Raw genomic sequence first — 50338 nt, forward strand, 5'->3', positions numbered from 1 at the left:
GTTGAAGGTCTGGAAGACGAAGCCGATCTCGCGGTTGCGGATGCGAGCCAGGTCGTCGTCCTTCATCCCCGCCACGGGCTGGCCGTTGAGCACGTAGTCGCCGGCGCTCGGCGTGTCCAGGCAGCCGATCAGGTTCATGAACGTGGACTTGCCCGAGCCGGACGGGCCCATGATGGCCACGTACTCGTTGCGCTCGATCACCAGGTCCACTCCGCGGAGGGCGCGCACGGTCTCCGCGCCCATCACGTACTGCTTCTGGAGCCCGCGGACCTCGATCAGCGCGGTGGTCACTTCGCCCCCTTCGCCTTCGCCTGCTCCCCTTCCTTGGGCGTCTCCACCCGCACCGCGTCGTCGTCCTGCAGGTCGCGCACGGCCTGGTAGCTGCCGGAGACGACCGTCTCGCCGCCGCGGAGCCCCTTGCGGATCTCGAAGTAGCGGTCGCCGGCGATGCCGATCTCCACCGGCACCCAGTCCGCCTTCCCGTCGCGCATCACGAACACGCCCATCACCTCGTTGGCGCGGCGCGAGCGCTTGTCGGCCTCCACCTGCGCGGCGGGCTGCTCCGCGTCGCCGTCGTCGTCCGCGTCCTGCGAGAACTTCTTCCCCTCGCGGTCGCGCACCGTCAGCGCGATGATGGGCACCGAGAGCACGTTGCGGCGCGACTCCGTAACCACGTCGGCCGTGGCGGAGAGGTCGGGGCGCAGCGAGGCGGGTGGGTTGTCCAGGGTGATGACCACCTCGAAGTCCACCGACTGCTGGTCGCTGGCGCCGGCCTGCCCGGCGGCGGTCTGCACCGCGCTGTTGCCGATGCGGGTCACGCGGCCGCTGAAGCTCTGGTCAGGGAAGGCGTCGATGCGCACCGCCGCGCTGTCGCCGATGCTCACGTTGGGGACCTCGGTCTCGTCGACCTTGATCTTGGCCTCCATGACGCTCAGGTCCGCCACCGTCAGCAGCAGCGAGCCGGGGTTGTTCATCGTCCCCACCACCGCCGTCTCCCCTTCCTCGATGTTGAGGCGGGTGACGCGGCCGCTCATCGGCGCCACGATGGTGGTCTTGGAAAGGTTGTCGCGCGCCTCGCTGAGGGCGGCCTGCGCCTGCGCCACGGCGTAGCGGGCGGCCTGCAGCTCGGCGCCGGCCACGTTCCCCTGCGTGCGCGCCTGGTCCAGGTCCTGTGCGGAGATCAGCTGGTCCTTGCCCTGCGACAGCATCTCCGCGCGGCGCGCGTCGTTCTGCGCTTTCAGGAGTTGCGCGCGGGCCTGCGCCTCGCGTGCGCGGGACTGCGCCACCGCCGCCTCGGCGCGGCGCACCGCGCTCTGGTACTGGCTGGGGTCGATGCTGATGAGGAGCGCGCCCCGGTCCACCCACTGCCCCTCCTCCACCGCCACCCGGATCACCCGGCCCGGGATGTCGGCCGAGATGTCCACCTTGCGCTTCGGCTCGATCTTGCCGCTGGCCGTCACCACCGACACCAGGTCGCGCCGCGCCACCACCTCGGTGCGCACCAGCGCGCCGCTGGGGCCGCGCTTGGCCACCGCCACCCCGGCCAGCCCGCCCACGGACGCCAGGATCGCCACCCCGATGATGATCTTCTTGCTCGACATCGTCACTAATTTCCTCTACCGGCAGGGGCCGGTGCGTCAGCGAAGGGAGCGTCCGACCAGCGCTTCGAGCGCGGCCAGCGACTTGTGGAAGTTGTACACGGCGTCGATGCGGGCGCGCTCGGCCTCACGAAGCGAGGTCAGCGCGTCGGTGACCTCCACGGAGCTGGTCGCGCCGAAGCGGAAGCGCTCCTGCGCCAGCCGCAGCTCCTCGCCGGCGCGCTGCACCACCTGCTCCTGCAGCTGGGCGGCGCCGTACGCGGTGCGCAGCGAGAGCAGCGCGGTTTCCACGTTGGTGCGAAGCTGCAGCTCCTGCATGCGCACCTGGAGCTCGGCGTCCTGCGCGCTCACCCGCGCCTCCTCGATCCGCCGCTCGCGCTGCAGGCCGTTGAAGATGGGGAGCGAGAAGCTGAGGCCGGCCGAGAGCGGCTGCCGCTCGTAGCCAAAGGGGAAGCGCGGGTTGGCGTCTCTGACGGAGCCGCGCACGCTGTCCGCCACGGCCGGGTTGTTCACGTCGAACTGGCCGCAAGGCCGCTGCGGCTGCCCCAGCAGCGGGGCGAGCTGGTTCGACTGCAGGCACCCCTCGTAGCGGGCGCCGGTGTTGTCCAGCGCCGATTGGTAGAGCGGGTTCAGGTTGCCGGCGCTGTACACCGACCCCCGGAAGCCCGCGCTGAAGCCGAGCGTGGGAAGGTACTGCGAGCGCGCCGCCCGGATCCCCGTACGCGCCGCCGAGACGTTGGCGCGCGCCGAAGCCAGGTTGGGGTTGTTCGCCTGCGCCATCGCCACCAGCTCCTCCGCCGTCCAGCGCGGCTCGAACAGGGTGAAGTTGGAGGTGAGTCGCGTGTCCGCCGGGATGGAGCGGCCCATCGCCAGCCCCAGCCGCAGCACCTCGGTGGCGTGCGCGTTCCGCTGCTGCAGGAGCGCCACCTCGGCCTGGCCGCGCTGCACCTCGGCGCGGCGCACGTCCAGCGGCGTCCCCGCGCCCACCTCCAGGCGGGCCTTGGCAAGGCGCTCGTGCTCGATGGTGCGGGCCACCTCGCGCTCCGCCTGCGCGGCCAGCTCGCCGGCCTGCAGGGCGGTGAGGTACTGCTGCGCCACCTGGCTCACCATGTTGGCCTCGAACCCTTCCACCCGCCGCGCCGTCGCGTTCTCCTGCGCCCGAGCGATGCGGGGCTGCATCAGCTTGGCGCCGCTCAGCTCGTACCCGATCCCCACGTAGTAGCCGCTGGAGTAGTACTGCGGCCGCACGCCGAACACCTCGCTCCCGAAGCGCTGCACGCCGGGCCCCGTGTAGCCGAAGTCGGCCTGGGCGTTGGCGGAGGGAAGGTAGAGGTCGGCGCGGGCGGAGCGGACGGCGGCGCGGGTGCCGCGCTGGTCGTTGCGCTGGGCCAGCAGGTCCGGGTTACCGGTGCGGGCCGTGGTGATGGCCTCTTCGAGGGTGAGCCCGCCCTGGTGCGGAGCGGGCTGCTGGCCGGTGGGCTGCTGCGCGGCGAGCGGCGAGGCGAGGACGGCCAGGGCCGCGAAGACCAGGGCGCCCGTGTGGCGGCGGTGGCTGTGCATAGGAAGTTGCCGGTGAAGTGCGGATACTGCGCGTGCGAGTGCACCGCGGATGGCGCCCCCTACGGGGTGCCGGAGAGAGAAGTTTCAGCGGGTTCGCGCGCCCCGGCGCCCGGGGAGAGATCCCCGTGGACGCTGGGCGTTACTGCATGAAGTATAGCGGTTTACGGCCCTTTTTCCAACATTTCAGCGCCCCGCGATCAGCCCCGCCACCGCGGAGATGGCGAAGAAGACGCCAAAGATCACGCCCGCCGCGGCGGCCATCGACACCTTGCCGCGGTTGACTGCGGCCACGCCCAGCGCCACCACCGCGAGCCACCAGATGTTGAATACGGCCAGCGCCTGCAGCAGCGAGCGCACCACCCCCTTGGGAAGGTCCGGCGCCAGCAGCGCCGCGGAGAGCTGCGTCGTCATGTCGCCGGTCACGATCCAGATCGGAAGCGTCACGACCAGCCCGAGTGCGCTGATCAGCGCCGCGTGCGAGACCACGCCGCGGTACTGCGCAAAGGTCGCCTCGCCGCCCATCATCACCCCGAACACCAGTTTCAGCAGTCCGGCCACGATGAAGGCGGTCAAGAAAGTGCCGATGAACGCGCCGATCGGCGCCGATATGCGGCTGTAGCGCGCCATCGTCTCGGCGCTCATGGCTTCACGGGCCCTGGGGTCCGTCATGTTGTTCAGCGCCTCGCGCGAGGATTCCAGCCACACCTCGCTCGGGATCAGGACCATGGCGGCGGTGGTGACCAGCGCCGCCACCATGAGCACGTCCACCCAGGGCGGCGCGGTCCCGAGGCGCGAGAACAGCTCGCCGGGGGATACAAAGGTGTCCAGGATGCGGCGCCCGAGCGAGCCGGGGCCCGTGGCCTCCGCTTCGGAATGGACGGATGTGTGCGCTTCGATGGAGGACATGACCGTATGAGGAGGTTTTTGGGGCGGTGCGGAGGGAAGCCACAATCTAACGCCGATGCGCGCCGGAGGTAATTCCCTCGGCGTCCGGTACGTGGCCGGGCATCCCGATTGTTTCACGCGGAGCCGTGGAGGGAGAGTTCGCTGCGGATACACGGTGCTCAGAGTACGAGGATCGGATATGTGTCAAGCACCTCTTCGCCGATCGCGCTTCCGTGCAGCGGCTCCGGGGGTTCCGCTCCGGCGATCTTGTGCGCCGCGCGGTCGAACACCGCCCAGCAGAGGCGACTCGGGTCCCATCGTGAACGGTACTGGATGCCGTCGACGTACGGCAACGTCGCATGCACTTCCGCGGAGAGCGCCTGGCACTCATCGTACGCGCCCGCGTGTGCCCGCTCCGCCCCGATACCGAACTCGGGGAGGCGCCTCCCCTCGAACTGGAGCACCTGGAGCTTCTCCGAGAGCCGCACGCGTGAGACCACGCAACTCTTCCAATCTGCCCGCCGTACCGTGCAGCGTGAGGTGCCTCGTATGAGGGTCTCCAGCACGGTCACTCCTGGAGTCTCACCTAAATAGAGCACGCCGAAGCCGAGCGCCGGATCGTCGAAGCGGCCCATAGCCGTAGCTCTCGGTCCAAACCAGATCGCGCCCAGGTCTCTCCGGTGCAGCCTCCAGAGGGCACGCGACACCGGAACTCCCACGACCGGAGGCTTTGCAGATAATGCGATCGCCATCAGGACGCGACGTGGTGTCCGTACGTAGCGATCCTGTTGAGCATGTCCTCGCGTACCTCGGGCCGGTCCAGCGCGTCGAGGATGACCGTATCCTTGGAACCGGGAACGGGATCGAGCAGGATCGAAAGAAGAACCCACGGGCTCATCGCGCTGCCCGCGCGCAGCACTTCGGCAAGGCCGGGGCGCAGCTCTCCATCCTGGAACTGTCGTGCGGGAAAGCCCCACTCACCGCCTGAGAGCGGAACGGCGAGTATCCCGCTCCGGCTGCGGCGGAGGTTCACGCCGGACTGCGTTATCCCGAGCAGCTTCGCGACCTGGCCGGACGAGAAGCAGCCACCCGACTCCTGGATCATCTCCTGCTTCGCGACTGCCCCTCGAGCCAGCGCCCGCGTCATCGCCGTCTCCTTGCGCAGCCCGACGTCCGGAGACGCGTTCAGGACCTCGACGATCGTCCCCGCGGCCGTCGAAGCCCCCACCGCATGCTGAAGCTGCTCCGGCGTCATGCGCTTGAGCGCGGCGCGGAAGACCTCCAGCGCCCGGCTTTGCAGCGACTGCTCGATCCCTTCACGAAACGACTTCGCAGAAACGCGCTTCTTCTTTGCGCGCGCCGAGCCCACTCCGGCATCCTGGTAGAAAACCTGTGTACCCTGCTGCCCCTGGAACATCTTGAACGCATCCGTCTGCTTCTCGCGTACGGCAACGCGCTTCGTTCCACGCGGGATGCCATAAGTGTACGCAGCCTTGCCACGCGGCCCCGTCACCGGCTCTGCGGCAGCGCCCTTGCCCTCGCCTGGATCGAGTGCCTTTTCGCCGTATGCCTTCCGCGCCATCCTGTCCCGCCTTGTATCTGTTGTATATCCACTAGTAATGCACATCTACAAGTTACGCGTTGGCCTTCCATCGAGCAACCCTAAAGAAACAGCGCCCGTGCAGGAGTTTGCACGGGCGCTGTTCGATCGACTCGGGATGCTGGCCGAGTTCGCTACCGCGGGATCTCGGTGCGGACGGCGCGGTAGCCGCGGTCGGGGATCTCGACGCGGATGACGCGGTTGAGGGCATCCACCCAGACGTGCTGGACGCCGGCACCGGCGGGCTGCACCACGAGGTGGTAGAGGCTCACCTGCGTACCGTTGATGTCCACGCGCTCCTCGCCGCGCGAGGTGACGGTGGCCATCACCTGGCGGTTCTCGCGGGGGACGATGATGGGCACGCGCCCGGAGCGGAGCCGCTGGGCCAGGAAGAAGTAGTGGTGCGCCACTCCCTCATCGAGCACCAGCGCGCCGGTGCTGGCGGCGTACTCGCGGAGCTGCTCGCCGGCAGCGGTCACGATGCGGGCGCTGAAGCGGCCACCGCCCACGTTGCCCACGATCTTGCGGGGCGAGTCGCCGCCGACGTCCACCTGGTAGGATGCGGGGTCGGCGGAGAGCCCGCGTGCGCGGAGGCGTGGGGTCAGCTCCAGCGTCCCGCTCTCCAGGCGCAGCGCGACGCGGCCGTTGGCGGTGAACTCGGAGGTCTCGCCGCTGCCGATCTGGCGGATGGTGAACTCCTCCGTCCCCACTTCGCGGTCGCCCACGTAGACGCGAAAGGTCCCCTGGTCCGATCCGCCGGACTGGGCCCCGGCCGAAACCGGCGCCAGCGCCGCGAGTGCCGCGAGCGCGATCCGGACGAGCTTCGTACTTTGCTTGGTCATCATCATCTCCCGGGGACGCCGCGGCGCCCCGTCATGTGAAGTCCCGCCCGTGCGGGTTCCATAAGGTCGTACCCCGCGGGGGAGCATGGTGTTTCCCATGCAAGGCGCGGGCTCCCCCGCGAGAGCAGAGGAACGGCGCCTCACACAGAGGCCACGGAGAAAACCGCAAGACGCAGAGAACCCTTCCCGCTGTTCTTTCGTTTCCCTCTGTGTCTCCGTCTGAAACCGCCGTTCCTCGTCTCACTCCTCCTCATCGCGCGGCGGAGCGATGAAGACCTTGTGACGTATCTTCTGGAGGATATGTTCGTACATGCGCCGCCCTTTCTCCGCCGTGGCACGGGTAGGCTCGCCCACGGAGCCGGGGCAGCCGGCGGGAAGGCGCTTCAGCTGGCCGCGGGTGAAGCGGCGGAACTCGTCCGCGTCCATGCGGAAGTCCCTGGCGTCCTCCATCCTCACCCGCTCGGGGTGCAGGTGGAGGAGGATCGAGGTCAGCGCCTCGCCCCCGTGCTCGGGCCCCCCCGACCCCTCCACGAATTGAGACAGGTCCACAGAGAGCGCGTCCACCACTCGGACCCGTGCGTGAGGCGCCCGGATGGTGGCGATGGCCTCCACGTGCGGGTCGTGCGGCGAGGCGGTGATGGCGATGAACTCGTTGAAGCCGTGCGCCGCCCACGCCGCCGCCACCTCGTTGAGCGCGCGGTGCAGCGTCTTTGCGCGCAGCGCCGCCGTGCCCGCGTAGTCCGCTTCGGCGGGGACGTTGACGCCGAACGGGAAGACCGGCGCGCGCAGGACGCCGAACTCCCGCGCCAGGTCGTCCGCCAGCGCCTCCACCACGCGGGTGCCGGCGCCCAGCGGCAGGTGCGGCCCGTACTGGTCGCACACGCCGATGGGGAGGATCAGCCGCCGCTCCGTGGCCACGCGCGCGGCCACCTCGCTCCAGGGAAGGTCGTTGAGGGCATAGGCCGGGTGTGCGGGACGGGGTTCGGGGGTCATGCTGCGCTGGGCTGAGAGGGTGCGGCGCCCGCAGGCGCTCGCCTGGGCCGCGGCGTGGGGCGCCACGCTGTCGCTGGCCGCGTGGATCCTCCTGCTGTCGCCGGTGTGGCTCGCCGTCGCCACGGCTGGGGGCATTCTCTGGGCCGCGCTGGCGCGCGAGGTGGCTCCCCGGTGGCGCTGGAGCGTGGCGATGGCGCTCGCGCTGGGCGTCAGTATAGGGGCATCGTTCCAGTTGCGCCTGGGGGAAGGGGCGCGCAGCTGGGAGCGCGTGCGCTTCGCCGCCGAAAACCGCGTCGGCGCCGAGGTCAAGCAGGGCCTCGACGACATGTTCGACCGCGACACCCTGGCCGTGGCGGAGGCGGCGCGTGCGGCCGGTAGCGCGCGGGCGGCGAACGCGGCCCTTTTCGCGCGCATGGAGCGGATCCGGCGCGAGCGCAACGTCACCGCGCTGGCCGTGTACGAGCCAGACGGTTCGCCGCTGGTGTGGGCGGGGGAGCATCGCGGCACCGTACCGGATTCGGTGCGCGCGGGGCACCACTTCTACTCGTACTCCGCGGGGCCTCTCTTCGGCTACCTGTACTTCACCAACCGCCTTCCCAACGGGCGCGTCGCGGTGGCGGCGGAGCTGCTGGAGGCGCACGTGGAGGTGGGCGAGGGGACGCCGCCGTACGCGGAGACCTTTGGGCGCAGGTACGGCGTGGCGCCGCGCTTCACCACGCCCGAGTTCGCGCCGCAGGACTCGGCGTGGGACTGGACGGGGTACCAGGGGCCCATCCTGAGCGTCGTCTTCGCCACGCTGACGCAGGAGACGTGGCGGGAGCGCATCGTCCTCCGCGGGCGCTGGGCGGTGGCGCTGGCGTGGCTGGCGGCCGTCGTCCTGCTGGGGATCGCCTGGGCGCGGGGGGACCGCGGCTGGGGCGTGCCGCTGGCCGCCGTGGCCGCCGCGCTCTTCGTGCTTCCGTGGGGGGCGATGGGTGCGGCGGGCGACCTCTTCTCCCCGCTCGGTTTCGTCATCCCACTCCCCGGCGATGCCACGCTGGGGCAGCTGCTGGTGGTACTGGCGGCGCTGGCGGTGTGGCTCCTCTCCCGCTCGCGGTCGCTGCCGCTGGCGGACCGGGTGCCGCTGGCCGCGCGGGCGCTGCTCGCCGCGGGTGCGCTGGTGGGGGCGATCGCGCTGGTGCGCGCATCGGCGGCGGCGGGGGCGCTGGCGGCGCACCCCGCGGGCGGGCTGGCGCTGGTTGCCGCCACCGCGCTCCTGGCCGCCCTCCCGCTGCGCGCGCTGCTCGGCGAGGGCGAGGGGCGCGAGTCGCCCCGGTGGCGCGGCGGGCTGGTGGTGGCGGCGGCGGTGCTGTCGGTGGCGCTGGGAGCGGCGGTGGTGCTCTGGTGGCGCCCCGGGCGCGAGCTCCCGCTGTGGACGGCTGCGCTGTGGGCCGTCCCCTTTGCCCTGGCCGCGGCCGGCGTGGGACGGCGCGGGGCGGGCCGGGGCGCGCTCCTCCCCTGGGCGCTGGCGGGGTGGATCGCGGGGTCGGTGGCGCTTCCGCACCTCTGGCTGATGCACCAGAACGCCCGCCTCGCCGAGGCCGAGAGCGACCTGGGGCGCCTGGGTACGCAGGCCGATCCTTTCCTCGACTTCCTCCTGCGCCAGTTCGCGGAGCGTGTCCTCTTCTTCGCGGCCGAAGGGCGCCAGGGGGTGAGCCTCCTGTACCAGTCGTGGGTGGAGAGCGGGTTGGCGAAGGAGGGCTACGAGGCGCGCGTCACGCTGTGGACGGGGGAGAGCCCCGCGGCCGAGCTGCGGCTGAGCGACGCGCAGATCCCCGCCGACCGCGTGGCCGAGGTGCTCCGCGCCGCGCGCGAGGCGGAGGAGCCGATGGTGCAGCGCTTCACCGATTCGGACCAGCTCCAGTACCTGCTGGCGGTGACGCTGCCTGGAGGCCAGACGGTGTCGGTGGCGGTGCCGCCGCGACGGCACCTGGGGCGCTCCACCGCGCTGGCCCGCTTCCTGGACCCGGAGGAGGACGCGGGCGCCGGCGACGCGGTGGCGCTCTCACTGGCTCCCGCGGCGGGCCGCCCCGCGATTCCGCCCGGCGGAATGCGCTGGGTGCGCGCGGAGCACGGTTGGCGAAGCGAGGCCGCGGTGCGCTTCCCGAGCGGGCCGCAGCACGCGCACCTGCTGGTGCCCACGCCATCGACGGAGATCCTGGCCGCGAGGGCGCTGCTGGCGCAGGTGCTGATCCTGGGCGTTCTGGTGGCGCTCTGGGCCGCCGCGCGTACGCTCTGCGGCGAGCCGCTGGGGCTCGCATCGGGCCAGTGGCGGCGCATGTGGAGCTTCCGCGGGCAGCTCACGATCGCGCTCTTTGCCTTCTTCCTCCTTCCCATGGCCGCGTTCGGCGGCACGGCGTACCGCGCCCTCTCGCGCGAGGTGGTGAGGACGGCGGAGGCGGTGGCGGAGCGCGGGCTGGCGCAGGCGGTGGCCGAGGTGCAGGGCTCCACGCTCGCGGAGGTGTCGCAGCACATCGGGATCGACCTTCTCCTCTACCACCACGGCGTGCTGGCCGAGGCCGCATCGCCCGAGGTGATCGACCTGGGGCTGTACCACACCTGGCTAGCGCCGCCCACCTACCTCGCCTTCGCCGTGGGCGAGTCGGTGGAGGAGCGCGAGGAGCGGCGACTGGCCGGGCAGCCGTACCTGGTCGCGTACCGCCGGCTGGCCGCGGCGGACGTGCTGGCGTCGCCCACGCCGCTGTCCGCGGGGGAGATCGCGCGGCGCCAGCGGGAGCTGACCGACGTGGTGCTGCTGGCCGGCCTCCTGGGCGCCGCGCTCTCCGTGATCCTGGCGCTGGGCGTGGGGCGCGCCCTTTCGCGGCCGATCGAGGGGATGAGCCTGGCCGCCGCGCGCGTGGGCGAGGGCGACCTTTCCGTGCGCCTTCCGGAAGAGCGCAGCGACGAGTTCGGGCGCCTCTTCCACGCATTCAACGAGATGGTGCACGGCCTCCGCGAGACGCAGGCGGAGCTGGTGGGGGAGAAGCGGCGCACGGAGGCCATCGTCGCCGAGGCTGCCACGGGGGTGATCGCGCTGGACTCGGACGGACGCGTGGCGCTGATCAACCCGCGCGCCGGGCAGATCCTGGGCGCCATGCCGCAGCCCGGCGAGCCCATCCCTGACGACCGTCCGCTCCCGGCCGCGGTCGCGCAGGCGGTGCGCAACTTCCTGGGCTCCGACCTTGCCGCGACGACGGGCGAGTGGAGCGAGGAGCGCGAGGTGGAGGGGCGCGTGATCCGGCTGCGGCTGCGTCCGCTCCCGGTGCGCAGCGGGCGGCCGGGCGCGGTGGTGGTACTGGAGGACGTGACGGCCGAGATCCGCACGGCGCGCGTGCTGGCGTGGGGCGAGATGGCGCGGCAGGTGGCGCACGAGATCAAGAACCCGCTCACCCCCATGAAGCTCGCCGTGCAGCACCTCCGCCGCGCCTACGCCGACGGGCGCGGCGACTTCGGCGCGATCCTGGAGCGCAACGCCGACGCCGTGCTCGGCGAGATCGACCGGCTCGGCGAGATCGCGCGTGCGTTCGCGCGCTTCGGCACCCCCGCCGAGACGGCCGCGGGGGTGGAGGCGGTGGACGTGGGCCGCGTGGCCGGCGAGACGCTCGCGCTGTACCGTGGCGGCGGCGGCGCGGAGGGGGTGCTCTACTCGCTCGACGTGCCGCCCGACGCGCCGCGCGTGCGTGCGCGAGTGGGGGAGCTGAAGGAAGTGCTCATCAACCTGCTGGAGAACGCCCGCGGCGCCATGGACGGCTCCGGCGGTGAAATCCGCATCTCCGCCGCGCCGGTGGGCGGGGGCGAATGGCTGCACCTGGACGTCGCGGACACGGGCGAGGGGATCCCTCCCGAGCTCCTGCCGCGCATCTTCGAGCCGCAGTTCTCGACCCGCAGCAGCGGCACCGGGCTGGGGCTGGCCATCGTGCGGCGGCTGGTGGAGTCGTGGGGCGGGGAGGTGACGGTGGATTCCACCCCCGGCGAGGGGACGACGGTGCACCTGAGGCTGCGGGTGGTGGAGGTGGATCCAACCGCATGAACAGCCTCACACAGAGACGCAGAGGGAAAAGGAAAGAACAGCAGAGGGGGTTTCTCTGTGCCTTTCAGTTCCCTCTGTGCCTCGCGAAGCCCTGCAGTTGAGGGGTGCTCACCCCACGTCCGCCGCGGCGAACATTGGAGCCACGATGAGGGCGGCGGCGCCGCGGAGGCGGGTCTGTTCGTCGGCGGGCTCGGGGATGACGGGGGTGGCGGCGGCGCCCAGGGTGAGGGTGCGCTCCTTCATGGCGGCGTGCATCGTGGGCGAGATCAGGTCCCAGCCGGCCAGCAGCTCGCCGCCCACGATGATGCGCGCCGGGTTCAGCGCGTTCACGATCACCGCGATCCCCACCCCCAGGAAGCGCCCGCTCTCCTCCAGCGCGGCCAGGGCGCGAGCGTCGCCGCCGCGCGCGCGCGCCACCAGGTCGCTCACGGTGAGCCCGGTGGCGCGGATCTCGGCGTAGCTGTCGCGGCCTTCCAGGGGGCGGCCCAGGTAGCGCGCGACCGTCGCCGAGGTGGAGGTGTGCGCCTCCAGGCACCCGCGCGAGCCGCACAGGCAGAAGGGCCCCTCCAGCGCCAGCGGGATGTGCCCGAACTCCCCCGCGGCGTCGCGATGGCCGCGGAACACCTCGCCGTTCACCACCAGCCCGGCGCCCACGCCGTCCGACACGGTGAGGTAGACGAAGCTGTCCTGCGCCCCACCGTCCGCCGGGCCGAGCCACATCTTGGCCAGGGCGCAGGCGATGGCGTCGCGCTCGATGTGCACCGTCATCCCCGTGGCGCGGCTCAGCTCGCCGCGCAGGTCCACGTCGCGCCAGCCCAGGGTGGGGGCGTGCACGAGGGTGCCCGTAACGCGGTCCACCATCCCGGGCACCACCAGGCCGATCCCCTCGCACTCCCCGGCCTCGCGGTTGTCCGCCAGCATCCGCTCGATGCGGCGCGCCATCTCCGCCACCAGCTCGGTGGGCGTGGTGGGGGTGGCGAAGCGCTCCAGCGCGATCATCTGGCCGCTGAAGTCGCACAGCATCACGTGCGTCTGGCTGAGGCGCACGTCGATGGCGACGGCGAGGCGGTCGTGCGAGCGCACGTGCAGGAGCGTCGGCTTGCGGCCGCGCGGTGGGTTTCCCGTGGTTCCTTCGTAGATCAGCCCTTCGGCCAGCAGGCCGTTCACCAGCGGCGTCACCATCCCGCGCGCCACGCCCATGTGCCGCGCCAGGTCCGCCCGCGAGATCGGCTGGTGCTCGCGGACCAGGTTGAGCGCGATCTGGCGGTTGATCTCCTTGGGCGTGGTGCGGGTGGCGCGGCTGAAGTTGCGGGTGTCGATCTTACGCATCTACGGGATTGCCTCGCGGGGAGAGCCGGCGTCGCCGCAACGCTGACGAACAACGAACGGCGGCGTCACACAAAGACACGGAGGAAACGGCGAGATCGAAAGGAGGATCTCGCCGCTTGCACCGTGTCTTTTCCGTGTTCCCCGCGGCTCCGCGCGAAATGGCGGTCCTCAGATGGCGATGCGCAGGATGCGGGCGTCGCTCGCGTTTTCGATGCGCGTGACGCTGTAGGGTTGCCAGTGGCGCGCTCGCTCCGCGTGCAGCACTACGCGCCCCAGCCCCTCCAGGCGCAGCTCGACGACCATGCGCAGCGTGCTCTTCGACAGCACCTCGGTGGGGACGAAGAGCTGCCCGTACTGCTGCTCCGCCAGGTGCCTCAACTCCTTGAGCGTGGTGAACATCGCGCCTGTCAGGTCCGCGTGGGTCAGCTCCATGGTCAATCCGGGATGAGGGTTGCAAGCGTGGCGCTTACGCCGTCGAGCAAACGATCGATCGATTCAGTTCCGTATATTGGAAGCCGTGCTTCCAAATTCGTGTGGCAAGTTCCGAGCGCACTGTGCGTCCGCGCGCCCTTCACCTTCTACCGCCGCACCTCGCGCTTGTTTCATTGTTAGAGATGCTGACGATATTGTCAAGCCGTTGCCGCCGGCGGCCTGATCCCGCGCGGTTCTCTCCCGCGTCTCCGCGCCTCTGCGTGAGCCCCGCTGTTACGCCACCCCGCCGTGTGTTGCGGACGACACTTCGCAGCGGTTATCCTCACCCCCCAGCGCAGGCCGCACCGGCCCGCGAGCTTCGGAACAAGGGAGAGAACACGATGGACCTGCGCGTCTCCGAGAGGGCGGCTCACCTGGTCGGCTCCGAGATCCTCCGCATCGCGGCGGAGGTGCGGGCGATGGTCGCCGCCGGGGCCGACGTGTGCAACCTGACCGTCGGCGACTTCGACTCGTCCCAGTTCCCCATCCCCGCCGCGCTGCTGCAGGGGATTACCGAGGCGCTGCGGGCGGGGGAGACCAACTACCCGCCCTCGGACGGGATGCCGGCGCTGCGCAGCGCCGTCGTGGAGATGTTCCGCCGCCGGCTGGGGCTGGAGTATCCGGTGGAGAGCGTGCTGATTACGGGCGGCTCGCGCCCCGGCCTCTACGGCGCGTACGGCGCCGTGGTGGACCCCGGCGACATCGTGGTCTACCCGGTCCCCTCGTGGAACAACAACCACTACGTCCACCTCGCCAGCGCGCGCGGGCGGCCGGTGGTGTGCGGGCCGGAGAGCGGCTTTCTCCCCACCCGCGAGGCGCTGGAGGATGCCGTGCGCGGCGCGCGCCTCCTCGTCATCAACTCGCCGCTCAACCCCACCGGCACCGCCTACGACGCCGATGCGCTGGGCGGGATCTGCGACCTGGTGCTGGAGGAGAACGCGCGGCGCGGGCCGGACGAGCGCCCGCTCTACCTGCTGTACGACCAGGTGTACTGGATGCTCACCTTCGGCGGGGTGCGGCACGTCAACCCCGTGTCGCTGCGCCCCGCAATGGCCGACTACACCATCTTCGTGGACGGCACCTCCAAGGCGTTCGCCTCCACCGGGCTGCGCGTGGGTTGGGTGGTGGCGCCGGCGGACCTGACGCGGCGCATGGCGAGCCTGCTGGGGCACGTGGGCGCCTGGGCTCCGCGCGCCGAGCAGGTGGCCGTCGCCCGCTTCCTGGGCGACGACGCGGCGATGAACGAGTACCTGGACGGCTTCCGCGCGGCCATCAACGAGCGGCTGCAGCTGCTGTACGCCGGCATCGTCGCGCTGCGCGACCGCGGCCTCCCCGTGGACGCCATCGCCCCCGAAGGCGCCATCTACCTCAGCGTCCGCTTCGCCCTCAGCGGCTACCGCACCCCCGCCGGCCAGACGCTCGACACCGACGTCGACATCCGCCGCTTCCTGCTGGAGAGCGCGGGCGCCGCCGTGATCCCCTTTCAATCGTTTGGATTCCAAGACGACTCCGGCTGGTTCCGCCTCTCCGTCGGCGCCGCCTCCGTCGAGGCGATCCAGGGCGTGCTCGTGCGGCTCGAGCAGGCGCTTGGGCAGCTGCAGCCTGCGGAGGTGCTGCAGGCGGGGTGACCGAAGCGACGCTACAGAGTTTCTCACGCCCAGTCTCTCGTTGTCCGTGCGGAGGGATGCGTCCGACGGAGTGTTAAATGAGAGATGGAGGTCACTTAGAGGATCCCGTTGAGCAGGCAAGGTCATGGAAGAAGGCCCGAATTTGGACGTTCTCGAAAAAACTCTGGAGCGGATGCTGCTTTGGATTGCCGCTGCGGATAACAAGGTGGCGCCCGTAATGGCAATTGACACGGCCATGCTAGGCGTCGTTGCTGCGATCGCGCCCAAACCAGGTAACTGGACGCTTGGAGCCGGACTCACTACTGCGGTCACGGTAGCCTTAATTTTCGCCTCCTTGATTATCCTCTTTTTCGCCGCGTTTCCACAGACGTCCGGGCCAAAGGGCTCCCTCGTCTTCTTCGGTGGGATAACACAACGAGATCTGGATGTGTTTGTTACCGAGATCACTGATCTACCTATCGGCAATTATCGTAAAGATCTGGCACATCAATGCTACAGGAACGCAGAAATTGCTGGTCGAAAATACCGGTACGTTAAGTTCGCAATGGCCACCTTGTTTGCAGCGATCATCCCTTGGATGCTCGCGGTCTACCTCATGTACGGCGCTGGAAGCGATCGCTACCTCGCCTAGAGCGTCTGGTAGGCACACCTTTACCCGAATATGCACGAGGGCTCCGATGGGACTCAGCGACGACCTTAACGCACAAGTGCGCAAGATTTTCAAGGAGCAGTGGACCGAACGTGATGGAACGGTTGTGCCCACGTCAAATGATGTGCAACTAGCAAACGCTGCTGTGAAGCTCCAAGCAACCGTTCTCTATGCGGATCTGGACGGATCGACCAATCTCGTAGACAGGTTCACACCGCAGTTCGCGGCTGAGGTCTACAAGACCTTCTTGTATTGCGCGGCAAAGGTGATCCGAGGTGAAGGAGGCGAGATCACCGCCTATGATGGCGACCGCATAATGGCTGTATTTCTAGGGAACTTGAAAGACCCAAATGCAGCACGTGCGGCGCTTAAACTGAACTACGCGTGTACGCGGATCATTCAGCCCGCTCTGCAGGCGCAGTACCCGAATTACACGTATACGCTACGGTACGTCGCGGGTATTGACACGAGTCCGCTGTATGTTGCGCGTACAGGAATCCGAGGCGCGAACGATCTGGTGTGGGTTGGCAGGGCAGCCAACTACGCGGCGAAGTTGGCCGCTTTAAGTCCAGACTTCCCGACCCGAATCACAGCGGACGTATACAACAAGCTTCCAGCAAACCTCAAAGAGAGCGATGGTAAGAGCATTTGGGAGCCCGTAACATGGAACCCCATGAACAATCTGCGTATTTATCGGTCGATATGGACCCACCGAATCTAAATCACGATACGTAGCTGATCTGTGATTTCTAATGCTGTCGCCGACGCGGCGCTGACGAACAATCAGGTCGCTCCTCGGGTGCGTTCATCCTCTACAACGCCCTAGTATGGGACACGTAGCACACGCAAGCGCAGCTCTGTCCCGGGGACCACCTGCGCCTGATGCGCCGCGCGGGTAAGCCAATCAGGCGGTTCACAGAATCTTGGCGAACGAACGAGGAGGGCCTCCTAAGGGGAGGCCCTTTCGGTTCCATTCCTGATGAACAGGGGATTCCGCCGCTGGCCCACACCTCGCAGTTCACAGGGCTTCCCATGCGGTGACCGGCGTGCGCCGACCGTCATGACTTAACTGTGAGGAAGCCTTGCCGCCCATCGTCAGCGAGCTGTTCAGGCACGAGACCATCGCGTGGGTGCAGCGGTTCTTTGGGCTCGGGCACCCGGAGGGGTTCTGGGTGGCGTCGGAGCTGGGGACGCCGTGGGGTGTGGTGCTGGTGGTGGCGCTCGCGCTGCTGCTGTGGGGGCGCGCGGAGGCGTACGCGGTAGGCGGGGTCGTGGTGGTGAACGCGCTGGCGAGCCTGGCGCTCAACCTCCTCTTCAACGTGCCGCGGCCCAACGATCCTTCCATCGTCCGCTACGAGATCATCGAGATCGGGAGCTTCCCATCCGGGCACGTGCTGCTCGCGCTGCTGCTGTGGGGCGTGCTGTACGTGCGCGGGCGCGTGCCGCTCTGGGTGCCCGCGGCGGTGACGGTGCTGGTTGGGGTGTCGCGGCTGTACCTGGGGGTGCACTTCCTGGGCGACGTGCTGGGCTCGGCCGTTATCGGGGCGCTGCTGCTGGCGGCGTACGGGCCCGCGTGGCGGCGGCTGGAGAGGTGGCTGGCGACGCGGCCGTTCAGGGATTTCGTGGTGGTGGGGGTGCTGGGGGTGGCTGCCATCGTCGTTGGCCTGGCGGCCGGGGTGGTGGGGAAGGGCGAGTACGAGCGGGAGGCGCTGGGGGTCGTGCTCGGCGGGGTGCCGGCGCTGCTGCTGGAGAAACGGTTCGTGCGGGACGCGCCCGCGCGCCGGCCGTTGGGGGTGGCGATGGTGCTCGCGGGGATCGTTCCGCTCGCGCTGATCCACCGGCTCGGGGACGCGCACTGGGCGGGGCTGCTGTTGATCGCGCTCGCGATGCTGTGGTCGGTGCTCGTCGTGTCGGTGATCCTGCGGGGGGTGCGTGGGCCCGTCGGCGCCCTCGCATCGGTTTGACTGAGGTGGGTTGACTCCTCTGCGTTAGGGAATTTCGCAGGCGCAGTCCGTCCTATGGTGCAGGCGTCCTCCATCACGCTTCCCATAGGATCATCGAATGTACGAGCGGCGCGACGTCTGGAAGCTGAGCGGGGAAGATCCCTGGCACCCCACCATCCAGTATTACGCGCGGGCGGTCGACGAGCTGCGGTCGCGGAACGGCGAGCACTTCGCGGATCCCACGAGCTGGGGCTACCTGGCGGCGGTGCACGGCACGGACATCCCGCGCACCCGCTGGCCCAGGGGCGCCACGTGGAACGCGTGCCAGCACGCGAGCTGGTACTTCCTTCCGTGGCACCGCATCTCCCTGCATTACTTCGAGACCGTCGTCCGCGCCGCGGTGGCGGAGCTCGGCGGGCCGGGCGACTGGGCGCTGCCGTACTGGGACTACAGCGATCCCGCGCGGAGCGACGTGCGCATGCTGCCGCCCGCCTTCCGTCAGCCGACGATGCCCGCCGGCGAGCCCAACCCGCTGTACACGAGCCAGCGCGCGGCCGGGATGAACGACGGCACGAAGCTGCCGGCCAGCGCGGTGCTGGTGGACGACGCCATGCGCGAAAAGGTGTTCGCCGATCCGAACACGGGCGGATTCGGGGGCGCGGTGACGGGGTGGAACGATGCGGGCGGCGTGGTGGGGAGCCTGGAAAACGTTCCGCACGGCGGCGTCCACATGGGAATCGGGGGGAGGAATCCGCCCGGGTGGATGAGCCGCTTCCAGACCGCCGGCCTCGATCCCGTCTTCTGGCTGCACCACTGCAACCTGGACCGGCTCTGGGAGGCGTGGCTCGCGCAGACGGACGTCCGGCGGGCGAACCCCACCGGCGCGAAGTGGCGCGGGATGCGGTTCACCATCGGGAGCGGGGACGCCGCGGTTACGCTGGAGGTGGGGGACGTGGTCGATACCAAGGCGGAGCCGCTGCGCTACCGCTACGATAGCCTCGCCCTGCCGGGCACGCGCCGCTCGGTGAAATCCGCCCGGCGGCCGATGAAGCGGATCGTCGAAGACGTCCAGCCGGAGATGGTGGGCGCGACGGAGAAGCGCACCCCGCTCGGCGCCGGGCCCAGCGATGCAGTGGTCATCGTCTCCGCCCCCACCGGGCCCGCGCTCAAGTTCCTGTCGGACATCGAGGTGGAGCTGCGGCGCGTGTACCTCAAGATCGAGAACGTGGAGGGGAGCGAGCTCGCGGCGTCGTCGTACATGGTGCACGTCAACCTGCCGCCCGGCGCCGATGCCGCCGGCCATCCCGAGCGCCGCGCCGGCCAGATCTCCATGTTCGGCGTGGCGGAGGCGTCCCGCGGCGACGAGCGGCACGGAGGCGGCGGGCTCACCTTCTCGTTCGAGATCACCGCCGTCGCGCGCGGGCTGGAGGACGCCGGCGACTGGGACCCGGCGCGGCTGCGGGTGACGTTCACTCCCGTGCGGCGCAAGATTATGGATGTCGAGACGGACCCGCGCGAGGGCGGCGTCAGCGCCGGGCGCGTGAGCCTCTTCTACACGTGAAGGCCGCGGCGGCTGCTCCGGGCGTGCTGCACCGCGCGCGCCGCTTCGTGTGGCGGCACCCGGAGTGGTTGGTGCTCGTGTGCGCCGCGGGGGCGTGGGTGTGGATGCTCGTCATGCCGCATCCGCACGGGCACGCGGCGGGCACGGACGTGCGCTGGACAGGGGCGATGGTGGCCGCGATGATGCTGCCGCTGACCATCCCGCACGTGCGGCACGTGGCGCGATCGAGCCTGTGGCGGCGGCGGCATCGCGGCATCGCGGGGTTCCTGGCCGGCTACCTCGCGGTGTGGATGCTGGCGATGATGGCGATCGTGGCAGCACTCGGCATCGGAACCCGGGTCGCAGGGTGGACGGTGGTGGCGGGCGTCGCGACGGCGGCGGCGGTGTTGTGGGAGGTCGCGCCGTTCCGGAGGCGGATGCTGCGCCGCTGCGGGCGCACCGTGCCGCTCGCGCCGCGCGGGTGGCGCGCGGACGCGGACTGCGCACGGTTCGGCGCGCTAGCGGGCGCGAGCTGCGTCTCGGTCTGCTGGGCGCTGATGGCCGTGTGCGTCGTCTTCGCGCATAGCCTGCCCGTGATGGCCGTGCTCTTTGGCGTGCAGCTCAGCGGCCGCTACCGCCGGGACCCATCCCCCGCGATGGCGGCGCTGGCCGTGCTGGGCGTCTGCCTGGCGGCGCTGGCCGCGCGGCTCTCCGGCGGGCATCACGCGTGATATCACGTTACAGCAAGCCTCTGTGCATTCTAGGCGGCCACGCTGACGCAGAGACGCAGGAGAGAAAAGAAAACCGCAACAGATCGTCTCCCCCATAGCCACAGAGAGTCGATTAGGGAGGCTCGCCGTGGCCTTTCCGTTCCCCCTGAATCTCTCCCCCCGGTTTTTTCTCCCCTGCGTCTCTGCCGTCTTTGAGGCGGGACTACGAACCCGCCGCGTCGCGCTTTACCTCCGCCACGTCGTCATTCGGCGTTCTAGCACCCGCTGCGCGGCGATGTTGAGCACCGCCACCCGCCCCGGCGGTGGGTAGTGTCCGCGGTTGCGTCCATCACGGCCTCATCAGTACGTTGCGAACTCCCCGATCCTAATCCCGCCGTTCTCCATTTCACACCAGCCGCCGATGCCAGCGCGCGAAGATTGGAAGTCCCTGCGACTCTGGCAGGAACTCGCCTCCCGATGCGGCCCGGAGACGGGCCTGGTCCGGAGCTTCCTGGAGAGGTGGATGCCGGACATTGCGCAGGTGCTTTCCCACGGCTCCACTTCGCCACGAGATTTCACACTCCACGATGCGGAACATTCGCAACGTGTAGCTAAATGGATGGTCCGGCTGCTGCCCGCGAACCTGCTCGCGGCGTTGTCCGACTACGAGGTAGCGCTGCTCCTGCTCTCGGCATACCTGCACGACATCGGGATGACGCCAGAGATGGACAAGGTTCGCCGCCACCGGGACTTCCTCCTTACCGGTCGCGGCGACCTGCTGAACGCGGACGAGGACACAGGTTTCCAGGAGTGGCTGGACGCCGCCGGGTACGGGATCACCCCTCCCCTGAATGGCTCGCGAGCTCTGGACGAGACGGTGCGGACCGCGGACGAGATCATCACTTATTACACGCGCCATCGGCACAACGACTGGAGCGAGGAGTGGATCCGCGTCCATCTAGAGCGAGAGCGTCTGGGCACCTACGAAGGATGGATGGCGGATCTGATCCGGCTGTGCCGCAGCCATCATGGCGGGTATGACGAGCTGGCGGGGCGCGAGTTCGATCCGCGGCCGGTAGGCTCTAAGGCCCAGGTAGTTCACCTGCGTTACCTGGCGGCGTTGCTGCGGGTGGCCGACGTGCTGGACGTAGACCGGGAGCGTACTCCGGAGGTGGTCTTTCGGCACCGGGCTGTTGCGGCGGAAAGCAAGACGTACTGGGAGAAAGATGCCGAAATCACGCTTCATCTCGAGGGAGGCCGGCTTTCGGCCCATGCCCGGCCGGGCCGAGCGTACCTCCATCGCGCGGTGGAGGAGACGATTGATGGGATCGACCGCGAGTTGGCGCTATGCAGGCGCCTTGCCGACACTACCCGGTTTGAAAAGCCGATAGGCCCCGGTGCGGACCTCCCCCACCGATGGGAGCTGGCGACCACCGTATTCCGGAATGTGGAGCCGAGGGACGGAGCATACCAGTACATCGACGGAGCCTTTCGTCCCAACACGCGGCGGGTGCTGGACCTGCTGTCCGGAACGGCACTGTACGGAAATCCGCTGGCGGCCATACGCGAGTTGCTGCAGAACGCATTCGACGCCGTTCGCGAACTGATCGCGTACCGGCGTCTGCGTTCGTCGTATCCCGCAGATCCTGAGGCCGCCGCAAAGATCGCTCAGACCCTGCACGTCCGCCTGTCGCTGGAGCAGCACGACGATCGGCTTTGGCTCGTCTGCCGTGATGATGGAACCGGGATGACGCGGGAGATCATTCGCGACGCACTGCTGGTCAGTGGCTCACCAGTTCGGCCGGAGGTCCTGAATCTCGAACGACGGTGCCGGGCTGCGGGGTTCCGGCTGGGGCGCACGGGTCAGTTCGGAATCGGTGCACTCAGCTACTTCATGCTCGCGGACCAGGTGGTGCTCACCACCCGCCGCGCGAGCGATTCCAGCGATGCAGAACAGAATGGATGGTGGTTCGAGTCCAGCGGCGTGGGTTCCTTCGGCGAGCTGCGGGCGGACTCCTCGATGGCACACGGCACCGAATTGCGGATGCGTATGCGGTCCGAACTCGCACACGATCCGGCTCGGCTCGCAGCGGAGATCGCGCAGTACGTTCGCACAACCCTCGTCCACATCCCGTGCAATCTCTCGTTCGATGCCCGGCCCGCACCCGACGCATCGTTCCGGTTTGCCCCGGGCTGGACTCTGGACGAGGCAGAACGCACAGCCGCCGTGCTGCGGGAGTTCCAACCCTCAGGCGAGGAGGCGGGATATGCGCTCCCGGAGGTGCCGTCTCCCAGATATCTGGAGCGGGTACGGCGGCACGCGAGGCGCTGGGGTGAGATACGCCGGACCGCGGTGGAAACACTGGGCTGGGAAGTCGAGGAGGGGGAGTTGCCGGGCGGAGTGGGGAGCTACCGGCTCCATCTCCCCTATTTCAACGTTCAGGGCGGTTTGACTCTCGCGTTCATCCGCCCCCGCCAGGAGTCACACGGCCTCGTTCTCCGTCCTGTCTCGGGCGGAGATTACGAGATGCCGAGCGCGTTCACGATGTACGCATGGAAGGGAATGGAGGTCCGGGTCGCCACCGCTCGTTCGCCCAATGAGCAGGTAGTGCATGCCCCCTTCGGCGTCCTCATCTCCGCCAGCGCGCTTCTAGGCGAATCCGAGCCCGGTGGTGGAGAATGGGAGAGATACGGTGTCTCGGCAGAGGTTGATTTCCACTCTCCCGCCGTGGGTACACTCTCCGTCGCGCGCGAACGGTTGAACCTCGACCAGCACGGGTCGGACGTGACAGGCTGGCTTGGGGAACGGGCGAGAAAGCTCGTCGAGGGGCTCGTGGCCACTCACCAGGATTCGCCATTCACGCTGCTCAGCGCGCGCGTTGCGGGCGTGACACCGCCCGCGGAGTGTCAGCTTCAGTGGGGGCTCTCCAGGCCTCGGGTCGATTTGAGCAATCAGCGATCCGGCTCGGTGCGGTGGGCACCACTCCCGTTCCCCGTAACGCGGCTCGGCGTTCTCGTGGATCGGTCGGGAGCCGATCTTCCGCTCGCGTGGAAGGGACGGCCCGTATCGGTTGCGGTTCCGTTGGTCGCACGTAGCCATCGCTGGTCCGGGCACGCGGTGGTCTGGCACAGCCGGGAAATGCCACCGCAGCGGGTGGTCGCGGTTGATCCTCCCAACCGTAGGCTGGTGCCCGTGGCGCTCTGGACCGGTCCGCCCTTGCGTGCAACGCTGGCGCCGCCCCTTGGCTGGAGATCGCGGTTTCCGCCGGAGTGGATGCACCTCTGCGCTACCGAGCTGGGCAGAGCACATGAGGAGGCTGTGACCTGGAACGTGGGTAACCCCATCGTGCAGATGGGGCTCGGCGCAACTGACCTCCAATGGAGCGATGCGCGGTCCTCTGGCAACTCTCCTCGCACGCTTGAGGCAATCCTCGGCACCTCGTCAATGGGGGCAGCGTGGGTGCTCGCCCGTGTGGCCGAGCTTCTCGCGTATCCACGAACAGAGCTTTCCGCTTCCGCGTGGAACCAGGTGCGGATCACCAGCCCGGGAGTTCTGTCGCGGCTCTGGACGCTTCTGTTCGAAAACCCGCTTGACGATGCGGGAAACTGGTCTCCGATCACTTTCTACCGTGACGATTACGGCTCGAGCGATCTGGTAACGCTCACTCCCGGCGGAGTCGCCGTTGTCCGACTGGAACAGGGCCCCCATGGACTCCCTCGCCCGGCCGACCCGGAGTGGGTAGCAACCTCGCTGTAGGCAAGGTGGCCTATCTCCAGGCGGGCACTGGACAGCATCACCTCCGGACACCAACGCCCGTCCGCGGTGCAGACGGGCGTTGGTGCCGGCCGCGCATCGCCGTCAGCCTCGCCCCCGCACCGCGGAGCCGTCGCTCCGGCCGCGCTCCGCCTCGCGCGTAGCCGCGGCATGCTTCCGGTCCACCCGCGGATGAGCGCCCCCTCCCGTACTCGCGGGGGAATCTATTGTACGGGCGGCGCACTCCGGATGCGCCAGGACTGCGGGCGATATCCTCGGCGGCTGACCGCCAAGAATCGGTCAGAGCGCGGGACGCGCCAGCTCGCAAACTCCTTTCAGGCCGACGCTTGACACAGTTAGCGGGCACCGTGAAGGTTGCTCCGCCGCACCCCGCGGCGCCCTTCCTCCTGCTGCCCAACCCGTGCTCGCTCGTGCCCTGTCCGGCGCCGTCCTCGGCATCCACGCCTACCTCGTCACCGTGGAGGCGGACGTGGCGAGCGGCCTCCCCGCCTTCAACACCGTGGGCCTGCCGCAGGGCGCGGTCAGGGAAGGCCGCGAGCGCGTCATCGCCGCGGTGCAGAACAGCGGGCACATCGTCCCGCCGAAACGTATAACGATTAATTTAGCGCCCGCGGACGTCCCAAAGGCGGGGAGCGCCTTCGATCTCCCCATCGCCATGGGAATCCTGGCCAGCACCGGCCAGATGCGCTCCCGGCACCGCCTGAAGCACTTCATGCTCGTGGGCGAGCTGGGGCTGGACGGCGGGCTGCGACCGGTGCGAGGCGCCCTTCCCATCGCCATCGCCGCGCGGGAGGCCGGGCTGATGGGGCTGATCCTGCCCGACGAGAACGTGGCCGAGGCTGCGGTGGTGGAGGGCGTGGAAGTGCGCGGCGCCCGCACCCTGCTCCAGGTGGTCCGCTTCCTTGAAGGCGAGGGCCAGCTCCCGCCCGCGACCATCGACCGCGAGGCGCTCTTTCGCACCGCCTCCACCTACGACACGGACTTCTCGGACGTGAGGGGCCAGGAGCACGTCAAGCGCGCGCTGGAAGTGGCGGCGGCGGGGGCGCACAACATCTTGATGGTCGGCCCGCCCGGCTCGGGGAAGACGATGCTGGCCCGCCGCATCCCCGGCATCCTCCCCCCGCTGACGCTGGACGAGGCGCTGGAGACCACGAAGATCCACTCCGTCGCCGGGCTGCTCGGCTCCGGCCGCTCGCTCGTGGCGACGCGCCCGTTTCGCGCGCCGCACCACACCATCTCCGATGCGGGGCTGATCGGCGGCGGCTCCAACCCGCGCCCCGGCGAGGTGTCGCTGGCCCACCACGGTGTGCTCTTCATGGACGAGCTGCCGGAGTTCCGCCGAAACGTGCTGGAGGTTCTCCGCCAACCTCTTGAAGATCACGAGGTCACGCTCGCCCGCGCCGCCATCTCGCTGACCTACCCCGCCAAGTTCATGCTGGCCGCCGCCATGAATCCCTGTCCGTGCGGCCACCACGGCGACATGCAGCACGGCTGCACCTGCTCACCGCAGGCAGTGCAGCGCTACATGGCGCGCGTGAGCGGCCCCCTGCTGGACCGCATCGACCTGCACGTGGAGGTTCCCGCCGTGCGCTACAAGGACATGGTGGATGGCCGCGCCGGCGAGCCCTCGGAAGCGATCCGCGAGCGGGTGCGCCGCGCGCGCCAGATCCAGCTCGAGCGCTTCGCGAAGCGTCCGGACGTGCACGCCAACGCGCACATGACGCCGCGCGACCTGCGCCAGTTCTGCCGCATCGGCGAGGCGGGTGACGCGCTCCTGCGCACCGCCATCGCCAAGCTGGGCCTCTCCGCCCGCGCCTACCACCGCGTCCTCAAGATCGCCCGCACCATCGCCGACCTGGAGGGCGCCGCCGAAATCGGCACCGCGCACGTGTCGGAGTCGATCCAGTACCGGTCGCTGGATCGGGGGGCCGCGGGATGAAAATGCTCCCGCTCGCGCGGGCGGAAGTTTGCTCTCCCCTGGTCGCCGGCATGAGGAATGACCCCGCGCAGCCACGGGAACCCGCAAGCTCCCCGTTCGTGATGGGGAGTCGGTGGCATAGCTATTTCAGGCGGAAACTTCGGGAACGCCGAGCCCGTTTGGCCTCGTGTCTGAAAGCGCGTGCAACCGCCCGGACGTTATTTTTTTCACCGACGAGGCGAGGAGTGCCGGGCCAGGATTGATGGGAGGTACATCACACGAGTCGCATGCCCGCACGCTCGTGGAGCAGCATTGTCGAGATTTGAGGAAGTGCTTTGCACCTGATCCCGTACAGATGAGGGACTGGCCGGCTCGGGGTGCGCACTCTTCATGATATGGCGCCCGGTCGGACCTCCCATGGACTGGCCACGGTGCTCAAGGCTGCCGCCGGGCCCGCCACCGGACTGTTCCTGGTGGCTCTCGCGGCTGTGTTGTCGTTGCGACGGTGTGCGACATCATCTCGCGGCCCTCGTTGTAGCAGTCGGCGGGGGATGGCGCAGTGTGTGGTTTGCCGCTCATTACGTACGGTTGCGACTCCGCCGGACCCGAACACGCAGTTCGGCTCCGACGAGACGCTCACCGCCTCCACTCTGGGACTTCCCCCCGGGGCTCGTCGTCGTCGCTCTTGGGGCCCTTGTGCTTGGCTGCTGGCTGATGATCATCCGCCGGTTTCGAGCCCGTTCTGGACTGCTCCGGTTCGGTGTAGTGGTTGCCGGGCCCCGCAGCCGCGCCATCGCCCGGGGGCACACGAGGAAAACGGGAGGTCCCGTGGCCGGCGGCGCAAGGTCCCGGGCGGGGGATGGAGCGCGATCTTACGGGAAAGCCACAGGGAACGGATGATGTCCCCTGTGGCCATGGATTCCGCTACTGTGTCTCTGCCCTCCGTCTACGCCACGCGGGTCTCAGTGCCGCCGGGCGGTGTCGTGGGCCTCCGAGGCGGGAAGCGGCTCGAGCGGCTCGCTCCAGACCTCTCGGTTCCCGGTCGACCCGTCCTCGGAGTAGTCCGCGACACCGTCGACGCGCCGGGCTCCGGCGGCACGCGCCGCGTTCACCGCCATGACCACGTCGTACCCCGTCACTCCGGGGGAGCCGAGCACGCGCACAACGCGCGGGCCAGACCTTTGCCCATAGAGCTTCGCGAACACGCCCTTGAGGTCGTTCACGCCCAGGTTCCTGGCCTCGTTGACGCCGTACTTCCCGTTCGGGAACACACGGATGGTCACCACGTTCTCAGAGGGTGAAACCGCGGGAAGGCTGGACCCGGAGGCCGAGACCTCCTGCTGGCCCGAGTCGCAGGCCCCCACCGTCGCGAGCAGCGCCACGCCCAGGGCGCGCATCGTCTTCCATGAAGCGTTCATCCTACCCTCCGAACGTTGTTGGGATCCGTGGATCGAGTGCCGAGGGACGCGTATTCGCGGCCCAAACGGACCTGGCGAAGATTCCACGTCATCAGCGGTTTCCGGTCGCAGTCGAGAACCGACACGTGCCCGGTTGCCGGGCTGAAGCGCACCAGGCGCGGGTTCGCCGCGATGAGCGCACCCACCCTGACCATGTTCCCGCGGGCGATGCTGGTGTTCATCCTCTCGCTTAGCATCGCTGCCTCGAGCCCACACCCGTAATGGTAGGAAATGCACGAACCGGGCTCCGAGAAGGTGTGACACGCGTTCAAGGCGAAGCAGTCCGCGTTGAACGCGCCGTAATACCCGCCGTTTCCGAACGTGTGTGCGGTACCGTCAGCATTATCGTAACACTTTTTACAGGAGGTTTGGCTCTCTGCTGTTGCTGTGGCGAGGAGCACCAGTGCGGAGCCCAGCCATAGCGCGCTTTTCACGAGCATTTACCGACTCTCCTGTGGTTGTGTGAGAGGACTCAGATGTACATACGGCAAAGCAAAACACCGCACAATTCGTGCCGTTTCGTGTCGACACGCGACCGCCCCGCCACCCTGGTGAAACGCAGCCATTCAGTTACCCGGTGCACCCCTCGTTGGCTACTCTGCCGAACAACGAAAGAGGCGCCGAGATGATCTCTCCTCGCCTTCCCCGTGTGCGTTCCCGTATCTGCGTGTGCATGGCGTACCCGCCGGCCGCCAGAGGGCAAACAGACTGGACGGATGATGGCGGACTGCGTGGGCACTTACGTGCACAGGCTGAACGGAGCTGAGGTTCCCTTCCTTCGAGGGCCGGCTGCGCCGACGCCTCCTCGAAAGTCAGCGCGTCCACAGTCAACATCTGAAACTGACCTGCGCTCCCGGCACCGCCTGAAGCACTTCATGCTGGTGGGCGAGCTGGGGCTGGACAGCGGCCTGCGTCCGGTGCGCGGCGCCCTCCCCATCGCATCGCCGCGCGCGAGCCCGGGCTGACACGGACTTCGCGGACGTGAGGGGCCAGGAGCACGTCAAGCGCGCGCCGGAAGTCGCCGCGGCGGGGGCGCATAACATCTTGATGGTCGGCCCGCCCGGCTCGGGGAAGACGATGCTGGCCCGCCGCATCCCCGGCATCCTCCCCCCACTGGCGTTGGACGAGGCGCAGGAGACCACTGATGCACCCGCTCGCGCCCGAACACGAAATCTGGGGCCTGAAGGTCCGGGTCGGTTTGTTCGCGCGCGGGTACCGGTTGCCGTACGAGATCCATGACGTGCTATCCAAAAGGCACACTTCCGCATTCACAGACCATCGCTGCCCGCAGAGAACTCCGCTAACCCGCCGTGCCGCGGCGTCGATTGGCGCGACGGCGAGTGCCATAGCGCTGGCGCCGCATTGCCAGCCGCCATCGTTCTTCAGGATGCGTCTTGACGTGCTTTTGGACACGATCAACCCGCGCGAGCGCCGGCAATCTGCGAAAACGCGAATCCGCGTCCGACACTCTAACCGGTCGCGGCGTAGGAAGTGGATCATCGTAGGCTCAATCTTCGGGCTCATTTCAAATTCTTGAAAATCATTGACACCGGTGCGCATGAGACATTATTGAAGATGGGCTTTGTCCCGTAAGTGGCGCGCCCGCTCGTAGCTCGTGGTGCTTCAACACTGGCTGCAGCGCGGTTCTAAATACCTAATGGAGCAAGGAGGTGGAAAACCCGGGAGATATAATCACTCTTTTTCGGCTAATCCTGGCCGTAGTTGAGCTCACCCTCAATCGTAGAAATGGTGAATACGTTGAAGGATGCCGTGCCGCGTGCTGGAACACCCAATCGCGCGGAGGACCACGTACCATGAAAGCAGATACGTTCTTACTTGGATCCTGACAGGAGGAATTATGTCCAGATCGTTTCTAATGGTTCTACTGCTGGGCCTCACCGCGGCGTGTGAAACCACAACGGAGGCTGGTAAGATGCGTTCCACCCCGACGCCCAGCGAGCTCCTGTTGCCCCGTGCCGAAGCGAACTTCCGGATGTCCGGCACCGAGCTGCGGGCGCTCCCCGCCGCGCTCGATGGCGACGCGGTGCAGGAGCTCCTGTCATGGATACGCCCCGAGCACCGCGAACCGACCATCGCGCTCCTTCAGGAAGTGGGCAAGCGAGGCAACTCGGTGCCGATCGTCTCCGTCGATGCTTCACATCCCGAGCTGGCCCAGATTGCCCGCCGGCTCTGGAAGCGGCCAGATCGTCCGGTGGCGCCCGACAGCACGATACAGCGGGACATCAATCCTTGAGACAACGCTCCGCATAAGAGCCTCGCGAAAGATTCGTAGCGGTTTACATCACAATGATTTCCCATCACTTGATTCAGGGGAGCGCCCAATGCTCAGAACGCCTTTTCTTCCACATCCGAGGCGACGTCACTGGAGGGTGTTGTTCTTCATGTTCGCGCTGCTCATCCCACAACTGACAGTCCACTCACTGAGCGCTCAGCAAATCGTCGTCGATCCGGGATACGTCGAGGGTCAGAAGCCGGCGGCCTGCCCCGGCCAGACCTTCTGGTGGGGCAGCTGGTCAATCGGAAACGTCGAAGTCGATGGTTACTATTTCGACGCGAATCCCTTCACCCTGTCGAAGTGGACCAGCCAACATTCGGGGATCTACTCTTCCACGAAGGGAAGGCGGGTAGTCGACCAATCTGGCACAAAGGTTTGGACCGACGCGAGAGCGAACGCCTCGTGCTGGGACTCGAACGTGGGACCCATCCACATCTGGTGGGCCAGGTGGGAAGGACATCTGGGAACCGTGGAAGACGTAAACGCTGCTTGCGACGAGGGAACCGGTGGAAACACGCTCGTCACGGGACCTTCCGACCCCGGTTACGATCCCAGTGATCCGAATGGAGATGGCTGCGGCGACGGCTCGGGAGGACCGGGCAGTGGAACACAGTTCCAGCCCGGGCAATCGACGGGTGGCGAAACGGTGACGTGGAGCGGAGGCGTGGGGAACGGCGGGACGAGCGTCTGCGGCTCGCTCGCCGTGGTCGAGTACATCTGCATCGACGTATGGGACGAGGAGGCTGGCTGGGTCGAGTGGGACTGCGGCTACGCGACAACCTGCTGAACCCCAACCAATACAATCCGATGAAACTGAAAACTTTTATTCTATGCCTGGTCGCGCTCGGGTCCAGCGCGCCGGCCATCATGGCACAGCAGCCACGGCGTGTAGCCGCTACGGTCGTTCTCCTGGATTCGATCACCCAGCCGGGTGCGCCGTTCGTGCTCGTGCGCCGCCCCGGGGCCACGCCGGCAGACCTGATCCTGGTGCATTCGGAGATCGGTGCCGCCCAGCTCTCGGACGCTATACGCGGCCTCCTCACCGCCCGGCAGGCCAACGGCGACTTCCCGAATGCGGCAGCGAGGTTCAGGGTGCGTCCGCAATCGCGCACGGCAGCCGTTGCACGGCCTGCATTTCCCTGGGCCCAGCGCGTGCTGAACGACCTGCGCCGCGCCGAGCCGCGCGAGATCCACGGAGTCGGCCGCGTTCGCGCCGTGGAGATCTGGCTTCCACGCCAGGGCAACGGCCGGGCTGCTCCTCGCACGTGATACCATTCGTCGTGCAGGTGCAAAGCCCTTAACGAAGCTTCACGCAGAGGCGCAGAGACGCAGGAGAGAACTGCAACTGCCTACGGAGACACAGAGCCACAGAGAGAACCGCAAAAGGTTTTCTCTGTGGCTTTCAGTTCCTTCCGTGGCCTCTGTGTGATGCTTTTCTCTGTTGTTCTCCCCCGCGTCTCTGCGCCTCTGCGTGAGACAAGCCGGTCAGAATGCATATCGGTCTCATCATCTCAGCGGCAAAGATGCTGGCTGCCGGTGACGGGCGCATCGAGGCTTCGGGGGTGGAACAGAATGTTCCGTTTCCGCGCCCGATCCGGCGGGCCTGCATCTTGAAGAAGCAGCAGTAGATTGGGGCAGCGGACGACGCCGCCTCGCAGTGCCCTACCACCACCCCGCACCGTCTCCGCGCCGCGAAATGAAAGAACGTCTCGCACCCTGGCTGCTCCGCATGATGGGCTTCCGCCGCGTCGTCCGGCGCCCTGATGCGGCGCCGGGGCGGCGCGCGTCGGACCATGAGCCGGTGCGCGGGTGGCGCCCCGCGCTTGCCGTGGCCGCGGCGATCGCGCTGCTGGACTGGGGCACCAAGGCGGCCATCGCGTGGTCGGTGCCGGTGGGGGCGTTCCGCGAGGTCATTCCGGGGCGTGTAGCTTTCTGGCACGTCCGCAACGAGGCGATGATCCTGGGGCTGTACGACGACCTCGCGCTCGGCACGCGCAAGTCCATCGCGCTGGTGGCGTCGCTGGTGGCTTCGCTGGTCATCCTCCAGATCATCGGCCGTGGGCACCGGCTCCCCAGGGCGCAGCGGACGTACGCGTCGGTGTTCGTGGGAACGGTGCTCGGCGGGATGCTGGGGAACCTCGGGGAGCGGGTGGTGCACTGGGGCGTCACCGACTACCTCTCGTTCCACTGGGCGCCCTACTGGCTCCCGCCCGGCAACGTGGCGGACGTGGCGCTCTTTCTCGCGATCCCGATGGCGGTGCCGGTAATCGTGTTCGAACTGCAAGGGCGGGCGCGGCGCGGTGCCGCGTCCGCCCACCCGGCGCGCCGCGGGGCCGTGCTCTCCCGGCAGTAGCTGGCGGCGGGTGCCGCGTGGGCCCTATCTTGGTGCCATCCACAGGGTTCACGGGAAGGGCGATGATCGCGGATGCGAAGCGCGAGCGGCTGGCGGAGATCCTCCGCGAGTGCGGCTCGGTGGTGATCGGGTACAGCGGAGGGGTCGATTCGGTCTTCCTCGCCACGGTGGCGGTGGAGCTGCTCGGCCCCCATCGCGTGCTGGCGGTCACCGGGAAGAGCGACAGCATCGCGTCGTGGATGGAGGACACCGCGCGTGAGGTCGCCGCGCGCTTCGGCATCCCCTGGCTGGAGGTGGAGACGCGGGAGATGGAAGACCCCCGCTACGCCGCCAACCCCAGCAACCGCTGCTACTTCTGCAAGAGCGAGCTGTGGGGCCGCCTGGGCGCGGTGGCCCAGGAGCGCGGCTTCGCCACCGTGCTGGACGGCTCCAACGCCGACGACGTGGGCGACCACCGTCCCGGCGCCGTCGCCGCGGGCGAGAAGGCCGTGCGCTCGCCGCTGCTGGAGGCAGGGCTCACCAAGGACGAGATCCGCGCCTGGTCGCGCGAGCTGGGGCTCCCCACCTGGGACCAGCCCGCCGCGCCCTGCCTGGCGTCGCGCCTTCCGTATGGCCTGGCCGTCACGCCCCGCCGGCTCCGCCAGGTGGAGGCGGCGGAGGTGGCGCTGCGCGCGCTCGGCTTCCGCGACTTTCGCGTGCGGCATCACGGAGAGGTCGCGCGGCTGGAGGTGCACCCGGCGGAGGCTGGACGCGTGGCGGCGGAGCGCGTGAGGATCGACGAGGCGGTGCGGGGCGCCGGGTTCCGGCGGGCATTGCTCGACCTGCAGGGGTACCGGCGCGGTGCCCTCAACGAGGGGCTCGGCGAGGGCGAGATGGTGCGCCTGGTTCAGATCGGGAGCGCGGCGTGAGCGCGGACGAGCGGGTCGTGCGCGCCGAGCGCCTGCTGGCCGCGCGCGGATTCGCGGGGGCACGCGTCTCCGTGGAGGGGCACGAGGACGAGATCGCGGCGGTGCGCGTGCTGGCGGACGCGTGGGAGCGGCTGGCGGGCGACGAGGGCGCGCGGGTGGCGGGGGAGGTGAAGGCGCTCGGCTTCCGCTACGTGGCGCTCGACCTGGCGCCGGCGTAGCCGGGCCGGATGGCGGACGCGCCCATCTACCTGGACTACGCCGCCACCGCGGCGATCCGCCCGCCCGAGGTGGCGGAGGCGATGATGGCGTACCTGCGCGACGTCGGCGCCACGCCGGGGCGCGCGGGGCACAGCCGGGCGGTGGAGGCGGGGCGCGTCGCCTTCCGCTGCCGCCGGGCCCTGGCGCGCCTCTTCGGCGTGCGTGGCGATCCGGGGCGCATCGCCTTTCAGCTCAACGCCACCCACGCGCTCAACGTCGCGCTCCAGGGCGTCCTCCGCCCCGGTGACCGGGTGGTGCGTACGTCGTACGACCACAACGCCGTCCGCCGTCCGGTGGCTGCCCTGGCGCGCATCGGCGTCTCGGAGACGGTGCTTGGCGGCAAGGCGGATGGAAGCTTCGATCTGGACGAGGCGGAGCGCGCGCTGGCCGGCGCCCGCCTCCTCGTCCTGTCGCACGCATCCAACGTCCTGGGCACCGTGGCGCCCGTGGCCGAGCTTGCCGCGCGGGCGCATGCGAACGGCGCGCTGGTGCTGGTGGATGCATCCCAGAGCGCCGGCCACATCGCCGTAGACGTGGAGGCGATGGGGATCGACCTCCTGGCCTTCACCGGGCACAAGGGGCTGCTGGGGCCGCAGGGCACCGGCGGCCTGTACGTGCGCGAAGGGGTGGAGATCGAGCCCGTCTTCGCGGGTGGCACCGGCGCCGAGTCGGGCCCCTCCGGGATGCCCGACGCCATGCCCGACCGGCTAGAGGCGGGGACGCAGAACGGGCCCGGCATCGCGGGGCTGCTGGCTGGCGTGGAGTGGGTGCTGGCGCGCGGTGTGGAGCCGATCCACGAGCGGCAGAGCACGCTCAAGGCAAGGCTGCGCGAGCGGCTGGGCGGCATCCCCGGGCTGCGCCTCCTCTCCTCCGCGGCGCCGGAGGGGGCGGGGATCGTCACGGTGACGGTGGACGGGTTCGATCCGTCGCAGATGGCGGCGCGGCTGGACCGCGACTTCGGGGTGATGACGCGCGCGGGGCTGCACTGCGCCCCGGAGGCCCACCGCATCCTGGGCACCGAGGCGACGGGCGGCGTCCGCTTCTCCGTCGGCTGGGCGACGACGGAGGCGGAGGTGGACCGCGCGGCCGAGGCCGTGGCGGCGCTGGCGGGGGAAACAATGCCCGCTCGCGCGGGGTAGGTTAGCGGGTCTGAACGGCAGAGCGCGGCACGAATCCACGACGGGGGCGACGATGGCGAGACGACGGGGCGGGACGCTGGGGCTGCTGTTGGTCGTGGCGCTCCTGGGGTTCGGGGCGTGGTTCTTTCGCGACCTCATTCCGGGGCTGGGCGGCGGCGGCAGCGTGGCGGCCACCAAGGTGTCGCCCGAGGCGGCGGCGCAGGCGCAGGAGAAGCTCGCCCGCATGCGCAGGGACCAGGACACGGTGCACCTCACCGACGTCGAGTTCACCTCGCTGCTGCGCTACGACCTGGCCGGGCTCACCGGGCCGCTGCACGATCCCGCCGTGGACTTCGTGGACAACACGCTCAAGCTCACCGGGAAAGTCCCCAAGGACCTACTCCCCGACTCGCCGGAGCTGGCGCAGGCGCGGCGCTTCCTCCCGGACACGGTGGAGGTGATGGTGAGCGGGTCGCTGCGAGAGTTGCGCCCCGGCCACGGCGCGCTCAACGTGCAGGACGTGGCCATCGCGCGCCTCCCCGTGCCGGCGAGTTACTATCCTATGGCGCTGGAGCGGCTGGGGCGGCGCAACGAGCCCGGCACCGAGCCCAACGAGTACCCCTTCACGCTTCCGCCCGGGGTCGCATCTGCCCGGGTGGAGGGCGGAGAGCTGATCCTTTCGCCGACCAACCAGTAGATCCATGGCCCGCATCATGGTGGTAGACGACGAGGACGGGATCCGCCGCGTCCTCGCGCAGCTCTTCGAGTACGAGGACCACGAGGTCCGCACCGCCGCCGGCGCGCAGGAGGCGTACGGCATCTACGGCGAGTTCCGCCCGGACGTCACCTTCATGGACGTGAAGATGGCGCGCACGGACGGGCTGGAGGCGCTCACCCACCTGCGCGAGATGGACCCGACGGCCGTGGTGGTGATGATCAGCGGCCACGGCACCATCGACACCGCCGTGGAGGCCACGCGCCGCGGAGCGTTCGACTTCCTGGAAAAGCCGCTGGACACGGACCGCACCCTGCTGGTGCTGCGCAACGCGCTGCAGCAGAACGGGCTGATTGCCGAGAACGCCCGCCTGCGCGGCGAGGTGGAGAGCCGGCACGCCATCGTGGGCCGCTCCTTCGCCCTGCGCCAGGTGCTGGACCGCGTCGAAAAGGTGGCCCCCACCGACGCCCGCGTCCTCATCACCGGCGAGAACGGCACGGGCAAGGAGCTGGTCGCGCGCGCCGTCCACCGCCTCTCGCCGCGCGCGGAGAAGACGTTCGTGGAGCTGAACTGCGCCGCGATCCCCTCCGAGCTGATCGAGAGTGAGCTCTTCGGTCACATGAAGGGCTCCTTCACCGGCGCCCACGAGGACCGCGCCGGCAAGTTCGAGGTGGCGGATGGAGGCACGCTCTTCCTGGACGAGATCGGCGACATGAGCCTGAACGCGCAGGCCAAGGTGCTGCGCGCGTTGCAGGAGGGGATCGTCACGCGCGTGGGCGGCGCCAAGCAGATCCGTGTGGACGTGCGGGTGCTGGCGGCCACCAACAAGGACCTGGAGGAGGAGATCCGCGGCGGGCGCTTCCGCGAGGACCTCTTCTACCGGCTGAACGTGATCCCGCTGCACGTGCCGCCGCTGCGGGAGCGCCGCGAAGACATCCCCATGCTGGTGCAGCACTTTGCCGAAAGCTACGCGCAGGAGGGCGCCGTCAAGCCGCGCCGCTTCACCGACGACGCGCTGGACCGCATGCAGCGGATGGACTGGCCCGGCAACGTGCGCGAGCTGCGCAACACCGTCGAGCGCCTCATGATCCTCAGCTCCGGCCCCGCCGTCGGCGCGGACGACGTGGACCTCCTGGTCTCGGGGCACATGAAGGGGGGCGGCCTCTCCAGCGACCTCCTCTCCTGCAACACGTTCGCGGAGTTCAAGGAAGCGGCCGAGCGTGCCTTCATCATCCAGAAGCTGCGCGAGAACGACTGGAACGTCTCCGAGACCGCGCGCATCCTGGACATGCCCCGCTCGAACCTCTACAAGAAGATCGAGCGCTACGAGCTGGTGCGCGAAGGCTGATGCGCGGCCTGGGTGCGCTCGGCTGGCTGCTCTTCGCCGCCGCGTGGATGATCGGGACGTTCGGAGGGGGCGCGGCGCTGGCCTGGCTCTACAAGCGCCTCCACCCGGATCTCGCCTTCTACAAGCTCTGGGCGCTCTGGTCCGCCCTCCTCTCCGGCGCGGCGGTTCTGGCCTTCGCCTTCGGATTCGCCTGAACGAACTCATTTCCTGAACGGAGCGCCCCACCCCGCCCGCGGCTTCGCGGCAGAATACTTGTGGCGCGCAGTGAAGGAGACGGGCTCTGCCGCGTACACTGCACCATCCCATGTTCGGCTGCAGTGAGGTTGGGATCTGCGCGCCGCCGAACCATTGCTCTCGAAGTTGAGAACGACTCGGTCGTGGCGCACCGGTCCAGTCTGCTCGCGTCGATCGCTGCGGACGGGCGACGGAACATGGGCTGGATCGGATCGCACGGCGCAGATCGTTTCCTTCACTACGCGCCCGAGATCGACGCAGGGCAGGTATCCGTCAGGCGCTCCGTTCAGGAAGTGGGTGTCCTTCTAACGCGGGAGGCCCAGAGAAGATGCGCTTCTCTGGGCCTCCTGTTTCCAGTGCTACGCTGTTGCTACTCCGCCCGCAGCGCGTGCACCGGATCGACCCGGCTGGCGCGGCGCGCGGGGAGGTAGGAGGCGAGGGCGGCGGTCGCGAGGATGACCCCTACGACCACGACGAACGTTGCCGGGTCGGTGGGGCTCACTTCGAAGAGCAGGCTCCGCAGCACGCGTGTCCCCGCCAGAGCGCCCGCGATCCCCAGGATGCATCCCCAGAGCGCCAGGTGCAACCCCTGGCGCACCACGAGCGTGCGCAGCTCCTCCGCGCGGGCGCCGAGCGCGAGCCGGATCCCAAACTCGCGCGTCCGTCCGCGCACGGTCGCGGCGATGGCGCCGTAAAGCCCGACTGCCGCGAGCAGGAGCGTGGCCGCGGCAAAGGTGACCAGCAGCCAGGTGCTGAACCGGGGCCGCGCGAGCGGCGCCGCCATCAGCTGCCGCATCGAGCCGCCGCCCGCCACCGCGAGCTCGGGGTGGATGTCGCGCAGGACGGCGCGGAGCTGCGGGAGCACCCCGGCGGGATCGGAGCGCGTGCGCACCGCGAGCGTCATCGGCACCGGGCCGGGGAACTGGCGGATCGGCAGGTACAGAGTCGGCTGCGCGCTCGTCAGCTCGCGGTATCGCGTCTCCGCCACCACTCCGACGACGGTGGCCCATTCGCCCGGGGAGTCGGGGCCGCCGAGCTTGACCTGCTTGCCGATGGGGTCCTCGCCGGGCCATGCCTGCTTCGCCGCGGACTCGCTGAGGATGGCCACGCCCGGCGCACCCTCCCGGTCCTGTGCCCCGAACGCGCGGCCGCGGCGCAGGGGGATCTGCAGGGTGCGAAAGAAGCCGGGCCCCACTACCTCCAGGTTCACCACCGGATTCGCCGCCTGCGCCTCGGCGCTCTGCCCCTGGCCGGTGAACATCGCGCTCCAGCCACCCTCGCCGGAGTAGGGAGGGCGGGGAAGCGCGGCCGCGCCCGTCACACCCGGAATCGCGGCCACCCGCGCCACCATCTCCTCCTGCAGCGCGACCTGCGCGGGGCGCTCGGGGAGAAGCTTCGGCGGAAAGCTCGTCTGCAGCACCAGGAGCCGCTCGCGTTCGAAGCCGAGATCGACGTTCTGGAGCACGACCAGGCTGCGCACCAGGAGCCCCGCGCCCGCGACCACCAGGATGGCGAGGGAGACCTGGCCGATCACCAGCCCGTGGCGGAGCGCGCGGCCGCCGCGGTTTACCGGCGACGAGCGATGCCCGCCGCGCAGCCACACGCTCAGCTCCCCCGCCGCGGCCAGCAGTGCCGGCAGCAGGCCCGAGAGGAGCGCCGCCGCCGCCGTCGCCGTGAGCGCGAACGCCAGCACGCGCGCGTCGATGCCGATCATCTCGCGCCGCGGGAGCTCCGGCGTGGCGAAGGCGGCAAGCAGGCGCACGCCCGTGGCCGCCAGCACGATCCCGAGCGCTCCGCCCGCGAGCGCCAGCACCGCGCTCTCGGTCAGGAGCTGATGCACCAGCCGCCGTCTCGCGGCGCCCAGCGCGCTGCGGATGGCGAGCTCCTGCGCCCGTGCCGAGCCGCGGATCAGGAGGAGGTTCGCGACGTTGGCGCAGGCGATCAGCAGGAGAAGCCCCACCGCCGCCGCGCCCGTCCAGAGCGCCGCGCGTGCATCGCCGGTGATCAGCTCGGGGAGCGGGGTGACCACCGCCTTCGTGCCGCGCAGCGCCGCCGGCCGCTGCGCATCGCCCGCGCGCAGGAATGCGTCGAATTCGTCGCGCGCGGCCTCCGTCGTCGAGCCGGGTGCGAGGCGGCCGACCAGGTCGTAGACGATGACCTGCGACGGATCTGCCTTCGCCTCGAGGGTGGCCGGGAAGTCGGGGAGCGCGGGGACCCAGACCTCGGCCCCGCGCGGGTACTCGAAGCCGCGCGGCAGGACGCCGACGACGGAGAAGCGCTTCCCGTTCATCTCGAACGTGCGCCCCACCGCCGCCACGTCGCCGCCAAAGTGGCGCTGCCAGAAGCCGTAGCCGATCACCATCGCGGGCGCGGCGCCCGGCACGTCGTCGGACGGCAGCAGGGTGCGCCCGAGGGCGGGGACGACGCCGAGGACGGAAAACAGGTTCCCCGTGACCCAGGTCGCGTTCACGGTGACGGGCCGGCTCGCGTCCGTCAGCACCTGCTCCAGCGCGCCCTGGTACGCGACCCCCGCCACTGCCCGGAGCTCGCGCGTCGACTGGCGGAACGCCGTCAGCTCCTGGTGCGTGACGGGGAGGTGATCGAAGGAGCGCGCGGGCGCCGCCGTCCAGAGCACGGCGATCCGGTCCTGGTCCTCCACCGGCAGGTCTTGCAGGAGCACGCCGTTCAGAACGCTGAACATGGCCGTGCTCGCGCCGATGCCGAGGGCCAGCGTCAGCATCGCGGCCGCGGCGAATCCAGGGCTCCTGCGCAACGCGCGCACGGCGAAGCGCACGTCCTGCCGAAGCTCGTCCAGCCACTCCGCGCGCCGCCGCCGCCCCTCCGTCCGCGCATCCGCTTCACGCATCGACCGCCTCGCCTCTTCCAGGTCTCCGAACTCGCGACGCGCCCGTGTGTGCGCCGCATCGCGGTCCATCCCCTCCCGCACCAGCGCGTCGGTCCGCATGTCCAGGTGGAAGGCGAGCTCTTCATCCACCTCGTCGCGGATCTCCCTGGCGCCGCGCCAGGGGAGGGTGAAGCGGCGCGGGAATCTGGGCGAGCCCATCAGCCCTCCGGGACGGGTTCGAGAACCTGGAACACCGCCGCCGCGTAGCGCCGCCACGCGGATGCTTCCGCGCGCAGCTGGGCGCGACCCTCGGCGGTGAGCGAGTAGTAGCGGGCGCGGCGGTTGTTCTCGGAAAGACCCCACTCGGCCGCCAGCCACCCCTTCGCCTCCAGCCGCCGCAGCGCCTGGTAGAGCGCGGCATCCTGCACCTGGAGCACGCCGCCGGTACGGTCGCGGATCCACTGCGAGATCCCGTAGCCGTGCATCGGATCGCCGGCCAGCGTGCGCAGGATGAGGACGTCGAGCGTGCCCTTGAGCAGGTCCAGCGTCTGGTCCATCGCCTCTCCCCTCAGAGTGTGAGGGGTAAGATGCTCGCGCGGATCGTGGGCGTCAAGCATCCACGAGCCGCGCGAGGACGACTCGAGCGTCCTGCCCCTTCGGATTCGCTTGGCGCCTCCCGATTTCCTGAACGAAGCGCCGCACCCACTCGGCGGCCTCGCAGCAAGAACCTCTGGCGCGCAGTGAAGGAGACGGTCTCAGCCGCGCACACCGCACCACCCCACGTTCGGCTGCAGGTACGCGGGATCTTTGGCGCGGCCTGGTCCCGGGGTCACCATGCACGGGCCACTGAACATTGGATGGATCCGCGCGGGAAGCAGAGCCCGTTTCCTTCACTCCGCGCCCTAGATCGGTGAAAGGCGGGCGGCCGGAGGCGCTTCGTTCAGGAAGTGTAGGGGGGCGCAGCGAGTCTGCGCCGTCTTGTTTGCGCATGCTGCGGCGCGAGCAGGCCTCCCGGTTGCACCTCCCCGCGCGATAGTTAGATTCCCGCCCGCACCAAAACGCGGTACGGCACTCCCCAGAAAAGGGCGGAACATGGCGGACAAGTTCAGGAACTTCATCGGCGGCGAGTGGGTGGAGCCGTCTTCGGGCGAGTACTTCGAGAACCGCAACCCGGCCCGCTGGTCGGAGGTGATCGGGCTGTGGCCGCGCTCCGGCCAGGACGACGTGGACCGCGCGGTGGCCGCCGCGAAGGAGGCATTCCCGGCGTGGGCGCGCACCCCGGCGCCGGACCGCGGCAACATCCTGCGCCGCGTGGGCGACCTGCTCAGCGAGCGCAAGGACGAGATCGCAAAGGCCGCCACGCGCGAGATGGGAAAGGTGCTCACCGAGACGCGCGGCGACGTGCAGGAAGGGATCGACACCGCCTACTACGCCGGCGTCGAGGGGCGCCGCCTCTTCGGCAAGACGGTGCCGTCGGAGCTTTCCAACAAGTGGGCGATGACGTACCGCCGCCCCATCGGCGTGTGCGGGCTGATCACCCCCTTCAACTTCCCGCTCGCCATCCCCACCTGGAAGATGTTCCCCGCGCTGGTGTGCGGGAACACGGTGGTCATCAAGCCGGGCGAGGACGTGCCGCACACCGTGCAGCTCCTGGTGGAGATCCTTGAGGAGGCCGGCATTCCCAAGGGGGTCGTCAACCTGGTGCACGGAGAGGGCGCGACGGGCGCGGCCATCGTCAACCACCCGGACGTCGCGGCGATCTCCTTCACCGGCTCCACCGCGACCGGAAGCATCATCGGGCGCGCGTGCGGCGAGTCGCACAAGCGGCTGTCGCTGGAGATGGGCGGCAAGAACGCGCAGATCGTGATGGCCGATGGCGACCTCGACCTGGCGCTGGAAGGCGTCCTGTGGGGCGCGTTCGGCACCACGGGGCAGCGCTGCACCGCCACCAGCCGCCTCCTTCTCCACGACTCGATCCACGACGAGTTCCTGGAGCGCCTGGTGGAGAAGGCGAAGGGCCTCACTCTGGGCTACGGCCTGGAGGACGGCGCCGAGATCGGTCCGCTGATCAACGAGAGGGCGCTCGACAAGGTGAAGAGCTACATCGAGATCGGCCGCTCGGAGGCGCGCCTGGTCATCGGCGGCGAGCGCGCCACGGGGGAGGGAGTGGACGACGGCTGGTTCTTCCAGCCCACCATCTTCGCCGACGTGAAGCCCGGCTCGCGCCTGGCGACGGAGGAGATCTTCGGCCCGGTGCTCTCGGTGATCCGCTTCAGCGACGTGGACGAGGCGTTCCGCATCAACAACGAGGTGAAGTACGGCCTCTCCAGCTCCGTCTACACGCGCGACGTGAACATCTCGTTCCGTGCGCTGCAGTACCTGGACAACGGCATCACCTACGTGAACGCGCCCACCATCGGCGCCGAGGCGCACCTCCCTTTCGGCGGCGTGAAGCAGACGGGCAACGGCCACCGCGAGGGCGGCTGGGAAGTGTACGAGTTCTACTCGGAGACCAAGGTCTGCTACGTGGACTACTCCGGCAAACTCCAGCGCGCCCAGATCGACAACTACGGCGGCTCGCCATACTGAAAAGGAAAACCATCACACAGAGGGCGCAGAGGGAACTACAAGACGCAGAGAACCTCTTTGTAGTTCTTTCTGTATCCCCTCTGCGTCTCTGTGTGAAATTGCCGTTCGCGGTCCCCGGAACGGGCCCAAACCTCGCGTGTACGTACCAGACCGGGCATCCAGCCCCACCCTGCGGTACCGCGGCGGCGAACTCACGATGGAAGAACTGCATTCCCCACATCCCTTCGACGGACAGCCCCCCGCCGAGCGCCGCGTGACGCTCGCCGATCCGCGCGGCTCCGTCTCCACCGGGCGGTGGATGTGGGAGTGGACCAAGGCCATCTGCACCGCCATCCTCCTCTTCCTGGGGATCCGCACCTTTCTGGTGGAGGCGTACAAGATCCCCACGGGGTCGATGGAGGGGACGCTCCTGATCGGGGATTTCCTTCTCGTCAACAAGGCGGTGTACGGCGCGGAGATCCCCGTCACCGGCACGCGGCTCCCCGCCTTCTCGCATCCCAAACGCGGCGACGTCCTGGTCTTTCTGCCGCCCCACGACCCGCACCGCAACTACGTGAAGCGGCTGGTGGGAGTGGGGGGCGACACGCTGGAGATGCGCGACAAGGTGCTCTTCAGGAACGGAAAGCCGCTGGACGAGCCCTACGCCCGCCACGTGGACCCGCTCAGCGATCCCCGCGAGCCGCGGATGATCTGGCAAAAGGACTTCCTGGCGGGCACCCTCCGCGAGCGCCGCCGCTACCGCCCCACCCGCGACAACTGGGGGCCGATCGTGGTGCCGCCTGGCAAACTGTTCGCGCTCGGCGACAACCGCGACAACTCCGAAGACTCCCGCTACTGGGGCTTCTTCGACGAGAGCGCGGTGAAGGGGCGGCCCATGTTCGTCTACTATTCGTTCGAAAAAGACATCACCCAGCAGTTCTCGTGGCTCACCGCCGTCCGCTGGACGAGGATCGGAGAAGTGATCCGGTAGCACCGCGGGCAACGGAAAACGGAAAGCGGGCGCGAGGACGATCCTCGCGCCCGCTTCTCACTTTCGGGTCACCTGGAGCAACTCTGTGCTACTCGATCCAGAAAAAAGTGCGTACAGAATCCGCCAGCACGTCGAAAACTCACGTTGTCAAGCCTTTTGTTCCCGCCGGGGGTTGACACCTTCCGGGGTGCTTGCCCATACTCAACGCGTGACCCGGTGGGCGGACGCTCGTGTCCCCCCAACAGGCTGCGCGGCCTCTCCCCGCCTTCCCCTTTTGCGACGCCGCGTTTGCCCGTCCGGTGTCCTCCGCAGAGCCCCACATTCTGCGTTGTCTGCTTCGCCCCGGAGCACCCCCATGACGTTCAGCCCCGCCAAACGCGTCTCCTCCGAATCCGAATCGCTGGACCAGTACCTTCGCGAGATCAGCGTGTACCCGCTGATCGACCGGAACGAAGAGGCGCGGCTCGCGCGCCTGATCCGTGACGGCGCGCCGGACGCGCTGGAGCATCTCGTGCGCTCCAACCTGCGCTTCGTGGTGGCGGTCGCGAAGAAGTACCAGAACCAGGGCGTCTCGCTTTCGGACCTGATCAACGAAGGGAACATCGGGCTGATCCGCGCCGCGCGGAAGTTCGACGAGACCAAGGGGATCAAGTTCATCTCGTACGCCGTCTGGTGGATCCGGCAGGCGATCCTGCAGGCGCTGGCCGAGCAGTCGCGCATCGTGCGGGTGCCGCTCAGCCGCGCGGGCGCCGTCCACCGCATCGGCCGCCGCTCCTCGGCCATGACGCAGGAGCTGGGGCGCGAGCCGACGCTGCAGGAGATCGCGAGCGAGCTGGAGGTGCCGGAGGACGAGGTCAGCCACGCGCTGGCGATGTCGCAGGTCTACCTCTCCCTGGACGCCCCGCTCGTCCCCGGCGAGGACGGGCAGCTCCTCGACTACCTTTCCGACCAGTTCTCCCCCGGGCCGGACGAGGAGGTCTACGAGGACGCCCTCAAGCGCTCGATCGACGAGGCGCTGGGGACGCTCACCGAGCGTGAGTCGCGCGTACTGCGCCTCTACTTCGGCCTGGGCGACGCGGAGCCGATGACGCTGGAGCAGATCGGCGAGAAGTTCGGCATCACGCGCGAGCGCGTGCGGCAGATCAAGGAGAAGGCTCTCCTCCGCCTCCGTCACCAGTCGAGGGCGCGGTTCCTGGAGACGTTCCTGACCTGAGGAACTGCTGGGCTCACACAGAGACACAGAGGCACCGAGAGAGGTTCTCTCGGTGCCTCTGTTTCGTGTTGACGCCCGCGGTTCGGGCGCCGTTCCCCACCCGCCGTAATCCAGGACGCAGCTACTCTCAGGGCGTGGGAAACCAGATGACGGCATCGTCCAGCGGCACGGTCATCCTCTGCTCCGACGGAGCCCCGGCGGGGTGATGGCGTCCGAGAACCCGGTAGCGCTCGAACACGTACGGCTGCCCCTCCGTGCCGTTCAGCGACCGGGTGTCGCCGACGTGAAAGTGCAGGTGTGGTCCAACGCTGTTCCCGGAGTTCCCGAGTCTCCCCAGGACGGCTCCGCGCCGCACGCGCTGCCCCGCCCGCACGCGAATCGAACCCGGAATGAAGTGGGCGTAGAACGCGTAGCGGCCGCCCCCCAGGTCCAGCGCCAGCCAGTTCCCCGAAACCGTTTTGTCGGTCAGCGGCACGGGCATGATGGTCCGCCCGTCGACTCGTGGGACGTTTTCGGGGATCCCGTCCTGAACGGAAATGATCACGCCGTCCGCCACGGCCAGCACCTCGGCTCCATACCCGTAGAACATCTCGTTCGTGATGTCGTTCGGAAACGGGCTCGGAAGATTGCTTCCGATGGAGTCCACGCGAATGAAATCACAGCCGAACCGCTGCGGCACCCGGATACGGGAAGCACGTGCCACCAGCGCCGCATGCCCGTTGCTCAGCGCGAGCCCATTGCCGCAGCGCCAGTTGCCGCCGCGAAGGGGAGGCCCCAGCACCGGAGGGGGCCGCCGCTCCACGAGCACAACCTCGGAGGTCGCCACCAGCGCCTCCGAGGCGCTTCCACTCTCCGTACGCAGCCGGATCGTGGAATCGCTATCCAGAGAGATCCGGTGGACGAGGGTGGAGGGAGCCGGCGCGGTGGGGGCGAGGGAGATCACCACCGCGATCGTGGCGGTGCGGCCGGCCGGCAGCGCGCGGTTGGCCGGAGTGATCGAGTCGCTCTCGATGTACTGGGTCGTCCGCTGCCGCCGGGGATCGGAGAGCGAGGTGGAATCGTACGCCGCGAGCACGGCGCCAGTGGTCCCATCGAGCACCTCCACCGATCGAAGGCGCAGGTCCACGTCGGCCCAGCTGGTGACGAACAGACGATAGACGAGGTAGCGCTGGCCATCCTCGGCACGGACGGGCTGCGGCACCGGCCGAGCCACCACGTCCAGGGGGAGACTCAGATAGGTGGTGACCGGCCGCGGGGCCGCGGGTGGCGTCTGGGCCCCCGCGGCGGATGCGCTCCCCATGCACCAGGCCAGGAGCGCACAGGCGAGATGACGCCCGCCGCGGCGGGAGAAACCGCGCTCCCGGCGCGGCCCCGGACGTGGTCTACAAGGGAGGACGACAGTTGGATCTCTCATGGCTGCTTCCACCTCGTTGGGGCTTGTCGCCGCGGGGAACCAGGAGGTTCGGGGAGCGCGACGAAGGTTTGTATTGAGCTGTTTTCTGCCGACCCGCCGCTTCGCGCTCCAAAGAACTGGCGCTCCTCCAGCGCCTACGAGTTCTCCGCGTGAGGCCGCGCGCCGGGGAGGAAGAGGGATCGGAAGCATCCCGAACTGCTATTCTCCGCGCAGCGCCTCCATGGGGTCGGCGCGGCTGGCGCGGCGGGCCGGGAGCCAGCTCGCGGCGAGTGCCACCGTGGTGAGCACCGTGCATACGCCAAGGTAGGTGGCGCCGTCCGTGGGGCGCACGCCGTACAGGAGCGCGGACATCCCCTGCGTCGCCGCGAAGGCGAGCGCCAGGCCGAAGGCGAGGCCCCAGGCAGTGATTCGCGCGGCCTCTCGCGCCACCATGCGGCGGATCTCGCCAGTGCCGGCGCCCAGCGCCATGCGGATGCCGAACTCGCGCCGCCGCTGCGCCACGCCGTACGCCAGCACGCCGTAGATCCCGATGCAGGCGAGCAGCAGCGCGACGCCCGCGAAGCCGCCCAGCAGCGAGGCCGTGAAGCGCTGCGGCGCCACCGAGCGCTCGAACACCTCGTCCATCGTCTGCACCTCGCTCACCCCCAGCCCCGGGTCGATCTCCGCGATCGCGGCGCGCAGCGCGCGGATCACCGGGGCGGTGGGGCCATCCGTGCCGATCACCAGGACCATCGAGTTCCAGGTGTCCTGCGCATGCGGCACGTACACCAGGGGGCCGATCTCGTCGCCCGCGCCCATGTAGCGCACGTCCTCGGTCACGCCCACGATCTCGCGCAGAAGGTTCTCGTCGCGCCACGAGCGGATGCGCTTGCCGATGGGGTTCTCGTTGGGGAACATGCGCCGCGCGAACTCGCGGTTGACGACGGCCACCGGAGTCGCCCCCTTCCGGTCCGCGCTCGTGAACTCGCGCCCGCGCACCACCGGCAGGCGCAGGGTGGAGAAGTACCCGGGCGTGACCACCGTCCACATCCCGCTCACCTCCATGCCGGCCGGGGGCTCCGGCCGCCCATCCGCCAGGAAGGAGCGGCCCAGGTAGAACCCTCCGCCCCCCAGCGGGAGCGCCGACGCGGCGGCCGAGCCGCGGACGCCGGGGAGCGCCGCCACGCGGTCCAGGATCTCGCTTATGGCCGCCACGCTCGCCGAGGCGCTGTCGTATCGCTCGCCCTGCAGCACCACGGACGCGGTGGCCACCCCCGCGGTCTGGAAGCCGGGATCCACCGAGTACAGCTGCGCCAGGCTCTTGAGCAGCAGCGCGGAGCCCACCAGAAGCACCAGCGAGAGCGCGATCTCACCCGACGCGAGCGCCTTGCGCACCCGCCGTCCGCGTACGCCCGCGGTGCTGCGCCGGTCCTCTTCGCCCAGCGTGGGGGAGAGCACGGCGCGGCGGGCCATGCCGATGGCGGGCGCCAGCCCGAAGAGCACCGCCGAAAGGATGGAGACCGCCAGGGCGAAGAGCAGCGCCCGCGGGTCCAGCGAGAGCTCCTCCATGCGCGGCGTGCCCTCGGGTGCGGTCAGCGCCAGCGCGCGCACGCCTGCGTAGGCGAGCGCCGACCCCAGCACCCCGCCGGCCACGGCCAGAATCAGGCTCTCGGTGAGGAGCTGGCGCACGAGACGCCCGCCCCCGGCACCCAGGGCGATGCGCACGGCGAGCTCACGTCCGCGCCCGGCCGCGCGGCTCAGCAGCAGGTTGGCGACGTTCAGGCATCCGATGGCGAGCACCAGGCTCACCGCGCCCATCAGCAGCCAGAGCGTGAGCGGCAGCTCCTCCCCCACCACGTAGTCGATGAGGGGAGCCGCCGTGATCGTCACCCCCTTGCGGGCGACCGGGTGCTCCTGCGCCACGCGACCGGCGATCGACTCCAGCTCGGCACGCGCGCGGCGAAGCGGCTCGTCTGGCTTGAGGCGCGCGATTGCGCTGAAGATGAAGTTGTCCCGCCGCTCCAGGTCCGGCCGGTCGGCGGGCGACAGGCGGAGCGGCGCCCACAGCGCCGCCTCGCGGGGAAAGGCCATCCCCCGTGGCGCCACCCCCACCACCTGGCGCGGCCGCCCGCCGATCCGCAGCGTCTTCCCCACGATGGCGCGGTCGCCCGCGAACATGCGCTGCCACAGCTCGTACGAGAGCACGACCACGCGGGGAGATTCGGGGTCGAACTCCTCGGACACGAAGAAGCGGCCCAGCGTGGGCGCCATCCCCAGCGTGGCAAAGAAATCGGGAGTTACCGCCGCGCCGGTGAGCCGCTCCGCCTCCCGCTCGTCGGCGACGTTCCAGTCGACCGGCTGGTACACGGCCGCGCGGGCGAAGACTCCGTTCGTCTTCCAGTCCTCGTAATCCGCGTAGGTGACGTTCCACTGGCTGCCGTCCTCCATGCTCCGCGCCTGCGGCACCACCAGCCGCTCGGAGGCAGGGAAGGGGAGCGGACGGAGGAGCACGTGGTTCACGGCCGAGAAGATCGCCGTCATCGCGCCGACGCCCAGTGCGATGGTGCCGATGGCCACCAGCGTGAAGCCGGGCGCGCCACGCAGCACGCGTACGCCGTAGCGCGTGTCCTGCCCCAGGTCTTCCAGCAGGCGGGGGCGCGCCTCGTCGCGCACCGCCTCCTTGTGCCGCTCCACTCCGCCGAACTCCACCAGCGCCGCCCGCCGCGCCTGGGCCGGCTCCATCCCCGCGCGCACGTTCTTCTGCGTCAGCTGATCGATGTGGAAGCGCATCTCCTCGTCCAGGCCGCCGTCCAGCTCGTCGCGCCGCATGGAGTTGCGCAGCCGGTGCCAGGCCTCACGGATAAGCCTCATGGTGCCCTCGCGATCAGCGGGTGTCTGTGGCGAGCACCAGGTTGACCGCCCGCGACAGGCGCTCCCAGTGGCTCCGCTCCTCCACGAAGCGCTCCTTTCCCTCCTCCGTCAGCGCGTAGTAGCGGGCGCGGCGGTTGTTCTCCGTCGTGCGCCACTCCGAGCGGATCAGCCCCTGCCGCTGCAGCCGGTAGAGCGCCGGGTAGAGCGAGCCCTGGTTCATCTGCAGCACGTTCCCCGACCACTGCTCGATCCGTTCGGTGATCCCCCAGCCGTGCATCGGCTCCAACTGCAGCGCCTTGAGCACCAGCATGTCCAGCGTCCCCTGGATCAGGTCGCCGCGATCCTTGTCCGTCAATGCAAGCTCCTTTCGATGGTCGAAAGGAAGAGTACGTGCCGCTCCTTTCGATTGTCAAGAGAAGCGTGTCTCGTCGCGGAGGTGCGGAGTGCCGCAGGGCTCACATAGAGACACGGCGGCGCACGGGAAAGGCGCTCTGAGGCGCTCCTGCGGACGCTGCGGCACCACCACGATTTCGTCAGATCGTTCGATCACCCGGACGAGGGCTGATGAACCCGATCCCGATGGACATCAAACCTCGCGGGCGCGGGCACGATCGAGCGTCGTTCGATTGCGGCGAGCCCGCCCTCGACGAGTTCTTTCGGCGGCACGCGCGGCGGAACCAGGAGCGGAATATCAGCCGCACCTACCTCGCAACGGAACAGGGTGGAAACCGAGTCCTGGGCTACTATACGCTCGCCGCCGGCGATTCCCCGCCGGTGACCTCCCCGAGCCCGAGCGTGGTCGTCTGCCGCGCTACTCGATCCCGACGGTGAAGCTGGCACGGCTCGGAGTCGATCGCGCCGCGCAGGGAGGCGGGGTGGGGAAGGCACTGCTAGCGGATGCACTGCGGCGCTCCGTCCGCGCCGCGGAGGTCATCGGCATCTTCGCGGTCGAAGTGTATTCGAAGCCGCCCGCCGCCGCGTTCTACCGCCGGAACGGCTTCGCGCCTCTGGAAGACGACCGCCTGCACCTTTATCTCCCCATCCGCACGATCCGCTCGGGCGTCGAGGCGCTCTGAACAGCGGGAGTTGCGGAGAAACCTCCGCGCCTCTCCTCCGCGTCTCCGCGTGAGGCCGATGCGATGCCCGCCCGGGCAGGGACGCCGCGGAACAGGCGAAAACCCGGCGCGACGCCTTGACACCCGCACGGAAGTTGGGTATCCTTTCGGGCTGTAGTGTTCCACGCTATGCCCGCCCCGGAGCTTCCGGAGGCGGAGATTTTTTCTACTATCACCGCCGGCGCGTGGCCGGCATTCCGCGCGCTCCAAGGGCGCGGCGGAGTGGGGAGCATCATGAAGACGTATGCCGTAAAGGCCGGCGAGATCGAGCACAAGTGGTTTGTGGTGGACGCCGGCGGCAAGGTTCTGGGCCGCATCGCCACCGAGGTCGCCCGCATCCTGCGCGGGAAGCACAAGCCGACCTACACGCCGCACCTGGACACCGGTGACTACGTAATCGTCATCAACGCCGACCAGGTCCAGCTCACCGGCAACAAGGCCGACCAGAAGGCCTACTTCAAGCACACCGGGTACATGGGGCACGAGAAGTTCATCCCCTTCAAGGAGATGATCGCCCGCCACCCCGAGCGCGTCATCGAGCTCGCGGTCAAGGGAATGCTCCCCAAGAACGCCCTGGGGCGCCAGATGCGGAAGAAGCTCAAGGTGTACGCCGGGGCCGAGCATCCGCACGTCGCGCAGAACCCGGAAACACTCACCTTCTGAGATCGGCACCTAGACAATGGCTACTGAACAGTTCCACGCCATCGGGCGCCGCAAGACGTCGGTGGCGCGCGTGTACCTTCGCCCCGGCAACGGCGCGTGGGAGATCAACGGGCGCACCATCGAAGACTACCTTCCCCGCCACGTCCTCCGGCAGAGCGCGCAGCGCCCGCTGGTGGCCACGGAGAACGAAGGGAAGTTCGACGTCAAGGTGAACGTCAACGGCGGCGGCCTCCGCGGCCAGGCGGACGCGATCCGGCTGGGCGTGGCGCGCGCGCTGCTGGAGGTCGACGAGACCAACCGCACCCGCCTGCGCCCCGAGGGTCTGCTGACCCGCGACCCGCGCGAGGTGGAGCGGAAGAAGCCCGGCCGTCCGGGCGCCCGCAAGCGCTTCCAGTTCAGCAAGCGCTAGCCGGCGGCGCGGCATGGGCGCGGCGCGGGGACCCCGGTCCCCGGCGCCGCGCGCGTGCCGAAGCCGGCAAGAC

General features: G+C 69.1%; 42 protein-coding genes. 25 read left to right on the forward strand and 17 right to left on the reverse strand.

Annotated features, from left to right (window positions below):
* The 8 genes from VF584_15640 to VF584_15675 all read right to left on the reverse strand — a co-directional run.
* Positions 1-291 (reverse strand): ATP-binding cassette domain-containing protein (locus VF584_15640; protein HEX8211605.1); only part of this gene is annotated, 291 nt, incomplete at its 3' end.
* A complete protein-coding gene (locus VF584_15645; protein HEX8211606.1) occupies positions 288-1601 on the reverse strand; it encodes an efflux RND transporter periplasmic adaptor subunit in 1314 nt (437 codons plus the stop codon). The genes VF584_15640 and VF584_15645, both read right to left, overlap by 4 nt.
* Before the next feature lie 36 nt (positions 1602-1637).
* Entirely contained in the window at positions 1638-3158 is a 1521-nt protein-coding gene (locus VF584_15650) for a TolC family protein (GenBank protein ID HEX8211607.1), read from the reverse strand.
* A 183-nt stretch (positions 3159-3341) separates the two neighbouring features.
* Positions 3342-4064 (reverse strand): YIP1 family protein, encoded by a 723-nt coding sequence (locus VF584_15655; protein ID HEX8211608.1) that lies wholly within the window; start codon positions 4062-4064, stop codon positions 3342-3344.
* 158 nt (positions 4065-4222) lie between these two features.
* The gene (locus VF584_15660; GenBank protein HEX8211609.1) at positions 4223-4795 is read right to left on the reverse strand and encodes an RES family NAD+ phosphorylase; all 573 of its coding nucleotides are present in this window, start codon (positions 4793-4795) and stop codon (positions 4223-4225) included.
* A complete protein-coding gene (locus VF584_15665; protein ID HEX8211610.1) occupies positions 4795-5625 on the reverse strand; it encodes a hypothetical protein in 831 nt (276 codons plus the stop codon). The genes VF584_15660 and VF584_15665 overlap by 1 nt, the downstream gene beginning before the upstream one ends.
* Before the next feature lie 152 nt (positions 5626-5777).
* Entirely contained in the window at positions 5778-6485 is a 708-nt protein-coding gene (locus VF584_15670; protein ID HEX8211611.1) for a hypothetical protein, read from the reverse strand.
* A gap of 240 nt (positions 6486-6725) precedes the next feature.
* Positions 6726-7478, reverse strand: coding sequence for a creatininase family protein (locus VF584_15675; protein HEX8211612.1), 753 nt, complete (start codon positions 7476-7478; stop codon positions 6726-6728).
* Here VF584_15675 and VF584_15680 point away from each other — a divergent pair.
* Complete coding sequence (locus VF584_15680; GenBank protein HEX8211613.1) at positions 7477-11547, forward strand: ATP-binding protein; 4071 nt, start codon at positions 7477-7479, stop codon at positions 11545-11547. The two genes, VF584_15675 and VF584_15680, sit on opposite strands and share 2 nt — an antisense overlap.
* Before the next feature lie 108 nt (positions 11548-11655).
* On the opposite strand, the gene VF584_15685 is transcribed toward VF584_15680, so the two are convergent.
* A complete protein-coding gene (locus VF584_15685; GenBank protein HEX8211614.1) occupies positions 11656-12876 on the reverse strand; it encodes an ROK family transcriptional regulator in 1221 nt (406 codons plus the stop codon).
* A 168-nt stretch (positions 12877-13044) separates the two neighbouring features.
* Positions 13045-13308 carry a hypothetical protein gene (locus VF584_15690; GenBank protein ID HEX8211615.1) on the reverse strand — a complete coding sequence of 88 codons (264 nt, stop codon included), beginning with the start codon at positions 13306-13308 and terminating at the stop codon, positions 13045-13047.
* A gap of 380 nt (positions 13309-13688) precedes the next feature.
* On the opposite strand from VF584_15690, the gene VF584_15695 reads away from it, so the two are divergent.
* From VF584_15695 to VF584_15730, 8 genes are all read left to right on the forward strand, one after another.
* Complete coding sequence (locus tag VF584_15695) at positions 13689-14975, forward strand: aminotransferase class I/II-fold pyridoxal phosphate-dependent enzyme (protein ID HEX8211616.1); 1287 nt, start codon at positions 13689-13691, stop codon at positions 14973-14975.
* Between the two features lie 124 nt (positions 14976-15099).
* Positions 15100-15606, forward strand: a complete 507-nt coding sequence (locus VF584_15700; GenBank protein HEX8211617.1) for a Pycsar system effector family protein — start codon at positions 15100-15102, stop codon at positions 15604-15606.
* Between the two features lie 46 nt (positions 15607-15652).
* Positions 15653-16345 (forward strand): hypothetical protein, encoded by a 693-nt coding sequence (locus VF584_15705; protein HEX8211618.1) that lies wholly within the window; start codon positions 15653-15655, stop codon positions 16343-16345.
* 361 nt (positions 16346-16706) lie between these two features.
* Positions 16707-17588 carry a phosphatase PAP2 family protein gene (locus tag VF584_15710; protein HEX8211619.1) on the forward strand — a complete coding sequence of 294 codons (882 nt, stop codon included), beginning with the start codon at positions 16707-16709 and terminating at the stop codon, positions 17586-17588.
* Between the two features lie 97 nt (positions 17589-17685).
* The gene (locus VF584_15715) at positions 17686-19128 is read left to right on the forward strand and encodes a tyrosinase family protein (protein HEX8211620.1); all 1443 of its coding nucleotides are present in this window, start codon (positions 17686-17688) and stop codon (positions 19126-19128) included.
* Entirely contained in the window at positions 19125-19838 is a 714-nt protein-coding gene (locus tag VF584_15720; GenBank protein ID HEX8211621.1) for a DUF2182 domain-containing protein, read from the forward strand. The genes VF584_15715 and VF584_15720 overlap by 4 nt, the downstream gene beginning before the upstream one ends.
* A 502-nt stretch (positions 19839-20340) precedes the next feature.
* Entirely contained in the window at positions 20341-23574 is a 3234-nt protein-coding gene (locus VF584_15725) for a hypothetical protein (protein ID HEX8211622.1), read from the forward strand.
* Between the two features lie 418 nt (positions 23575-23992).
* Positions 23993-25531, forward strand: a complete 1539-nt coding sequence (locus VF584_15730; GenBank protein ID HEX8211623.1) for a YifB family Mg chelatase-like AAA ATPase — start codon at positions 23993-23995, stop codon at positions 25529-25531.
* Positions 25532-26472: 941 nt separating this feature from the next.
* On the opposite strand, the gene VF584_15735 is transcribed toward VF584_15730, so the two are convergent.
* Together VF584_15735 and VF584_15740 are read right to left on the reverse strand one after the other, a co-directional pair.
* Positions 26473-26928 (reverse strand): hypothetical protein, encoded by a 456-nt coding sequence (locus tag VF584_15735; protein HEX8211624.1) that lies wholly within the window; start codon positions 26926-26928, stop codon positions 26473-26475.
* Positions 26925-27149 carry a hypothetical protein gene (locus VF584_15740; GenBank protein HEX8211625.1) on the reverse strand — a complete coding sequence of 75 codons (225 nt, stop codon included), beginning with the start codon at positions 27147-27149 and terminating at the stop codon, positions 26925-26927. The genes VF584_15735 and VF584_15740 overlap by 4 nt, the downstream gene beginning before the upstream one ends.
* Positions 27150-28900: 1751 nt before the next feature.
* Between VF584_15740 and VF584_15745 the strand changes: the two genes are divergently transcribed.
* The 10 genes from VF584_15745 to VF584_15790 all read left to right on the forward strand — a co-directional run bounded on the left by VF584_15745 (position 28901) and on the right by VF584_15790 (position 36157).
* Positions 28901-29221 (forward strand): hypothetical protein, encoded by a 321-nt coding sequence (locus VF584_15745; GenBank protein ID HEX8211626.1) that lies wholly within the window; start codon positions 28901-28903, stop codon positions 29219-29221.
* A 148-nt stretch (positions 29222-29369) separates the two neighbouring features.
* Entirely contained in the window at positions 29370-30050 is a 681-nt protein-coding gene (locus VF584_15750; GenBank protein HEX8211627.1) for a hypothetical protein, read from the forward strand.
* Complete coding sequence (locus VF584_15755) at positions 30020-30532, forward strand: hypothetical protein (GenBank protein HEX8211628.1); 513 nt, start codon at positions 30020-30022, stop codon at positions 30530-30532. Before VF584_15750 ends, VF584_15755 begins: the two co-directional genes overlap by 31 nt.
* 427 nt (positions 30533-30959) lie before the next feature.
* Positions 30960-31616 (forward strand): signal peptidase II, encoded by a 657-nt coding sequence (locus VF584_15760; GenBank protein HEX8211629.1) that lies wholly within the window; start codon positions 30960-30962, stop codon positions 31614-31616.
* 62 nt (positions 31617-31678) lie between these two features.
* The gene (gene larE, locus VF584_15765) at positions 31679-32524 is read left to right on the forward strand and encodes an ATP-dependent sacrificial sulfur transferase LarE (protein ID HEX8211630.1); all 846 of its coding nucleotides are present in this window, start codon (positions 31679-31681) and stop codon (positions 32522-32524) included.
* Positions 32521-32742, forward strand: a complete 222-nt coding sequence (locus VF584_15770) for a hypothetical protein (GenBank protein ID HEX8211631.1) — start codon at positions 32521-32523, stop codon at positions 32740-32742. The genes larE and VF584_15770 overlap by 4 nt, the downstream gene beginning before the upstream one ends.
* Positions 32743-32751: 9 nt before the next feature.
* Entirely contained in the window at positions 32752-33921 is a 1170-nt protein-coding gene (locus tag VF584_15775; GenBank protein HEX8211632.1) for an aminotransferase class V-fold PLP-dependent enzyme, read from the forward strand.
* Between the two features lie 52 nt (positions 33922-33973).
* A complete protein-coding gene (locus tag VF584_15780; protein HEX8211633.1) occupies positions 33974-34597 on the forward strand; it encodes a hypothetical protein in 624 nt (207 codons plus the stop codon).
* 4 nt (positions 34598-34601) lie between these two features.
* A complete protein-coding gene (locus tag VF584_15785; GenBank protein ID HEX8211634.1) occupies positions 34602-35963 on the forward strand; it encodes a sigma-54 dependent transcriptional regulator in 1362 nt (453 codons plus the stop codon).
* Positions 35963-36157, forward strand: a complete 195-nt coding sequence (locus tag VF584_15790; GenBank protein ID HEX8211635.1) for a hypothetical protein — start codon at positions 35963-35965, stop codon at positions 36155-36157. Before VF584_15785 ends, VF584_15790 begins: the two co-directional genes overlap by 1 nt.
* Before the next feature lie 410 nt (positions 36158-36567).
* On the opposite strand, the gene VF584_15795 is transcribed toward VF584_15790, so the two are convergent.
* A complete protein-coding gene (locus VF584_15795) occupies positions 36568-39261 on the reverse strand; it encodes an ABC transporter permease (GenBank protein HEX8211636.1) in 2694 nt (897 codons plus the stop codon).
* A complete protein-coding gene (locus VF584_15800; protein ID HEX8211637.1) occupies positions 39261-39599 on the reverse strand; it encodes a PadR family transcriptional regulator in 339 nt (112 codons plus the stop codon). The genes VF584_15795 and VF584_15800 overlap by 1 nt, the downstream gene beginning before the upstream one ends.
* Before the next feature lie 535 nt (positions 39600-40134).
* Here VF584_15800 and VF584_15805 point away from each other — a divergent pair.
* The 3 genes from VF584_15805 (at position 40135) to VF584_15815 (ending at position 43814) form a co-directional block, all read left to right on the forward strand.
* A complete protein-coding gene (locus VF584_15805; protein ID HEX8211638.1) occupies positions 40135-41631 on the forward strand; it encodes an aldehyde dehydrogenase family protein in 1497 nt (498 codons plus the stop codon).
* Between the two features lie 196 nt (positions 41632-41827).
* Positions 41828-42601 carry a signal peptidase I gene (gene lepB, locus VF584_15810; protein HEX8211639.1) on the forward strand — a complete coding sequence of 258 codons (774 nt, stop codon included), beginning with the start codon at positions 41828-41830 and terminating at the stop codon, positions 42599-42601.
* Positions 42602-42956: 355 nt separating this feature from the next.
* Entirely contained in the window at positions 42957-43814 is an 858-nt protein-coding gene (locus VF584_15815; GenBank protein ID HEX8211640.1) for an RNA polymerase sigma factor RpoD/SigA, read from the forward strand.
* A gap of 127 nt (positions 43815-43941) precedes the next feature.
* On the opposite strand, the gene VF584_15820 is transcribed toward VF584_15815, so the two are convergent.
* From VF584_15820 to VF584_15830, 3 genes are all read right to left on the reverse strand, one after another.
* Positions 43942-45228: a M23 family metallopeptidase gene (locus VF584_15820; GenBank protein HEX8211641.1), complete on the reverse strand. Its 1287-nt coding sequence runs from the start codon at positions 45226-45228 to the stop codon at positions 43942-43944.
* 198 nt (positions 45229-45426) lie between these two features.
* Positions 45427-48078: an ABC transporter permease gene (locus VF584_15825; protein ID HEX8211642.1), complete on the reverse strand. Its 2652-nt coding sequence runs from the start codon at positions 48076-48078 to the stop codon at positions 45427-45429.
* A gap of 13 nt (positions 48079-48091) precedes the next feature.
* Positions 48092-48433: a PadR family transcriptional regulator gene (locus tag VF584_15830; GenBank protein ID HEX8211643.1), complete on the reverse strand. Its 342-nt coding sequence runs from the start codon at positions 48431-48433 to the stop codon at positions 48092-48094.
* A 472-nt stretch (positions 48434-48905) separates the two neighbouring features.
* Here VF584_15830 and VF584_15835 point away from each other — a divergent pair, with 472 nt between their 5' ends.
* The 3 genes from VF584_15835 (at position 48906) to rpsI (ending at position 50265) form a co-directional block, all read left to right on the forward strand.
* Positions 48906-49154, forward strand: coding sequence for a GNAT family N-acetyltransferase (locus VF584_15835; protein ID HEX8211644.1), 249 nt, complete (start codon positions 48906-48908; stop codon positions 49152-49154).
* A 270-nt stretch (positions 49155-49424) separates the two neighbouring features.
* The gene (rplM, locus tag VF584_15840; protein HEX8211645.1) at positions 49425-49856 is read left to right on the forward strand and encodes a 50S ribosomal protein L13; all 432 of its coding nucleotides are present in this window, start codon (positions 49425-49427) and stop codon (positions 49854-49856) included.
* 16 nt (positions 49857-49872) lie between these two features.
* Positions 49873-50265: a 30S ribosomal protein S9 gene (rpsI, locus tag VF584_15845; GenBank protein HEX8211646.1), complete on the forward strand. Its 393-nt coding sequence runs from the start codon at positions 49873-49875 to the stop codon at positions 50263-50265.
* Positions 50266-50338: the final 73 nt, after the last annotated feature.

The organism is Longimicrobium sp. (genome assembly GCA_036389135.1).
Classification (GTDB): domain Bacteria; phylum Gemmatimonadota; class Gemmatimonadetes; order Longimicrobiales; family Longimicrobiaceae; genus Longimicrobium.

Excerpts from the sequence above, each read along its gene's own strand:
- VF584_15645 (HEX8211606.1), bottom strand. The coding sequence starts at position 1,601 with ATGTCGAGCAAGAAGATCATCATCGGGGTGGCGATCCTGGCGTCCGTG.
- VF584_15650 (HEX8211607.1), bottom strand. The coding sequence starts at position 3,158 with ATGCACAGCCACCGCCGCCACACGGGCGCCCTGGTCTTCGCGGCCCTG.
- VF584_15655 (HEX8211608.1), bottom strand. The coding sequence starts at position 4,064 with ATGTCCTCCATCGAAGCGCACACATCCGTCCATTCCGAAGCGGAGGCC.
- VF584_15660 (HEX8211609.1), bottom strand. The coding sequence starts at position 4,795 with ATGGCGATCGCATTATCTGCAAAGCCTCCGGTCGTGGGAGTTCCGGTG.
- VF584_15665 (HEX8211610.1), bottom strand. The coding sequence starts at position 5,625 with ATGGCGCGGAAGGCATACGGCGAAAAGGCACTCGATCCAGGCGAGGGC.
- VF584_15670 (HEX8211611.1), bottom strand. The coding sequence starts at position 6,485 with ATGACCAAGCAAAGTACGAAGCTCGTCCGGATCGCGCTCGCGGCACTC.
- VF584_15680 (HEX8211613.1), top strand. The coding sequence starts at position 7,477 with ATGCTGCGCTGGGCTGAGAGGGTGCGGCGCCCGCAGGCGCTCGCCTGG.
- VF584_15675 (HEX8211612.1), bottom strand. The coding sequence starts at position 7,478 with ATGACCCCCGAACCCCGTCCCGCACACCCGGCCTATGCCCTCAACGAC.
- VF584_15685 (HEX8211614.1), bottom strand. The coding sequence starts at position 12,876 with ATGCGTAAGATCGACACCCGCAACTTCAGCCGCGCCACCCGCACCACG.
- VF584_15690 (HEX8211615.1), bottom strand. The coding sequence starts at position 13,308 with ATGGAGCTGACCCACGCGGACCTGACAGGCGCGATGTTCACCACGCTC.
- VF584_15695 (HEX8211616.1), top strand. The coding sequence starts at position 13,689 with ATGGACCTGCGCGTCTCCGAGAGGGCGGCTCACCTGGTCGGCTCCGAG.
- VF584_15700 (HEX8211617.1), top strand. The coding sequence starts at position 15,100 with ATGGAAGAAGGCCCGAATTTGGACGTTCTCGAAAAAACTCTGGAGCGG.
- VF584_15705 (HEX8211618.1), top strand. The coding sequence starts at position 15,653 with ATGGGACTCAGCGACGACCTTAACGCACAAGTGCGCAAGATTTTCAAG.
- VF584_15715 (HEX8211620.1), top strand. The coding sequence starts at position 17,686 with ATGTACGAGCGGCGCGACGTCTGGAAGCTGAGCGGGGAAGATCCCTGG.
- VF584_15725 (HEX8211622.1), top strand. The coding sequence starts at position 20,341 with ATGCCGGACATTGCGCAGGTGCTTTCCCACGGCTCCACTTCGCCACGA.
- VF584_15735 (HEX8211624.1), bottom strand. The coding sequence starts at position 26,928 with ATGAACGCTTCATGGAAGACGATGCGCGCCCTGGGCGTGGCGCTGCTC.
- VF584_15740 (HEX8211625.1), bottom strand. The coding sequence starts at position 27,149 with ATGAACACCAGCATCGCCCGCGGGAACATGGTCAGGGTGGGTGCGCTC.
- VF584_15745 (HEX8211626.1), top strand. The coding sequence starts at position 28,901 with ATGCGTTCCACCCCGACGCCCAGCGAGCTCCTGTTGCCCCGTGCCGAA.
- VF584_15750 (HEX8211627.1), top strand. The coding sequence starts at position 29,370 with ATGTTCGCGCTGCTCATCCCACAACTGACAGTCCACTCACTGAGCGCT.
- VF584_15760 (HEX8211629.1), top strand. The coding sequence starts at position 30,960 with ATGAAAGAACGTCTCGCACCCTGGCTGCTCCGCATGATGGGCTTCCGC.
- larE (HEX8211630.1), top strand. The coding sequence starts at position 31,679 with ATGATCGCGGATGCGAAGCGCGAGCGGCTGGCGGAGATCCTCCGCGAG.
- VF584_15775 (HEX8211632.1), top strand. The coding sequence starts at position 32,752 with ATGGCGGACGCGCCCATCTACCTGGACTACGCCGCCACCGCGGCGATC.
- VF584_15780 (HEX8211633.1), top strand. The coding sequence starts at position 33,974 with ATGGCGAGACGACGGGGCGGGACGCTGGGGCTGCTGTTGGTCGTGGCG.
- VF584_15785 (HEX8211634.1), top strand. The coding sequence starts at position 34,602 with ATGGCCCGCATCATGGTGGTAGACGACGAGGACGGGATCCGCCGCGTC.
- VF584_15790 (HEX8211635.1), top strand. The coding sequence starts at position 35,963 with ATGCGCGGCCTGGGTGCGCTCGGCTGGCTGCTCTTCGCCGCCGCGTGG.
- VF584_15795 (HEX8211636.1), bottom strand. The coding sequence starts at position 39,261 with ATGGGCTCGCCCAGATTCCCGCGCCGCTTCACCCTCCCCTGGCGCGGC.
- VF584_15800 (HEX8211637.1), bottom strand. The coding sequence starts at position 39,599 with ATGGACCAGACGCTGGACCTGCTCAAGGGCACGCTCGACGTCCTCATC.
- VF584_15805 (HEX8211638.1), top strand. The coding sequence starts at position 40,135 with ATGGCGGACAAGTTCAGGAACTTCATCGGCGGCGAGTGGGTGGAGCCG.
- lepB (HEX8211639.1), top strand. The coding sequence starts at position 41,828 with ATGGAAGAACTGCATTCCCCACATCCCTTCGACGGACAGCCCCCCGCC.
- VF584_15815 (HEX8211640.1), top strand. The coding sequence starts at position 42,957 with ATGACGTTCAGCCCCGCCAAACGCGTCTCCTCCGAATCCGAATCGCTG.
- VF584_15820 (HEX8211641.1), bottom strand. The coding sequence starts at position 45,228 with ATGAGAGATCCAACTGTCGTCCTCCCTTGTAGACCACGTCCGGGGCCG.
- VF584_15825 (HEX8211642.1), bottom strand. The coding sequence starts at position 48,078 with ATGAGGCTTATCCGTGAGGCCTGGCACCGGCTGCGCAACTCCATGCGG.
- rpsI (HEX8211646.1), top strand. The coding sequence starts at position 49,873 with ATGGCTACTGAACAGTTCCACGCCATCGGGCGCCGCAAGACGTCGGTG.